This window comes from Kitasatospora sp. UYEF31, from assembly GCF_057291755.1.
The window spans coordinates 1-51,215 of record NZ_JBXAWK010000048.1 but is presented as its reverse complement, the minus strand read 5'-3'; the positions used below and the strand labels follow the sequence as shown (position 1 = coordinate 51,215).

Genomic DNA, 51,215 nt, shown 5'->3' with positions numbered 1-51,215 from the left:
AACCTGGTCGGTGAACACCAGGGAGGGCTTGCGGCCGGCACCCGCCGCGCGGCGGCGTGCCCCACCGCGCTGGTCGTGGAGGCGTCCTTCGCGGCAGGCGGTCCACGGGTCGGCCAACTCGGCGATCAAGCATGCGAGTTGTTGACGCGGCAGGCCGGTGAAGACAGGATGGGTGAGGGCCGCGCGGGCCCAGTTGATCGTCACACATCACAAGCTCGCGCGGCTCTTGTCGTTGGCGCAGGAAAACGCCTCAACCGTTATTCAGACCCAGGTCGTTACGCGGACGACGTACACAACAACGCCGGCGCGAGAGCCGTGATCACAAGGGGACAGTCACTGATGCGAGCAGACGATTCCGGCGGGCCCAGCGGGTCCACCGGTGACCTGACGATGCAGATCGCCGGCATGGAGCTGCTCGTGGCAGACCTCAAGCGCGTCCTCGGCGACCTCGCCGCCGGGGCCGGCCCCGGGAGCGGCGGGAAACTCGCCGCGGCCACCTTCGGGAACGGGTTCATCGAGGCATCCGTCATCCACGACGCGACAAACCGCGCGCGCGACGCTGTCGCCCAGCTGATCGGGCGGCTCCAGCAGCAGATCGACGCCATGCAGTTGACGATCAAGTTGACGACACGTCAGGCGACCGGTGCGGACGAAGACGCCGCCGCCCGCTTCATCCGGTTGTACCGGACCGACCATGCCGCCGCGCAGCGCTGATCCGCGACCGGTGAGGAGAGACAGATGACCGACTTTGACGCCTATTCCCATGAGCAACTGCTCAGTATGGTCAACGGGACCAGTCCGGACCTCGTCCGCAGTGCCGTCGCCCGGCTGCAGGCCGCGGCCGTAGCCGTCAGAGCGGCCCACCACGCGCTGAAGTCAGCGACCGGGTCTGGTCAGGAGAGCTGGCAGGGCAAGTCCGCTGACGCCTTCCAGGGCTGGTCGGGGCAGTTGCTGACCGCGACTTCGGTCCTGGCGGCCTATGTCGACGGCGTACGGAAGCACCTGGACGACGCGCAGATCGCCCTCGCAGCGGTCAGGATGCCGCCGGTGCCCGCAGGTGCCCTGGCCGCGAAGGCCGATCCGTACACCGCGTCGAAGATCCCCGAGAGCACCGCCTGGGCCCACCCGGGCGCGGCCGCCGAAGTAGACGTCACGCGGAACCTGGCGATCGCTCAGCTGAACAGCGCCCGGCTTGAGGCCGCGGACCAGCTGCACCGGCTGGCGAGCAGCTACAGCGTCATCGGGGAGGGCCTCGCCGCGCTGCCCGAGCCGAAGTTCCCGGACATGCCGGATGTGGCGGGCGTCGTGCCCCTGTCGGTGCGGTCCGGGTCCGGTTCGGCCGGCCCGTACGGCGGGTCGGGCGCTTCCGGCTCTTCGGGCCGTGGTCGTACGGTCGTCCCCCTGTCGGGCGGCGGGCTGCCGGGCGGCGGTCAGCCGGGGTCCGGTTTCAGCGCGTCGTCGCCCGACGGAGGTCCGGGCGGCGGTGCGGTGACGCCGGGCGGCTTCGGGGAATCCGGTGGTACGGGTGCGCCCCCGGTCCCCCGGGGCACTGACCTCCTCGGCACCGGCGGCCTGGTCGCCGCACCGTCGACGGGCATTCCACTGAGTGGTTCCGGCACCGGCGGGGCAGGCCCCGGGCCTGCGGGCCCGGGGCCCGCGGCGGGCGGCCCGGTGCCGGGTGGCGGCGCGTTCCCCGGCCTGGGCGGTGGCGTTCCGGCCGGTGTCGGTCCGGCCGGCGGCGGTCGTAGCGGCGGCGGTGCCACCGGTGGGGCGGGCGGGCGCCGGCCGGGACTGGCCGGCGTGCCCGGCGGAGCGGCCCCCGGCAGCGGGAACCCCCGTACCGGATCCGGTTCTTCGGGTTTGTCCGGCGGGACGGCCCGCCCGGGGCGCGCCGCCGGCGGCGCGGTCGCGGAAGGCGGCAACGGCGGTCGCGGCATGGCTCCGGGTATGCCCGGCGGCGCGGGCGGGGCGGGCGGTGGTCCCGGATCTCCGGGTGGCGCACGCGGCGGACCGCGACTGTCCCGGACGTCCGGCGGGTCGGTCGGTGCGCCGAACGGCTCCGGGGCGGGCGGCGCTGCCGCGCGGCCCTTCTCCGCGGGCGGGTCGGGTCTCCGCTCCGGGACACCCGGCGGGGCTGCTTCCGGCCCCGGTGCGGCAGGTGGCAGTCAGACAGCCGGTGGGCGCTCCGCGTTCGGTGGTGTGCCCGGCGGCGGGGGCCAGTCCGCGCGGGAGGAGTCCGGACGCCGCAGTCGTGCCGACTATCTGCGGGAAGACGAGGAGACCTGGCAGGAGGGCGGCGGGACCGTACCGCCGGTGATCAGCTGAGGGTTGACCTGGACCGGCCGGCGCTCCGGTGCTCTCCCCGCGATATACGCGAAGAGAGCACCGGAGCCTGTGCGCCGGAGTACCCGTGCTGCGGCGGCCGGGTCAGGTGAGTGAAGCCGCCTGGATCTTCTCGACCTGTTTCTTCACCAGTTCTTCGGCCGGGAGTGCGACACCGGTGCCTCTGGGTTCGGCGTACGCGAATTCGATCAGGGTCGCGCCGACGCGGGTGACGATGTACTCCGTGGTCAGCTGCAGTGCCTGCGTTCCGGTGCTCTGCGGTCCGGTGGTGGTGAGTCTGACCGCGACCGAGACGTCCCCGTACTTCGGCACCTGGACCGCCGACGCCTTGTAGGTGGCTTTGCCGTCGGCACTCGTGCCGGTGAACGTGGCACAGGTCTTCAGCGCTCCGCTGCCCCTGTCGACGATCGCCTGCGCCTGCGCGGGCTGGAACGACGCCATCACCAGCCCTGTGATGCCGTTCGGTTTCCGGTCGTCGTTGATGGCGTACGAGGCGCTGCCGGCCGGCCGTACCGCACCACCGTTCACGGCCAGGAGCTCCATCAGCGGCTGGCACTTCGGGTCGTCGGCCTTCGGCGTGGGGCCGTCCGGGACGTCACTGATGGTGTACGCCGCAGGGACGTCCTTGTCGGTGAGCGCGACGGTCTGCAACTGGTCCCGGGTGAAGACCTTGCCGCCCGGGCCGACCGATCCCGGGCGGATCGATCCTGACTGGGCACTGGGTGAGGCTGAGGCCGACGCGCTGGCGTCGGCCTTCTTGCCGAGTGCGTCGCAGGACGCGACCAGGGCCAGAAGCGGAACGGCGGCGACGGCGATTCCCTTGCGGTACGGACTGCGCACGGGTTCCTCCAGGGGTCTGCGGAGGCGCTTACTCCCCCACGTGGAATGGAGTGTGTGGACCGCCCGGCGGTTCCCGGCGCGGTGTCAGATGCCTGTTCCCGCGCCTGTGCCGTGCCGGCGGGCGCGGGCGTCACGCAGGACGAACGCCCCGCTGACGAGGATCAGCGCGGCACCGAGGCCGATGCCTATGACGGCGGTGCCGGTCCTACGGTCCTTCTCGGCGCGGGTGGGGCCGAAGGACAGCGGCTCGACGTACACCGGCGGCTGGGCCCGCTGTACCACCGGGTCCTCCACCGGGGCCTGGCCCGGGGTGGTTTCGACGCCCAGCGCCTTGACCGGGTCGACCACACCCCAGCCGGTGCCCGTCGTCCTCCCCCGTACGGTCCGCTGCGCGCTCTGCTCGATCGCGGTGACGACCTGGGCCGGGGTCCAGTCCGGGTGGGCGGCGCGGACGAGGGCGGCGACACCGGCCACGTACGGGGCGGAGAAGGATGTGCCGCTGGTGGCGCAGTGCCCGCCCTTCGGCACTGTGGACCACATGTCCACGCCCGGGGCTATGACCCCGACGTAGTCCTTGTTCTGCGAGAACGCGGCGCGCTCGTTGTTGCGGTCGGAGGCGCCGACTGCCAGGACACCCGGCAGCTTCGCCGGCCAGGTGTCGGTGTTGTCCTTGTCCCCGGTGTTGCCCGCCGCGGCGACGATCAGCACGCCGGCCCCGGTGGCCCGCTCGACCGACTGCCGGAGCCTCGGCGGCTCCTGTGCGGTCTCGGCAGCCTGGGAGATGTTGATGATCCTGGCCTTCTGGTCGACGGCGTAGTCGATCGCGTCGGCGAGGGTGCTGGTGTTGCCCTTGTTGGGGCCGTCGCCGTCGTTCTGCCGGACGGGGAGGATCTGCGCGTCCACGGCCAGCCCGGTGAACCCGGTTTCTATCTTCGGCCGGACGGTGTCCCCGGGGCGGGCGGCGATGATGCCGGCGGCCATGGTCCCGTGGCCGACGAGGTCGGTGCGGCCCCTGGTGTCGGGCAGCGGCTTGCCGTCCGGGCCCTTGGCGTCCGGCGGGAGGATGTCCCTGCCGTCGACGACCGCGGCGGTGAGCTGCGGGTTGACGGGGTCGACACCCGAGTCGATGACCGCGACCAGGACCGGCTTCCCGGTCTTGGCGTCCTTGCCCGTGGACTTCAGCCACAGCTGGTCGAGCAGGACCCGTTGCAGCGCCCAGGGCTTCCCCGCCAGGGGCTTGCCGCCGAACTCGCAGCTGCCGTCCGCCAGCAGGCGCAGCCCGCCCGGCGGTGGCGCGGCGGCCACGGCACCGGCGGTGCCGGCGGGCAGGAGCGCGCCGAGTGCCAGGGCGGACGCCGCCAGACGTCGTCCCGTACGGGTGTGACGACCATTCACTTCTGCTGCCACCGTGTCACGTCGTGCCGGGGAGGTCCTGATTCCCAGGCCGGCTCGGATATGGGCCTCTGCTCGGATACGGGCCTGTGAGGGGGGCCGGTGACCGGACGGGCCTGCGGGCGTCCGGACGGGCCTGCGGGCGGACGGCGGCAGGGGAGGCGGACATGTGCGCATCCCCCTCCCCCGGAGCGCCGTACGCGCGCCGGCCGGGGTCAGCCCCAGACGCTGGCGGCCTTTCCCTCGGTCGACCGGTAGAGCTCAGCGGTGTCGTGCAGCGCGCGGGTGATCTGCGTGAGCAGGTCACTCAGTGCCTGCGCGTCGGTGTCCCAGCCGCGCTGGACCTGGGCGTAGCCCTGCTGGGCGTCACCCTCCCAGCTGCTGGCGATCTTGTCGGCGCCGCTCTTGACGTCGCGCAGCTGCTGCTGGATCTGACCGTTGATGCCGTTGACTTCCTGGCTGGCACCTTCGATGGTCGCGTAACTGACTTTGATGGGCACACCCATGACAACTCCTGGAGATCGGAACCTGCGGTGATGGACGGGCCCGCTTGCGCGCGGCCCACAGTGGCCTGACCAGCCAGTCTCAGCCGAGCGTCGACGTGATGTTGCTGATCCGCGACGCCTGCGCGGTTTCGGCCTCGCGGTAGCTACCGCCCACCGATTCCATCGCCTGGCCGATGTCGTCCAGCCGGGTGTTGATCTTGCGCATCACTTGCTGGACGCGCTCCTGCAGCGTGTCGAACGACTTCGCCGCGTCACCCTGCCAGCCGGCCTGGATGCCGTCGACCATCGTCTGCATCTTGCCGATCTCAGAGTTGATCTGCCCCTGCACCACGTCGATCTGACGTGCGAACTGCCGGATTTCTTCTGGCGTTGCCTTGTACCCCGACATGATCCACCGTCCCCGTAAGACAGAACTGCGTACGTACTGGCCTGCCCTCGCCCCCGTGGAGCCCGCGCCGACCAACATCATCGGATGATGTCCCAGGCACCCTATCCGCTGACCTGGGCGACCCCAAGCGCGTACCGGACATTGGTTACCGATCCTTGATGTTCGCCGAGGCGCCCGGGACACCCGCCCGGCGCACGCCCGCCCCACTGGCCCGCGGAGCCTTCCAGGGACACTCCCGGGCATTCCCCCGCGCACGGGAACACACGTACGCCGTAATGGTTCTGGCGCACCGTCAGCCCCGCGGGTCCCCCCGTACAAGATCTATGAACCCTGCGGCTTCTTCGCGTCGAGCGCGCTGAGCGACGGTCCCCGCTGCACCAGTTCGGACCACTCCCGCGGGACCGCCTGCGGGCGTACCCCCTGGTAGCCCAGGCGCAGTTGCGCATCGCTCTCCCCGTTCGGCCCTGGCTGCGGCGCCGGTTTCCCGGGCTCGGACGCCTCGTTGGGGATCAGGTAGCGCAGCCCCGAGTCGGTGACCAGGTAGACGGGTCCGCCACCGTTGGGACTCGTCACTTCCCGGTACAGCGCACCGGTGCCCGGAGTTACGTACACCCCGCCCATGCCGTCGACCATGTCGGTCGGTAGGCGCGTAGTGGCGCTCTGCACAGTGCGCGGGACTTCACCGTCGTACGTGCCGGTGAATGTATTGCACACCACAGCCCGCGGCTCTGCGGCGTCGGCCTGGTTGACCACGGCAGGCGGCTGGGTGGGCCAGCCGTACTCCTCGTGGTAGAGCGCTCCCTGGCGGACCTTGTCGCCGTACTCGCCCATGCTGACCGGCAGCGCGGCGCGTTTGCCGCCGCCGTACACCTTCTCCGCGTCGGGATGGTTGAGCAGCAGGAGCGCGACCAGCCGGCTGACGGGGACCAGGCCTTCCTTGGTGACCACGTACTCCTGCTGGTCGGCCGCGCTCTCCGCGCGCAGGATCAGACCGATCTTGTTGTGCCCCGGGTCCAGGCCCGGGGCCACCTTCCCGTAGTCCGGCGGTGTGACGGCCGCGTACGTGATCTGCCCGCCGTCCCGCAGGGTGCCCAGCCAGGAGTCGCTGACCGGCTGCGGCTTGGCGACCGTCAGGCCGAGCGCGCCGAAGACCTCATTGGCGACGACGGAGTAGCGGCGGCCGTTCTGCACCAGGTAGCGGGTCTTGGCGCCCGTGAAAGCCTGGACGTAGAGAACCTGGTCGTTCTGCAGTACGCCCAGGGTGGGGGCGACGCCGACGAACGCGCTGCGCTGCGGTTCCGCGAGCAGGTCACGCTGGGTGCTGCCGGCCTTGACCGGCGGCTGCTCGCACACCGTCCAGGCTTTGCCCTTCTTCACGTCGGAGGCGGGCGGCAGTCGGTCGGGGGCGTTCGGGATGCCCAGCGGGGCCCCGTGGTCGACGCTGTTGACGACCTTCTCCGGGACCAGGTTGACCTTGAAGCCGCCCGGGTCGAGGAGGAGTCGGCCCGACGCGATGTTGAGCACCGGGTGCAACTGCCCCTTGCCGCCGTCGGCGTTGTCGAGGTAGACGTAGCGGCTGGCCGAGTCGCGGCCGACGATCAGGCTGCTCTTGTCCTTCCACTTCGCCGGCGTGCCCGGCTTTATGAGGCCGAACACCCCGATGCCGGTGGCGATCAGCGCGCCGATGACCAGACCGGGCACGACCGCCTTGAACGGACGTGGGGCGTTCTCCTCGCTGGTGCCCAGTGGTTCGGGCTGGAGGAAGTTCGCCACCATCCGGCGGCGCGCGAACATGTACGCCTCGAGTTGGTCACGACGCGATGCCATCGTTCTCCCCGTGGTTGACCGTGTTGTGCTGCCACCGCCCCGTGCGGTCGGCCCCTGTGCCGGTACGCGTGTCGGTGCGCATGCCGGTATGTGTGAACAGTGCGCGTCTGAGTACGCGTCCGAAGTACACGTCTGAGCGCGCGGGGCGGACGAGGCGGGTGCCCGGCGGACGTTCTATCACCTGCGCACCGCCCGGGGCGACGTCTTGATCCCGTGCCGTACGGTACGGGGTGCCGCAGTAGGCTGCGGCACCCGGCCGCTCCGGCCGCTCCGGCCGGGCCGGCACGGGCCGGTGGGACCGGCTCTGTTGACGCCTGTCGACGCTGGTTGAAGCTTGTTTGACGCTTGATCTGTAGTTCGCTTGAGGTTGGTTCAGGTTTGCTTGAGGTTGATTCGGGTTCGCCTGAAGCTGTTTCAGGTTTGCTTGAGGTTGATTCGGGTTCGCCTGAAGCTGTTTCAGGTTTGCTTGAGGTTGATTCAAGTTCGCTTGAAGTCCGTTGAAGAAGAGCGACCGTCAGTCGGGCACCGCCGCGCAAAGGGCGGTACCGCGCCGGGAGCCGCTGTGCGGCGGGACCCGGCACCGGCCGCTCCAAGCCGTACGCACACGGGGGGATCACGCACACGTGGCTGCACCGGCGTCCACCAGCACCCAGCAGAACCCGCAACGCCCGGACCGCAGGAGGCCCGACCGGAACCGGCGGCGCGGAACGCGTCCCGTCCCGCCCACACCGGCGGCCGGCCTTGCCGACGTCCCCGGGCCGGTCGGCGCCGCGCTGCGGGCCCAGCCCCGCCCCGGGCGGATCGGGGTGCTGCTCGTCCAGCAACTGGTCCTCGTCCAACTCGCCGTACTCCTGGTGGCGTTGCCGCTCGCTGTCGGTCCGGGCTGGCTGACGGCCCCGGGCGGTGCCGTCGCGGTGCTCCTGCTCGCGGCCGCGCTCGGCCGCTGGCGCGGACGGTGGCTGGTGGAGTGGCCGCGGATCCTGATCGGCTACCGGGCCAGGGGACGTGGGCGGCGCCGGCCCGTGCCCGGGGGTCCGCCCGGTTCCGCGGGTTCCGGTTCTTCGGGGCCCGGCGGCTCTTCGTCGGCTGGTTCTTCGCCGGCTTCCGGCTCTCCCCGGTCCTCCCGCGGTTCGTCGGCCGCCCGGTCTTCGTCGTCGGGTTCCCCGCCGTCAGGCCCCAGTTCGTCCGGTACGGATCCGTACGGCGGCCTGGTGTCCGGTGCGAGTGCTTTCGACACGACCGCTCCGGGTTCCTCCCCGCACAGTGCTCCGAGTGGCCAGAACGGACAGGGCGACCAGAGCGGGCGGCCCGGCGCCGACACTGACCGTGCGCTGGGCCCCGTGCTCGAGTGCGCGCCCGAACTGACGACCTGTTCGTTCACCGACCGGGACCGGCGCGGCATAGGGATGGTCGGCGACGGCACGTTCCTCACCGCGCTGCTGCTGGTCGCGGCGCGCGACGAGCCGCTGCGCCCCGCGCGGGCCCGGCATCCGCTGCCGCTGGAGACCGTCGTGGACGCCCTGACAGTGGACGATGTGGTGCTCGCTTCAGCGCAGATCGTGCAGCACACCCAGCCCGCCCCGGCCACGCACCTGCCCGAAGAGGCGCTGGCCGCCCGCGCCTACCGCCAGCTCGTGGAGCAGTTGGGGGACAGGACGGCCCCCGGTCTGCGGCTGACCTGGATCGCTCTGCGGCTTGAACCCGAACGCTGCCCGAACGCGGTCGCCGCCCGGGGCGGCGGCCTGGCCGGCGCGCAGCGCTCGTTGCTGCGCGCGGTCAATCAGCTCGCGGGCCGGCTCGGCGAAGCCGGCTTCACCGCACGGCCGCTGACCGAGGACGAAGTGGTTCAGGCGCTGGCGACCTCGTGCAGCGTCAACCCGTTGAGCGCGGGGCGGCAGCAGCAGTCCGGCCGTACCCCGCGGCGCACCGCCGAGACGCGGCAGGGGTGGCGCTGCGACGACCGCTGGCACACCACCTACTGGGCGGCGCACTGGCCGCAGCTGACGTCGACCGGAACACCCGACCTGATCAGCGCGCTGACCGCCACACCGGCCCTGGCCACGACCTACAGCCTGACGGTGACCCAGGGTTCCGGCGATTCGGTGGGCCTGTCCTCGCACGTCCGGGTCGCGGCCCGGTCGGCGAACGAACTGACCCGGGTCACCCGGCAACTGGAGCAGCGGGCCAGGGCGTCCAAGGTCGGCCTGGTACGGCTCGACTTCGAACAGCAGCCAGGACTGCTGGCCACGCTGCCCTTGGGAGGCGCACTGTGAGCACCACCACGTCCGGGGGGCGCCGCCGGGCCGTTCCGGCTGACTCCGCCGCGCCGGACGCCGTCCCGCGCTCCCGGGCCCGTCGCCTGCGCCGCGTATTCGGCCTGGCCGGTCCGCGGCACGACCGGCACGTCCTGACCCGGGCCCAACTCCCGGCACTGGCCCTGCCGGTGAGCGACGACGGCATCATCGTGGGCACCGACCAGAACGGTGACCCCGCGGTGCTCGGCCTGTTCCGCCCCGAGCCGTACGGGATCGCGTTCGTCGGCGGGGCCTACGTGACACAGCTCATCGCGCTGCGGGCGGCGGCGATCGGCGCCCGGGTCGTGATCGAGTCGGGGCGGCCGCACCTGTGGTCGGCGATGGCGCAGGCGGCCGGCGGGGCGCAGCAGGCGGTCACCGTGCACGGCGTGGGCCGGCTGGGCCCGCAGGGACCGAGCGCGGGCAGCCCCGTGCTGGTGATCCGGGACTGCGGGGCCCGGCCGCCGCGCAACCGGCTGGCTCCGTCCGCGTGGCAGACGACGTTGACGCTGCTTCCCTTCCTCGACCCGCGGCTGGCGTCGCGCCACCTTGGCACGGGGCTGGTGGGACTGCAGCGGGTGTCTCCGGTGGAGGCCCAGGCCGCTACCCGTGTGATGGGGATGGACAATCAGGACGAGCAGTCGTTGCCGTCCCTGGGCGACGAACTGACGCTGTGGTGTACGCGACGTTCGCGGCGTTACGTGATGCTCAATCCGACGCCGCTTGAGGTCGGGCTGTTGGGTGCGCCGCGCCGGATGGACTGACCATCGGTCCGTCCGTCCGTCATGCGGTGTACGGAGTGACCATCCGCCCCGTGACCCGCTGATTGACTGTCCGTCACACGACCCGCCGGGCGACCATCCGCCCTGCGGCCCATTGGATGACTATCCATCACATGACATACGGCGCGGGCGACTTCAAGTGATTTGTCCGAACGGATTCCCCTCCGACGCTTGGTCACCTATCGCACCGGTCCGGTCACACAGGGCGAATCATGCGGCAGCCCTGGTCAGGTCGGGGGAATCATTAACTACGCTGTGGGCCCTTAGCCGGTCACGCTTCCGGCGGCGGGTGGCGCAGGGGGGCGCATTCCGTAGGGACGGCGGGACAGCGGGATGACGGGAACCTGGATCCGTGGCACCGGGGGGCCACGGACGGGCCCGGCTCCGGACGATCGGAAGGACCTTGAGGGTGAGCAGCGAGCAGGACCACGGGGACATCGAAGCGACGGGCCAGGAGGAGGAAGAAGAATGGTCCGGGCCTGACTTCACCATGCCGTCGTGGTACCACGAGACGCCCGGCGCTCCGGGCTCCGGGGGCACGGGGCCTGGCGGTGCGGGACACGACGGCGCGGGACACGACGGCGCGGGGCCCGGTAATGCGGGCTCCGGCAATGCGGCGTCCGGCGGCGTGGGCTCTGGTGACGGATTGTCCGGCAACAGCGTCTCCGGCTACGCGTTGTCCGGCAATGGAGAACCCGACGGTTCGGAGGCTTCGGGACCAGGGGCTGGCGGCGCGGCGGCCCAGGGTTCAGGACCTGACGGTACGGAACGCCCCGGTGGCCCCGGCCCTGCGGACCGGCTTGCGGACAGACCTTCGCGACCGCCGGCTTCCGGGATCACGCCGGAGGCCGCCGACCAGTACCTGTCGGGCGGCTACCCGGCGGGCGGGACTGACCAGAGTGGCCCGCAGGAGTCCGCGGGTTGGTCCACGCTTGCGGACGGTTCCTTCCCGGTGCCGTCGAACACTCCCGGCGCCGGCACGGCTGCCATGCCCGAGGCCTGGTCCCACGACCCGTCGCAGCCTCCGCACGCGGCACCCGGTGCCGTCTCGCACCACGACGGCAGCCTGCACGGACACTGGGGCGAGGTCGCTGGGAACTCCGGTCTGCCCGAGCCGGACTCCGCGGAGGAAGCCGGGATGTTCCGGCTACCGCCGTACACGACCGACGGTCACGGAGTGGTTTTCGCTTCGGGGTTCGACGTTGAGGTGGCCGGGCAGCGGGCCGTCGGGGACGACGGGTCCGGGTCGGCCGGTGCACTGGTTGAGGTGCCGGACCACGGACCGGGTCAGGTTCCGGTTTCAGGTCAGGTTCAGGGCCAGGGCCAGGGCCAGGGACCGGGACCGGGTCACGTTCCGGTTTCAGGTCAGGTTCCGGACCAGGGCCAGGGCGGAGCATCAGAGCTGGATCAGGGCCAGGCTCCGATGCCGGTGCCCACTCCGGTTCCGGGCGAAGTTTCGGCTTTGGTTTCCGGACAGGTGCCCGCTCCGGATCCGACTTCGGATCAGGCGCGGGTTCCGGCCCCGGCCGCTGAGAACCAGGCGTACGACGGTTCCGGAGTTGCTGTCTCCAGCGACGCCTCCCCCGCCCCGTACTTCTCCGGAGCGGACGCCCCGGTCCACGCCGCGCCGACGGTGAACGAGTCACCTGCCGGCATGGCTCCGGACGGGCACGGCCGCTCCGTGCAGCGTGCGGAATCCGCGCCCGGGGCCGATGGCGCTCTGCATCCCGCCGCCGGGGAGCAGTACCCGGCACAGCAGCCGGAGCAGCCCGCGGGGCACGGCACGGGGCAGCCCACGGGACAGTTTGTGGAGCACACGACCGGTCAGGTCACTGAGCAGGCGGCAGAGCAGTCCGACGACGCCCCGGCTCCAGACCTGACTCAGGCCCCTACCCCGGCCCCTACCCCGGCTCCAAGCCCGGCTCCAAGCCCGGCTCCAGACCTGGCTCAAGCCCCGGCCCCAGCTCTGAACCTGGCCCCGGTCCCGAACCCGGACCAGATCCCGAACCCGGACCAGATCCCCGTTCAGGCTTCGAATCGCGCCTCGGCGGACGACTCCCCCCTCCCGCCCCGTGCACAGCCACACGGGGCGGCCCACCAGCCCGTCAGTGATTGGCCGGTGCCGACGGAGGGTGCCCCGCCGCGGCCGTCCGTCCCCCCACGGCCGAGCACTCCGACGGCTTCCCCGGGCAGCGACGTCCGGACGTGGATGCAGCAGACCTTCGGCGCACAGGGCCCGGACGGTTTCGCTTCCCCGACACCCATGTACAACGCGGGCGGCGGCCAGCCGCCGGGGTACCCCGCCTATCCGGCCGCGCAGCAGCCCGGTCAACAGCCCGCGCAGCCTCCGTACCCGCAGGCGCCCCAGGAGGTGTCGGCTGCCACACCGCCCCCGGTGCCGCCGTTCGGGACTCCGGCCGCAGGACTGGAGGCCCAGCAGCCCGTGCCGTACCCGCCCTCCCAGAACCCGTACCCGGGTGCCCATCCCGGCCAGTACCCCGCGCCGGGTGTGTCCGGGAACGCGTCCGGGAGTGCCGGGCAGGGCCAGCAGTTCCAGTCCGGCCAGCCGCAGGCGCCGTACGGGGCACAGATCCCTTATCCTCCGCAGGGTCATGTCCCTCAGGACCACGCTGGGGCGGGCCACGGCCCGGAGAGCCACAATCCGCAGGGGCAGGCTTCCCAGTACCAGGTGCCGGACCCGCGCTCCCCGCAGGCCGCACCCGGCAACGCCCCGGACTCCGCCGCCGTTCCTTCCGCAGCCCGGCAGACCCCCGGCGACGGTCTGCCCGGGGCTGTCCAGCAGCATCCGACCCCGCCGGGCTACCCGGTCGTCCAGCCTCCCCCGCCGCAGGGTCCGCCCGCACAGCAGGCTCCTCCGGCCCCGGGCCGAGCGGCCCGGCAGCCGGACGGGGCCCTGCCTCCGGCGTACCAGCCCCCTCCTGGCCCGCCCAACCAGGCGGCACAGCCCGAGACCGCCCAGCACCAGGATCCGCAGCACCAGGCCCCACAGCACGGGGCCCCGCGCAGTCCGGCGCCCCAGAACCAGGACCGGCACGACCAGCCGCCGTACGGCGCCCCATACGACTCCGCGTACAACCCGGGCCAGCACTCCGCCGCGCCGCCCGCGTACACCCAGCAGCCCCACACGCCCGTCTCCGGCAGTCAGTCGTCCGCGCCGACCTCCTGGGGTCCGGGCGCGAACGAGACCCCGCAGCGGACCGTCGGCGGCGCGCCGCTGGGTTACACCGCCGCAGTGGAACTGACCTCTGACCGCCTGCTGCGGCAGAAACCCCAGAGCAAGCGCACGGGGCCGCGGTTCAAGCTCGGGGGGAAGGCCGCCGAGGCCAAGCGCCAGGAGCGCCTTGAGCGCATTCGTACGCCCGTCATGGGGTGCTACCGGATCGCGGTGATCAGTCTCAAGGGCGGCGTGGGCAAGACCACGACCACCACCGCGCTCGGGTCCACGCTGGCCACCGAGCGCCAGGACCGGGTCATCGCGATCGACGCGAACCCGGACGCCGGAACACTCGGCCGCCGGGTGAAGCGGGAGACCGGGGCCACGATCCGCGACCTGGTGACCGCCATGCCGCACCTGCACAGCTACATGGACATCCGCCGGTTCACCTCACAGGCGTCCAGTGGTCTGGAGATCCTCGCCAACGACGTGGACCCCGCTGTGTCGACCACGTTCAACGACGCTGACTACCGGCAGGTGATCGACGTCCTGGGCAAGCAGTACCCGATCGTCCTCACCGACTCCGGCACGGGTCTGCTCTACAGCGCGATGCGCGGGGTCCTGGACCTGGCGCACCAGCTGATCGTCGTCTCGACACCGAGCGTGGACGGGGCGACCAGCGCCTCGACCACGCTGGACTGGCTCGTCGCCCACGGCTACGCGGACCTGGTCCAGCGCAGTATCACGGTCATCTCCGGGGTGCGCGAGACCGGCAAGACGGTCAAGACCGAGGACATCGTGGCGCACTTCGAGACCCGCTGCCGCGCGGTGGTCGTGGTGCCGTTCGACGAGCACCTGGCCGCCGGCGCCGAGGTCGACCTCGACATGATGAAGCCGAAGACGCGCGAGTCGTACTACGAGCTGTCCTCGCTGGTCGCCGAGGACTTCGGGCGCACCCAGGGGGCGCAGATGCCATGGGATCAGCCGGGTGCCCAGCAGTCGTACGGACATCAGCAGCCGAGGGCCCAGCAGCCCTACGGACAGCAGTCGGCGTACGGGCAGCAGCAGACCCCGGGTCAGGGCCCGTACGGGCAGCAGCAGATCCCGGGTCAGGGCCCGTACGGCCAGCAGGGCCAACAGCAAGGCTGGGGACAGCAGTCCGGCACGGGGCAGCCCTGGGGTAGTCCCGCACCGCAGAATCCGGCACCGCAGAACCAGTCGCCGCAGAACCAGTCCCCGCAGAACCCCGCGCACCAGACCCCCGCCCCCCAGGGCCACCAGCAGCAGCCCGCAGCGCCCCCCGGGCAGCCCTGGGGGCCCCCTGCGGGGCAGCCGTACCAGACACCCGGCCAGGGCTGGCCGCAGCAACAGCAGCCCCAGCAGCCACGCCCCCCGCAGGACCAGGGTCAGCACCAGCCCCCGGACCAGACCCCGGACCAGGGCCGGGACCAGGGCCGGGACCACCGGCCCGGACAGTCCTGGCCCCAATACCCGCCGCAATCCGGGAACCAGTCGGGGAATCAGTCCAGCGACCAGTCCGGAACCTGAACGGAGCTGCCCCAGAGTCAGCCCCGGAGCCTGAACGGAGCTGCCCCGGACCCGCTGGCCCGGGGCGTCACAGCAACAAAGCCCCCTACCGCCCGTAACAAGGCGGTAGGGGGCTTTTCAGCGGTCCCACATCCAGCTGTCCCACACCCGGCGGTGACCCCGTACAGGAGCGCCCGAAGTTCAGGCCTCGTCGGCGGTGGCCGCGTCGTCCGCGTCCACCAGCTCACGCGCGGTCTTCACATCCACCGCCATGCGTTCGAGCAGCGCCCCGATGGTCTCGAACTTCTCCATGCCGCGCAGGTAGGCCAGGAACTCCACCGCGGCGTGCATCCCGTACAGGTCGAGGTCGGTCCGGTCGATCGCGTACGCCTCGACGGTCCGCTCGGTGCCGTCGAAGGTGGGGTTGGTGCCCACCGAGATGCCCGCGGGCATCCGCTCCCCGTCGATGACCAGCCAGCCGGCGTACACGCCGTCCGCGGGGATCGCCGTGTACGGCAGGGTCTCCACGTTGGCGGTGGGGTAGCCCATCTCCCGGCCGCGCTGGGCCCCGCGGACGACGACGCCTTCGACCCGGTGCGGGCGGCCGAGGATCTCGCGGGCGCCGACCACGTCGCCCGCGGCGACCCTGGCCCGTACCTCCGTGGACGAGTACACGGTGTCCCCTTCGCCGTACAGTTCCGGCTCCACCACGGTGAAGTCGTAGTTGGTGCCGAGTGCGGTGAGCAGTTGCACGTCACCGGAGGCGCGGTGCCCGAAGCGGAAACTGCGGCCCTCGACGACGACGGCCGCGCGCAGTGCGTCGACCAGCACTCTGGTGACGAACTCCAGCGCGGACAGGCGGGAGAACTCCAGCGTGAACGGCAGGACGAGCAGCGCGTCCACGCCGAATGCTTCGAGGAGTCCGGCCCGTCGGTGGTGCGGGGTCAGCATGGGCGGGTGGCTGCCGGGGCGGACGACCTCGCTGGGGTGCGGGTCGAAGGTCACCAGTACGGATTTCAGGCCGCGGTCGCGGGCGATGTCCACCGCGGTGGCGATGACCCGCTGGTGCCCTTGGTGCACCCCGTCGAACGAACCGATGGTGACGACGGTGCGCCCCCAGTCGGAGGGGACGTCCTCCAAGCCCCGCCAGCGCTGCACCGTGACCGCTCCTGCTTGTGTTCGGGATCCTCTTGCGACGTTCGCAGGACTAAGACTGCCATGCGCCGCGGTCCGGGCTTGATCGGGTGTCCCGCCGACGGCCCCGTGCGCTGCGGCACGGGGCCTGGCATCCGCCCCGTACGCCACCGCACGGAACTGAGCGTCAGATCCGTACGCGCCACCACACGGAGCCGGACGTCAGCCCTGTACGCCGTGGCACGGAGGCCCCGGTAGCACCTCCGCGCACCACAGCACGGGGCCCGCGCCAGCCCCACGTGCGGCCGGCGGGATAACGCGTACAACTGCTCCTACACGAACACCGCGATCGGCTGGGCCCGCCCGTCCTTGTTCTCCACCAGGGCGAGGAACCGGCCGTCCGGGTCGAACACGCCGACCGGCCCGGGGCCCTGTCCGTCAGCTTTGAGGCGTCCGCCGTGTGCGACCGACCCGGCCTCTTCGGCGGTGACGTCGCGGCGGGGGAAGGCCGCCGCGACGGCTTCGGAGATCGGCAGGATCGGGCAGACCCCGTCGGCCTCCTTGGCGGCTTCGAGCTGTCCGAGCGTCTGAGCGCCAATGACGTCGTAGGGACCGACCCGGGTACGGCGCAGTGCGGTGAGGTGTCCGCCGACCCCGAGGTCCGCGCCGAGGTCACGGGCCAGGGCCCGGATGTACGTGCCGGAAGAGCAGGTCACGGTGGCGTCGATGTCGACAAAGCCACCTTCGACTTGCCGTACGTCGTGCACGTCGAACTGCGAGACCGTCACGGGGCGCGCCGGGATCTCGACGTCCTCGCCGTCCCGGACACGCTTGTACGACCGCTCCCCGTTGATCTTGATGGCTGAGACCTTGGACGGCGACTGCATGATGTCGCCGGTCAGTTTCGCGACGCCCGCGTCGATCGCCTCGCGGGTGACCGCCGAGGCGTCAGCCGTGGTGGTCACCTCCCCCTCGGCGTCGTCGGTGATGGTGTTCTGGCCGAGCCGGATGGTCGTCTCGTACGTCTTCGTGGTCAGCGCGAGGTGTCCGAGCAGCCGGGTGGCCTTCTCCACACCGATCACCAGGACGCCGGTGGCCATCGGGTCCAGGGTGCCCGCGTGGCCGACCTTGCGGGTGCCGGCGATGCGCCGCATCCGGCTGACGACGTCGTGCGAGGTCATCCCGGCGGGCTTGTCGACGATGACGAGACCGTCGGGCGGGGTCGGGCCGGCGTTGCGTCGCGGCTTGCTCATGCGTACAAAACCTTCAGTCGTTCTTGATGAGCGCACTGTCGAGCAGTGCGCGGAAGTCTTCGACGGTCTCCTCGACCGTGCCGTGCGCGGTGAACCCGGCGGCGTACAAGTGTCCGCCGCCGCCCATCGCCCCGCACACCTGTCCGAGGTCGACCAGGCCCTTGGAACGGGACGAGGCGCACCATTCGCCCTCGTCGTCCTCCTTGAGCACCAGGGCCACTTCGGCTTCGGAGCTCTTGCGCACCTGGTCGATGATGCCTTCGACCTCGTCGAGCGCTACACCGTGGGCCGCCCGGTCGGCCCGACGGACGACGGTCCAGACCAGGCCGAGGCCGCCGGCCGCCGTACGGTCGAGTTGTGCGGCGCCGAGCGCCGCCGCCAGGACCTTCAGGTAGCCGAAGGACGCGGTGTCCCACAGTGCCCGGGAGATCAGGTCGTGCCGGATGCCGGTGGCCAGGAGCCGGGACGCGAACAGGTGGGTCCGCGCGGTGGTCCCGGTGTACTTGAACGACCCGGTGTCGGTGGTCAGGCCCGTGTACAGCGCGGTGGCGATGTCAGCCGTCAGCTCACCGCCGAGGCGGCGGATCAGTTCGTCCGCGAGCACCGCCGTGGCCGGAGCCGCCGGGTCGATCAGGTGGTGGGTGCCGAACCTGGTGTTCGAAGCGTGGTGGTCGACCACGACGAGCGTACGGGCCGCAGCCGCCTTCGCCTGCAGCAGTCCGAGCCGCTGCGCGCTGGCCGCGTCGAACACCAGCATGAGGTCGGGGGCCTGCGGCACGTCGGTGGGCGGCACCAGGAGGTCCTGTCCGGGCAGGAACCCGAGCGAGACCGGCACCGTGAGCGGGTCGTCCCCGAAAGAGACGAATGCCGTACGGCCGAGCTGCCGCAACGCGATTCCCACGGCGAGCGCGGAACCCAGCGCGTCCCCGTCGGGGCTCACATGTGCGATCAGGTAGACGGTCTCGGCCGCTTCGACAAGACCCACGACCTCGCCCCAGGCGTCCTCGCCCGGGGCACCGGGCGGGGCTGCCCGGCCGTCTCCGGCTGCTGTGGCTGTGGCTGTGGCTGTGCTGACCGTGGTGGGCTCGAACGCCCCGCCGGACTGTGTGCCCACTGCCGCTCCGTCCCTGAGAGCCGACCCGCGTCGCTGCCGTACGCGACCGGGCGGTGGCCTGACCCGCCCCGCCGCGGGGCGGCCGCCGCCCGGGGCTTCCGGACGGCCGCCGTCACGACGGGGACTTCAAGCCCTCAGCCGACGTCGTCGCCTTCTTCGTCGGCCTTGGGCGTCTTGTACGCGTCTTCACCACCGGCGTACTGGGCACCGGCGGCGGTAGAGCGTACCGCTTCATCGGCCTGCTGTGCCCGGAGCAGCAGATCGTCGATGTGCCGCACGTTGTCCTGCACGAAGTCGGCGATGAACACCAGGGTGGGCGTGAACTTCACACCCGTCTGGCGTCCGACCTCGCTGCGCAGGACGCCCTTGGCGCTCTCCAGCGCCGCTGCGCTCGCCTCGCGGTCCGCGTCGTCGCCGAGGACCGTGTAGAACACGGTGGCGTCACGCAGGTCGCCGGTCACCTTGGCGCCGGTGACGGTCACGAAGCCGAGCCTCGGGTCCTTGACCCGGCGCTCCAGCGTCTCGGCGACCACGACCTGGATGCGCTCGGCCAGTTTGCGCGCCCGCGCGTTGTCCACCATGGGGTCCTCCTGGGATATCGCTGGTTTTGTGCCTGTGTGCAGGCTGCGCGGTCGTCCGTGCGTTCGTACTGGTTGTACAAGCCGTCGCACGGGCCGCGCAAAGGGGAATCAGTGCAAAAGGGGATCAGTCTTCGTCGCCGTACACCCGGCGATGTGTGCTGAGCAGTTCGAGTTCGGGCCTTCCGGCCACCGCCCGTTCGCATACGTCGAGTACCTCGGCGCAGCGCTGCTCGGTCGCGGAGACCACCGCGATCCCGATGAGGGAGCGGCGGTGGAGGTCCTGGTGGTCCACTTCGGCGACGGCGACCGCGTTGCGGCGCTGCAGATCCGCGAGGATCGGCCGGAGCAGTGAACGCTTCTCTTTCAGCGAGTGCACGTCGCCGAAGAGGAGGTCGAGAGTCAGAGTCCCGACGAACATTGGCATCGCGGGCTGGGCGCCCGATGGCCATGAGGGCGGCTGGTGGGCCGCCACTGGGGGGTCCGACGCACAGGTTGTGTGCCGGTGTTGTCCGGTTGTCCTCCGTACGGCGTCTTCTTTTCCTTCGTGACGCCGGCGTCGGAAACCGTCAGCCGATCGTACGGGTGTACGCCGTTCGGCACGGCCCGCTTACGCGGGCCGGGATGAACCGGGTCAGCCGAACGAGCCGGTTGGTTGAACGGGCGTGACCGCCCGGCGGGAAACCCGCCGGGCGGTCACGTCATCGTCCGGGATTACTGCGGTCAGGCGCGGGCCTTCTCGCGGATCTCGAACGTCTCGAGCTTGTCCTCGACCTTGATGTCGTTGAACGAGCCGAGGTTGATACCGCACTCGAAGCCCTCGCGGACCTCGGTCGCGTCGTCCTTCTCACGGCGCAGACCCTCGATGTTGAGGTTGTCCGCCACCACTGCGCCACCACGGATGATGCGCGCCTTGGTGTTCCGCTTGATGGTGCCGCTGGTGACCATGCAACCCGCGATGTTGCCGAGCTTGGACGAGCGGAAGACCGCGCGGATCTCCGCCGTACCGAGCTGGACTTCTTCGAACTCGGGCTTGAGCATGCCCTTGAGCGCTGCTTCGATCTCTTCGATCGCCTGGTAGATGACCGAGTAGTACCGGACATCCACGCCTTCGCGGTCGGCCAGCGTGCGGGCCCGTCCTTCGGGGCGCACGTTGAAGCCGATGATGATCGCGTCGGACGCCATCGCCAGGTTGACGTTGGTCTCGGTGACAGCACCGACACCGCGGTCGACGATGCGCAGTTCGACCTCGTCGCCGACGTCGAGCTGGAGGAGCGCGTCCTCCAGGGCCTCGACGGAACCGGAGACGTCACCCTTGAGGATGAGGTTGAGCTGCTGGAGCTGACCGTCCTTGAGGGCCTTGTCCAGGTCCTCGAGCGAGATGCGCTTCTGGCGGCGGGCCAGGGCTGCGTTGCGCTCGCGGGCGGCGCGCTTCTCGGCGATCTGACGCGCGGTGCGTTCCTCGTCGACGACGAGGAAGTTGTCACCGGCGCCGGGCACCGTGGTGAGACCGAGCAGCATGACCGGGCGGGACGGGTCCGCCTCGGTGATGTTGTTGCCGTTCTCGTCCAGCATGGCGCGGACTCGTCCGTAGGACTCGCCGACCACGATGGCGTCGCCGATGTGCAGCGTGCCGCGCTGGACCAGGACGGTCGCGATCGGACCGCGCCCCTTGTCGAGGTGCGCCTCGATGGCGATGCCCTCGGCGTGCTGGTGCGGGTTGGCGTACAGCTCGAGTGCCGCATCGGCCGTGAGGATGACGGCTTCGAGCAGCTGCTCGATGCCGAGACCCTGCTTGGCGGAGATGTCGACGAACATCGTGTCGCCGCCGTACTCCTCAGCCACGAGACCGTATTCGGTGAGCTGACCGCGGACCTTCGTCGCGTCGGCGCCCTCCTTGTCGATCTTGTTGACCGCGACCACGATCGGCACGCCGGCCGCCTGCGCGTGGTTGAGCGCCTCGATCGTCTGCGGCTTGACACCGTCGTCCGCCGCCACCACGAGGATCGCGATGTCGGTGGACTTGGCACCACGTGCACGCATGGCGGTGAACGCCTCGTGACCGGGTGTGTCGATGAGCGTGATGCGACGCTCTTCGCCGTTGACGTCCGTGGTGACCTGGTACGCACCGATGTGCTGGGTGATGCCGCCGGCTTCACCCTCGATGACGTTGGTCTTGCGGATCGCGTCGAGGAGACGGGTCTTACCGTGGTCGACGTGACCCATGACGGTGACGACCGGCGGCCGGGCCACCATCTCGTCCTCGTCGCCCTCGTTCTCGCCCCACTCGAGGTCGAAGGACGCGAGCAGGTCGCGGTCCTCCTCCTCCGGGCTGACGATCTGGATCTCCCAGTCGAGCTCGGTACCGAGCTCGCGCAGTTCCTCGTCGGACGCCGACTGCGTGGCAGTGAGCATCTTGCCGAGGTGGAACATCACGGTCACCAGCGAGGCCGGGATCGCGTTGATCTTGTCGGCGAAGTCGGTGAGCGAAGCGCCGCGCGACAGGCGGACGATCTGTCCGTTGCCGTGCGGAACGTTCACGCCGCCGATTGCCGGGGCCTGCATGTTGTCGAACTCTTGACGACGCTGGCGCTTCGACTTGCGAGCGCGGCCCGGACGTCCGCCCGGACGACCGAACGCACCCTGCGTGCCACCGCGCGCACCGGGGCGACCGCCACCGGGGCGACCGGCGAAGCCGCCGGGACGCGGACCGCCGCCACCGCCGCCACCGGGACCGGCCGGACGGCCGGCGAAGCCGCCGCCGCCACTACCGGGACGACCGGCACCGGCACCGCCGCCGGGACGACCCGCGCCGCCACCGGCACCGCCGGGACGACCGGGGCCACCCGGACGCGCGCCGGGGCCACCACGGCCACCGGTCGCCGCCGGACGGTTGGGCATCATGCCCGGGTTGGGACGGGGACCGCCCGCACCCGCGCCGCCACCCGGACGGGGAGGCATGCTGCCGGGGGCCGGACGGGGACCGCCGGCGCCGGCGCCCGCACCCTGGGGGCGCGGAGCACCGGGACCGCCGGGGCCCGAAGGACGCGGGGCACCGGGACGCGGGGCGCCGCCGGGGCCCGCCGCGGCACCGCCGGGGCGCGGGGCGCCACGGTCGGGACCACCCGGACGGGGCATGCCCGTGCTGCCTGAGGTGAAGGGGTTGTTGCCCGGACGCGGGCCGGCCGGACGGGCCGGACGGTCACCGGCGGGACGCGGTGCGCCCTGACCGGGGCCGCCCGCGCGGGCCGGACGGTCGCCACCCGGCGCGGGGCGGTCGCCCTGCGCCGGACGGGCCGGACGGTCACCGGCGGGACGCGGTGCGCCGGGCGCGGGGCGGTCGCCCTGCGCCGGACGGGCCGGACGCTCGCCGCCGGGGCGCGGAGCGCCCTGGCCGGGGGCACCCGGACGGACCGGGCGGTCACCGGTCGGACGCGCGGCCGGAGCCGGACGCTCGGCGGGGGCGGCCGGAGCCTGCGCCACCGGGGCCGGTGCTGCCTGGGCCTGCACGACCGGGGCCACGGGGGCCACCGGTGCCGCCGGAGCCGGCTTGGCCGGACCCGGACGCGGACCGGGCTTGACCGACGGACGGGCTGCTGCCGGTCCGGGGGTCGGCCGCGGGCCGGCCGCGGGGGCGGTGGTCGCCGCACCCGTGGTGTCGCCACCCGCTGCGGGCGCCGCCGGAGCAGCGGGCCGTGCGGCGGGGGCACGGCGGGCGCCTGCGGCCCCGCCGTCCTGCTTGAAGGCGTCTGAAAGCTTGCGGACTACCGGCGCCTCGATAGTCGAGGACGCCGAGCGGACGAATTCGCCCAACTCGGTGAGCTTGGCCATGACGACCTTGCTCTCCACTCCGAACTCTTTTGCGAGTTCGTAAACCCGGACCTTTGCCACGTCACTCCTGTCTGGTCCGGGGTTTTCTTCGTCCGCCGGACCGCCGTTACCACATATTCGTACTCATCGCGTACTCATCGAGTGCTCATCGCAATCTCGACCTACTTCCGACTCGCGAGGTACTGCTGGGCTTTCTTTTCCATACCTTGATCTTCTCGATCGTCACCACTGAGGTACTTGTGCACCTGTGCCAGGTCCAGCGGCCCCGGCACCCGTAGCGCCCTGGGGAATGCCTTACGGCGCTCCGCCAGGGTCAGGCACGCCGGGTCGGGGTGCAGATGCGCACCCCGCCCGGGAGACATGCCGTTCGGATCGGGGACACAAGCTCCCTCGACCGCCACGACACGCAGTAGATCGGCCTTGGCCGTGCGCGCTCTGCACCCGACGCAGGTGCGGACCGGACCCTTGACCGGGTCCTGCGCTTCACCTGAAGTTGGGCATGCGGAGGCATGCGATCGACCAGACACCGGGTAAGTCTAGCGCCCCTTGTCCGGGCGCGGTTCCGCCGAAGGCCCGGTGGACCCGCCCGCCTGTTCGACATCCGGGCGGATGTCGATGCGCCAGCCGGTCAGCCTGGCCGCGAGACGGGCGTTCTGCCCTTCCTTGCCGATGGCCAGGGAGAGCTGGTAGTCCGGAACGGTCACCCGGGCCGACTTCGCGGCCAGGTCGACGATCTCCACCTTGGTCACCCGCGCCGGGGACAGCGCGTTGGCGACCAGCTTCGCCGGGTCGTCCGACCAGTCGACGATGTCGATCTTCTCTTCGCCCAGCTCGGCCATGACCGCGCGGACCCGCTGGCCCACCGGGCCGATGCACGCGCCCTTGGCGTTCAGACCGTGCCGGTTGGACGCCACCGCGATCTTCGAACGGTGTCCGGCCTCACGGGCGATGGCGACGATCTCCACCGAACCGTCGGCGATCTCCGGGACCTCCAGGGCGAACAGCTTGCGCACCAGGTTCGGGTGCGTACGCGACAGAGTGATCTGCGGGCCCTTGGGACCACGGCGCACCTGGACGACGTACGTGCGGATGCGCATGCCGTGCTTGTACTTCTCGCCCGGCACCTGCTCCTGCGTCGGCAGCATCGCCTCGATCTTGCCCAAGTCCACCAGCACGTTGCGGGCGTCACGGCCCTGCTGCACCACACCGGTGACGATGTCGCCCTCGTGCCCGGCGTACTCGCCGAACATCGCCTCGTCCTCGGCGTCCCGCAGCCGCTGCAGGATGACCTGCTTGGCGGTGGTCGCCGCGATGCGCCCGAAGTCGTCCGGGGTGTCGTCGAACTCGTCGATCTTCTTGTTGTCGTCGTCGAGTTCCGCGGCCCACACGGTCACGTGCCCCGTGGTGCGGTCCAGCTCGACCCGCGCCCGCGTGTGGTGGTGCGGAGTGTGCTGGTAGGCGCTGAGCAGCGCCGACTCGATGGCCTCGACCAGCAGGTCGAACTTGATTTCCTTCTCGCGCTCAAGGCCGCGGAGGGCGCTCATGTCGATGTCCATGCTTTACGCCTCCTCGGCCTTCGCGATGTCCTGCGCGGTGGTCTGCGCGGTGGTCTGCGCGGTGGTCTGCGCAGCGGTCTTGCCGGTGGTCTCGTGGATCTCGGTAATCTCGGATTCCTCATCGGTCACCGCGTCCGCGCCCTCGTCGGCGGGATCAGCGGGATCTTCAAGCTCGTCGTCTTCGTCGTGCCCGTCGGGTTCGCCGTACTCGTCGTCGTCTTCTTCTTCGTCGCCGTCGAGTCCGTCGTGTTCATCGAAACCGTCGGGTTCGTCGCCCTTACGGTTGAACTCCACCTGTACTGCGGCCCTGGCGATGTCGGCGTACGGGAACTCCTGGACTTTGGTCCTGGGCTTCATGCCCTTCTTCGGGGCGGGCCCCTCGACCTCAAGGCGTACGGTCTCCTCGCCGGCCTCGATGACCCGGCCCGTGACCGCGGCACCCGTCCGCAGCTGCGCCTCGACCAGGCGTCCCTCCGCACGGCGCCAGTGGCGCGGGGCGGTCAGCGAGCGGTCGACACCCGGGGTGCCGACCTCCAGGGTGTACGGCTCCGGGCCCATCACGTCGGAGTCCTCAAGCGCGTCCGCCACGGCGCGGCTGACCTTCGCCACCGCGTCCATGTCCACGCCGCCGTCGGCGTCCAGGACCACCCGGAGCATTCCGCGCCTGCCGACCCAGCTGACCTCCACGTCCTCCAGGTCGAGGCCGAGCTCCCGGGTCAGGGGCTCCAGCAACTCCCGCAGCCGGTCCTTCTGGGTGGTGCTCATCCGGGTGACTCCTCGGCCGCGTGTGCTGTTGTCGGTGGTTCAGTCAGTGGTTCAGGTGGCACTTCAGTCAGTGCTTCAGCCGGCGCTTCAAGGGAACGGGGCCCGGCTGGGCCGGGCCGCCTCCTCGTGCCGTGCGGGGCGACTGACCGCGCCCCTCGACTCCCCGCGGCTCGAACGATGTACGACACGCGGAAACGTCAAGGATATCCCGACTGTCGGACCGGTCGCAGCACAGCACCGCGGCGGCGCTGAGGAGGTGCCGCGGCCGTGCCGCGGCGCCGCTGCGGATAAGGGCCCCGCGCCCGGCATGCGGTAGCGTCCCTGCGGGTCCCCGATACCCGGTGGACCTATGCACAGACGACCCGGTTGCCCTGGTTCCTCCAGTTCCATCGTGCCGGGTCCACGGTCAGGTGGTGGGAGCGATACGCATGCGCGAGGCGTTCGAAGCGGCGCACGGGCGTCGCCGGCCCGGCCCGGATCTCCAGCGGGCCTCCGCCCCCGGGCGCCGTGCGGTCCTGGGCGGGGCCCTCGCGCTCCTGGCTCTGGGAGCCGCCGGCTGCACCGGCGACGACGGCCCCGGCCCCGCCCAGCGCAAGCAGGACGACACAGCCCGCGGCCGCGCCGTCCAAGCCGTGACGGCGCTGAAGGCGCAGTACGGAGCCACCGCCGCGGCGCACACCGCGCTCGGCGCCCGGATCGCACCCTTGACGGCTGAACTCGACCAGCACCTGACCGCCCTGTCCGACAGTGCCTCCGCTCCGCCCGTCCCCTCCGGGGGCCCCGGGCCTCCCCCGCCGGTGCCGACGTCGGCCGCCGAGGCGGCCAAGGCCCTGGTCGACGCGGCACAGCGGTCCGCCGAGGAGCGCACCGTGGACCTGGTCGGGGCCACCGCCGGCACCGCCCGGCTGCTCGCTTCGATCGCCGCCTCGCACGCCGCCCAGGCGTATCTCCTCCGGAGTCCCTCATGACCAGCGCAGGACCTACCCCGTCCGGTAAGCCGACGCCGCTGGTGGCGGCGCTGGCCCAGGCGCTGGAGGCTGAGCACGCCGCGGTCTACGGCTACGGCGTGGTCGGCGCGAAGTCCACCGGGCAGGCCCGTACGGACGCGCGGACCGCCTACGACGCGCACCGGGCCCGGCGCGACGGGCTCGCCCGGCTGGTCAAGGGGCAGGGCGCGGAACCGGCGGCGGGGGCCGCCGCGTACGGACTGCCGTTCCCGGTGGAGAGCGCGCAGGACGCCGCCCGGCTCGCGGTGCACCTGGAGGACGGGGTGGCCGCGACCCAGACGGACCTGGTCCGGGCCGCCTCCGGCGACCTGCGCGGCAACGCCGCCCGCTGGCTCCAGGAGACGGCCGTACGGGCCGCGCGCTGGCGCGGAGCCGGTACCGCGTTCCCCGGCCTGCCCGAACGGGTACCCGGAGCTGTCCCATCCGCTTCATCTGCTTCATCCGCACCTGGGGGGAAGACACCGTGACGGTCACTTCGATAGCCATCCCCGAGCGCCTGGCCCGTACGACGGTCCGCTGGTGCGGCCAGCAGGCCGCCGCCCCGTGGCTGGCGACCCTGCCGCAGTTGGCCGCCGACTGCATCGAGCGCTGGGGCCTGACAGTGGAACGCCCCGTACTGCCCGGCGGGGCGATCAGCCTCACCCTGCTGGTCCGCCGGGCCGACGGCACCGCCGCCACCCTGAAGCTGGGTTTTTTGGACCGCTACACGTCGCACGAGGCCGACGCGCTGGCGATATGGGACGGGCACGGGGCCGTACGGCTCCTGGAGTCCGACGCCCCGCGCGGGGCCATGCTCCTGGAGCGGCTGCAGCCGGAGGTGTCGCTGCGCTCGCTCGCCGAGGACAAGGCGATGCTGGAGGCCGCCGGGGTGCTGCGCCACCTGTGGGTGGATCCCCCCGCCGACTGCGCGATAGACCTGGTCGCGGACCGGGCGGACCGGTGGGCCGAATCGATTCCGCAGCGGTTCGCCGCGCTCGGCGCCCCGTGCGACCGGGCGCTGGTGGACGAAGCAGTCGCGCTGTGCACGCAGTTGGCGGCCGACCAGCCTGAGACGGTCGTCCTGCACTCCGACTGCCACCACGGCAACGTACTGGCCGCCGAGCGGTCCAAGTGGCTGGCCATCGACCCTCGCCCCATGCTCGGGGAACGGGCCTTCGACCTGGGTGTCCTGGTCCGCGACCGGCTGGACACGGTGGTGGCCGAGACCCGGCCCCAGGCAGTGGTCCGCCGCCGGACGGCCTATCTGGCCGACGCTCTGGAACTGGACGCCGAGCGGGTCCGCGGCTGGGCGCTGGTCCAGGCCCTGGCGCTGGGCCTGTGGTGCCTGTCGGTGGGCGACAAGGCCGGCGAGGACCTGATCGCTGTGGCTGACTGGCTGCGCTGACTTGGCAGGGCTTGGCGGCCGGGCATACCGGGCCGGGCATACCGGGCCGGATCGGCTGGTCGCACCGGCTGACGAACGCTCAGTCAGCCTTCCAGGAACGGCAGGGTCGCCCCCATGACGGTGTACGGGCGGTCGTTGCCCGGGAACAGTACCGGGGCGGCGAGATCGTCGAAGCCCAGGCGGTAGTACAGCGACCGGGCAGGAGTGTCCTCGTCCAGCGCGGACAAAAGCACCCGGTCCTGGCCCTGGCCGCGGCACAACAGACGGATCAGCGTGCTGCCGATTCCGTGCTTCTGCCACTGCGGCAGCACATGCAGCTCCCCGACGACGAAGGAGTCCTCCAGCCAGGACCCGTACCTGCGGCGGACCAAGTAGGGCTGGATGACAAGACTCCACCACTGGTCTTTGAGGTTGGGATAGCCGTACGCGAAGCCGACCAGGCGCCCCGCCGGTGAGAAGGCACCCAACGCCCGGGCCCCGGGGAAGTCCGCGTGCCGGCGCACTATCCGTGCCCGGACCGGGAGTTCGTCTTCGAACAGTCCGAAAGCCTGGGCCTGGACCGCGACCACTTCGTCCGTGTGTCCGGCGAGGTCGATCGCGCGGCAGGTCCACTGCTCCTGATTGTGGCTCCGGCTCCGGGCCCGCCCGTTTCCGGCTCCGGTCCCCGGCCCACTCCCGGGTTCGCCCCACCCACTTCCGGGCCTGCTCCCAAGCTCCATGATCGTCACGGTACCGCGTGCGGACGTCTGCGGATCGAACATGGCAGCGGGGACGCGCGGTCGGGCCGCGCGGTGCTGGCTGCGGGCGCTGGAACAGTTCCCGGGCGGACGCCGGGACGGGCATCAGGTTTTGGACACAGGGGATCCGCCGCACAGCGGGCACGTGACGCCAGGTGGGGGCTCCGTGCCCTGCGGCACGGGGCCTGTCGGCGCCCCGTGCCGCACTCCGCGGTGTGCCGGGCCGGGCCACGGGCCACGGGCCACGGGCCACACGACAGGGTGTTCCGGGCCGGGCCGGGCCACGGGCCACGGGCCACGGGCCACGGGCCACGGGCCACGGGCCACACGACAGGGTGTTCCGGGCCGGGCAACGCTGCACGGAGCCGCAACCCGCCCGGTACGGAGCGTCAGAACAGCACACTCATGAAAGTCCCCACCTCGCGGAACCCCACCCTGCGGTACGCCGCGCGGGCCGGCAGGTTGTAGCTGTTGACATACAGGGTCACCGTCGGGGCGATCTCGCGCAGCGCGTACGCGACGACCGCGGCCATGCCTGTCTCCGAAAGCCCCTGCCCACGCCGTTCCGGAGCCACCCAGACCCCCTGCACCTGGCACGCGTAGGGGGTGACCGCGCCGACTTCGGCTTTGAAGACCACCCTGCCCTGTTCGATCCGGGCGAAGGCCCGCCGGGCGTGCACGAGTTCGCTGACCCGGGCCCGGTACATCGCCCCGCCGTCGCCGGCCAGGGGGGAGATCCCGACCTCTTCGATGAACATCGCCACGGAGGCCGGCATCAGGGTGTCGATCTCACCGGGTGTCACGCGGCGGACGAGCGGGTCAGGTTCGACGTCGGACGGCAGTCGGGAAGTCGTCATGAGCGGCTGTGCGGGCCGTACGTCGCGGGCGGGGCCCCACACCGGTTCGAGGAGCTCCCACAGTCCCGCGGCGGCCGGCGCGGGGCCGACGATCGAGGAACAGCGGCGTCCCGCGCGGCGGGCCCGGTCGGCGAACGAGCGCACGGCACCGGGCCCGGCCTCAACCGGCACCAGGTTCGCTCCGGCGTAGCAGAGGGAGGTCAGCTCACCGTCCGCGTAGTAGCCCCAGATCTCACCGCCCAGGAGGCCGGGGTCGAGGCCCGCCCGGTGCACACGTGATGCCACGAACACGTTCGTGACCGGATCGCGGTCGAGCACCGCGTGGACTGCGGGCAGGTCGGTCACGTCGAGGACCTTGGTGGTTACCGGGCTCAGCACGGGTCTAGCGTGCCATCCGCACTGTCAGCCGACCAGAGCGCGTCCCCCGTCCGGGCCCGGGGCGGGCAGCGCGGGGCAGGAGGCATCGGCTCCGGGGAGGCCGGTTCCCGTCGGCTCGGCACGGGGCAGCTCCGCCCCGGGCTGCTCGGCACGGGGCAGCTCCGCCCCGGGCTGCTCGGCACGGGGCAGCTCCGCCCCGGGCTGCTCGGCACGGGGCAGCTCCGCCCCGGGGAGAGTGCCGTCCACCAGGTAGCCGGTCCCCTGGTCGTCGACGCACGGGCCGCCGCGCAGGTACTGCCCGTGGTTTCCGCTCCCGGTCACGGTGAGCAGCCGGGAGGACGGCAGAGCGCGGTGCATGCTCAACGCACCGGCATACGGGGTCGCGGGGTCCTGCGTTCCGGAGATGATCAGGATCGCCGGAAGCCCCGTACCAGTGATTTTCACCGGTTCCTCATGGTTTGTCTGGAGATACAGACAAGCACCGGCGGAGGCGATGGTGGAACCCAGGTAGCCGTAGGCCGCCTTGAGCCGCCGCCCGTCGGCGGCGAACACCTCCGGGTCAGCCGGGGACGGGGCGTCCGCACAGGTCACGGACTGGAACACCGATTCGAAGTTGACGTCGTCAGCAGAGGGCGCGCCGTCCAGGGCGCGCACCGGGCCGGCGTCGCCACGCTGGTGGTAGGCGGACACGGAAGCGGCCAACGCGGGCCACTGGCGGTCGCTGTACAGGTGGGAGACGGTCGACAGGTCGAACTCCGTGCCGCCGAAGTCCCCGGCGTCGGGGTGGGCGGCCAGCGCCTCGCGGGCGGCGTCCCAGGACCGCAGCACCCTCCCGGCCGTGTTCCCGAGGTGGTAGCGGTCGTCGTGCCCGGCCGTCCACCGTGCCCAGGCCTGCCAGCGCTCGTGGAAGGCCGGGGCCTGGAGCAGCCCCGTGCCGTACCAGACGAGGGCGGGGTCCACCGCCCCGTCCAGGAGCATCCGGTCGACACGTCGGGGGAACAGTTGTCCGTACACCGCGCCCAGGTAGGTGCCGTACGAGTAGCCGAGGTAAGTGATCTTCTGTTCGCCGAGCGCGGCCCGCACCCGGTCGAGGTCACGGGCGATGTTCCGGGTGGTCAGGTGTGGGAGCAGCGCCGCACCGTCGCGGAGGCAGCCGTCGGCGAGCACTTTCGCGGCGTCAGTCATGGCCCGCATCCCGGGCTGGTCCAGGCGTGCGGTGTCCGGCTTCAGCTGGGAGAAGGTCTTCAGGTCGAGGCAGTCCAGGCGGGTGCTGGTGCCCCGGCCCCGCAGGTCGAAGCCGATGACGTCGTACGCGCGGCGCACCGTGGCCGGCAACTGCCCGGCGAACCTTCCGGCGAGCCCCACCCCAGGGGCTCCGGGGCCGCCGAAGTTGACCACGAGGATGCCGCGGCGTTCCCCGGCCGTGCCGGTGGCCGCGGTCTTCGAGACACCGATCCGGATGCCGGGCCCGTCGGGACGGGCGTAGTCCAGCGGGGCTGTGACGCTGCCGCACCGCTCCCCCGTGCCGTGCGGCACGGGGCAGTCGCTCCACGTGATCGCGGGGGCCGTCGTCGGCGCCGTGCGGGCAGGCGTTCCCGCAGCACGGGGCAGCGACGGCGCCTGAGCGGTGGTCGCCACGACGGCGAGGGCGGCGACAACCGCTGTGGTCATGCGTCTCATCGGGCAGGCCCCCTGGTGCGCGGTGTGGCGGCCGGTTCGTGGGGCCGCTCCGGGGCCGATGATTCCGGCCCCGTGCCGCCCCGCACGGGGCCGACGTGCACGGGTCACCCGGATGGCAGCACGCAGAACCCCCGCACGGCGGACCGTGCGGGGGTTTTCGTACGTCTGTACGCAGATTCTGCCGGGTTGTCGGCCACCAGCCGATCTACTACCGGCCGACTACTACTCGGAGACCTCGACGAACGGTTCACCGGAGATGACCCCGTCGGCCTGCATCTGCTCGGCGATCTTCAGCGCCTCTTCGATCAGCGTCTCCACGATCTTCGACTCGGGGACGGTCTTGATGATCTCGCCCTTGACGAAGATCTGGCCTTTGCCATTGCCCGACGCCACACCCAGGTCGGCCTCACGGGCCTCCCCGGGCCCGTTGACGACGCAGCCCATGACGGCGACGCGCAACGGCACCTTGAGGCCGTCCAAGCCCGCGCTGACCTGCTCAGCGAGCTTGTACACGTCCACCTGGGCGCGACCGCACGACGGGCAGGAGACGATCTCCAGGCCACGCTTGCGCAGCCCGAGTGACTCCAGGATCTGGTTGCCGACCTTGATCTCCTCGACCGGCGGGGCGGAGAGCGAGACCCTGATGGTGTCGCCGATGCCCTGGGAGAGCAGTGCGCCGAAGGCCACAGCGGACTTGATGGTGCCCTGGAAGGTCGGTCCGGCCTCGGTGACACCCAGGTGCAGGGGGTAGTCGCAGCGTTCGGCCAGCAGGCGGTACGCCTCGATCATCACAACCGGGTCGTTGTGCTTCACCGAGATCTTGATGTCCCGGAAGTCGTGCTCTTCGAACAAGGAGCACTCCCACAGTGCCGACTCGACCAACGCCTCAGGCGTGGCCTTGCCGTACTTCTCCAGGAGGCGTTTGTCGAGCGACCCGGCGTTGACGCCGATGCGGATCGGGGTGCCCGCCGCGGACGCCCGTTTGGCGATGAGGCCGACCTGGTCGTCGAACTGGCGGATGTTGCCCGGGTTCACCCGGACGGCCGCGCAGCCCGCGTCGATGGCCGCGAACACGTACTTCGGCTGGAAGTGGATGTCCGCGATCACGGGGATCTGGGACTTCTTCGCAATCGTCGCCAGCGCGTCGGCGTCGTCCTGGGTCGGCACGGCGACCCGCACGATCTGGCAGCCCGACGCAGTCAGTTCGGCGATCTGCTGCAGGGTGGCGTTGATGTCGGAAGTAACAGTCGTAGTCATCGACTGCACCGACACCGGGGCGTCTCCGCCCACGGGTACGTTGCCGACCATGATCTGGCGTGACTTGCGTCGCGGCGCAATCGGCCGGTTCGGTACGGAGGGCATCCCGAGCTGGATCGCGGTCATCTTCGGCTTCAGTCCCGTGGGGTCGGTGTTATCGGTGGTGATGTTCGCCAACGCTACGCCACCTGGTCTCTTTCCAGGGAATCAGTGGTGGCCGTACGCACGTCTGTGGCAGGACTGCGACAGCACCGCTATGTCAGTTTGACCGGGTTGACCACGTCGGCGATCAGTACGAGCACGGTGAACGCCACGAACACCGCGGCGACCACGTACGCGACGGGCATCAGCTTGGCCACGTCGAACGGGCCCGGGTCGGGCCGGCGGAACAACCTGGCCGCCTTGCGACGCAGGGACTCCCACAGCGCGCCGACCACGTGTCCGCCGTCGAGGGGCAGCAGCGGCAGCATGTTGAACAGGAACAGGGAAAGGTTGATGCCGCCGAGGAGGGTCACCATGGTGGCGAGTTTGTTGCTGGCGGGCATGTCGTACGAGAAGACCTCACCGCCGACCCTCGCCGCCCCGACCATGCCGACGGGTGAGTCCTTGTCCCGCTCGTCACCCTGGAAGGCCGCACCCCACAGGGCGGGGACCTTCTGCGGGATCTTGAGCAGACCGTCGATGCCCCGCTGGACGTATTCACCCATCTGGTCGAACGATCCGGCCAGACCCTGCTTTTCGATCTTGCCTGCCGGTCCGAAGCCCAGGAATCCGCTGGTGACGGTCTCGTTCTTGACCGCGTCGCCGAACTTGTCCAGCTTGGGGACCTTGTTCGCGGTCAGCACCGGGGTCAGCGTCAGCTGCTGCCCGTCGCGCTCAACGACGATGGTCGCCGGGCCGATCGTCTTGCGGATCATCTTCTGCAGCGGCTCGTACGATGTGACTTTTTGACCGTTGAAGGAAAGGATCTTGTCCCCGGGCTTGAGTCCGGCGGCTTTGGCCGGGCTCGGCTTGGCGTCCGCGGGGCAGACCTCGACTTTGGCGGAGACCGGCACGACACAGTCGGAGACCGTACTGACCGTGGTGGTGGTCTTGGGCACACCGAACGCCATGAAAACGGCGACGAACAACACCACCGCGAGGATCAGGTTCATCACCGGGCCGGCCAGCATGATGATCACACGCTGCCAGGGCTTGCGCGTGTAGAACATGCGCTTCTCGTCGCCGGGGCCGACTTCTTCGTACGACTGGGCGCGGGCGTCCTCGATCATCGAGCGCCACGGCGAGGTGGACCGGGCCTTGATCCGGCCGTCCTCGCCGGGCGGGAACATGCCGATCAGCCGGCAGTAGCCGCCGGCCGGGATCATCTTCAGGCCGTACTCGGTCTCGCCGATCCTCTTCGACCAGATGGTCCGGCCGAAGCCGACCATGTACTGCGGGATGCGGACGCCGAACAGCTTTCCGGCGGCCAGGTGCCCGGCCTCGTGCCAGGCGATGGAGAAGAGCAGTCCGACAACGAAGACAACGATGCCGAGCACCGTCATTAGGGCGTTCACGCGGCCGTCCCTCCAGCAATGATCTCGTCCGCCCGGCGACGGGCCCAGCTCTCCGCGTCCAGGACGTCCTCCAGGGTCAGGGCGGTTCCGCCGCGTACGTCGTGCTCTTCGAGAACACGTGCCACAGTGTCGACGATTCCAAGGAACGGCAGGTTCCCCGCGACGAAGGCGTCCACACACTGTTCGTTCGCGGCGTTGAGCACCGCGGGCGCCGTGCCGCCGAGGCGTCCGGCGTGCGCGGCCAGTTGTACGGCGGGGAAGGCCTCGTTGTCGAGCGGGAAGAACTCCCACACGGCCGGCTTCGTCCAGTCGTTGCCGGGGGCCGCGCCCGGAACGCGGTCCGGCCAGGACAGGCCGAGCGCGATCGGCAGCTTCATGTCGGGCGGCGACGCCTGGGCGAGGGTGGACCCGTCGATGAACTCGACCATCGAGTGCACGATCGACTGCGGGTGGACGACGACGTCGATCCGGTCGAACGGGATGTCGTACAGCAGGTGCGCCTCGATGACCTCAAGCCCCTTGTTGATCAAGGTGGCCGAGTTGATCGTGATCACCGGCCCCATGTCCCAGGTGGGGTGCGCGGCGGCCTGGGCGGGGGTGATGTCAGTCATCTGTCCACGCGTACGGCCGCGGAACGGACCGCCGGACGCCGTGACCACCAGTCGCCGGATCCGGTCGTAGCTGCCCGCGCGCATCGCCTGGAACAGCGCCGAGTGCTCGGAGTCGACCGGCACGATCTGCCCCGGACGGGCGATCTCCTTGACCAGGGGGCCGCCGACGATGAGCGATTCCTTGTTGGCCAGCGCGAGGGTGGTCCCCGCTGTGAGGGCGGCGAGGGTGGGCGCGAGCCCGATGGAGCCGGTGATCCCGTTGAGGACCACGTCGCAGTCGTACGAGGCCAGCTCGGTCGCCGCGTCCGGCCCCGCGAGGATCTTCGGGACCCGGTAGCCGCCTGTCGCGTAACCCCGCTTCTGCGCCTCGGCGTAGAAGGCCAGTTGCAGGTCCTGCGCGGCCGAGGCCTTCGCGACCGCGACGGTCTCCACCCCGAGGTCCAGGGCCTGCTTCGCGAGCAGGTCCACCCGGCCGCCGCCCGCGCTCAGCCCGGTGATCCTGAACAGGTCCGGGTTGGCGCGCACGACGTCGATCGTCTGGGTGCCGATCGAACCGGTGGAGCCGAGCAGGACGACGTCCCGCCGGTCCGGCTTGGCGTCGGGGTCGGCGAAAGGCGTGTACGGATCGGCGAGGGAGTCCATGACCCCATTCTGACCGTCGGCCCCGTGCCGCGGTGCACGGGGCGGCGCGCGACTCGCTGCGCCCAGCTCGCCCCGGAGCCCGGCGTCCGCGCCCCGCGGCGGCCCCGGGCCGGACCGCCCGGGGCCGCCCGGACTCAGAGGATCTTCCGGTGCAGGTCCTCGACTTTGGACGGTCCGGGCTCCGCCTCGCCGATCCACCGTCCCTCCGTCGACGGGTCGATGACGCCCTCCTCCAGCCACAGGTAGCGACCGGCGACGACCCCTTCAGTGATCCGTACGTCCAGGGCGTCGGTGTTCGTCCACAGCCGGTTGAAGAGTTCCTCGATCCGGACCCGGGCCTGCCGGGCGAACAGGTCCGCCAGCTCGTACGCCGGGATGCCCTGGACCTTGTCGCCGCGGCGCAGCATGTCGGCGCGTACGCACACCGCGCTGACCGCGAACAGCTCAGCGCCGATGTCCACGATGCGGCCGAGGAAGCCCTGCTTGTGCTCCAGCCCGCCCTGCCAGCGGGCCATGCCGTAGAACGTCGACCGGGCGAGCCTGCGCGAGGCGCGTTCGACGTACCGCAGATGGCCTGACAGTCCAGGCATACCTTGGTGGTCGAATTCCCGGTAGGAGGTGGGCACGTGGCCCTTGCCGGCTACGAGCTTGGGCAGCCAGCGGGCGTAGAAACCTCCAGCCTTGACCGCGGCCTCGCGTTTGGCCTTGAAGTCCTTCTCCGGGTCGATGATGTCCCCGGCCACGGTGAGGTGGGCGTCGACCGCCTCGCGGGCGATCAGCAGGTGCATGATCTCGGTGGAGCCTTCAAAGATGCGGTTGATCCGCAGGTCGCGCAGGACCTGCTCGGCGGGTACGCCGCGTTCGCCCCGGGCGGCCAGTGAGGCAGCGGTCTCGTAGCCCCGGCCGCCGCGGATCTGGACGAGTTCGTCGGCGACGAGCCAGGCCATCTCCGAGCCGTACAGCTTTGCCAGTGCCGCTTCGATGCGGATGTCGCGCCGGTCCTCGTCGGCCATGCGGGCGGTGAGTTCGAGGACCGCTTCGAGGGCGAACGCGGTTGCGGCGATGTATGCGATCTTGCCGCCGACGGCCTCGTGCCCAGCGACGGGGCGTCCCCACTGGACGCGTTCCGTGGACCATTCGCGGGCGATCTTCAGGGCCCACTTGGACGCGCCCGCGCACATGGCGGGGAGGGACAGGCGCCCGGTGTTCAGCGTGGTCAGGGCGATCTTGAGGCCCGCGCCCTCGGTGCCGATGAGGTTCTCGGCGGGGACACGGACCTGGTGGAACCGGGTCAGTCCGTTCTCGATGCCGCGCAGGCCCATGAAGGAGTTGCGGTTCTCCACAGTGATGCCCGGTGAGTCCGCTTCGACGATGAACGCGGTGATGCCTCCCCGTCGCCCTTCGGACTTCGGCACGCGGGCCATCACCACCAGCAGGTCGGCGATGACACCGTTGGTGGTCCACAGTTTCACGCCGTCGAGGATGTACGCGGAACCGTCCTCGGTGGGTACGGCGGACATCGCCATCCTGGCCGGGTCCGAGCCGACGTCCGGTTCAGTGAGCAGGAAGGCGCTGACCCCGGTGACGCAGCGCGGCAGGTACTTCCGCTTCTGTTCGGGGGTGCCGAACATCTTGACCGGCTGCGGCACACCGATCGACTGGTGGGCGCTCAGCAGTGTGCCGATCGCGGGGCTCGCCGAACCGGCCAGGACCAGGGCCTTGTTGAAGTACAGCTGACTCAGTCCGACTCCGCCGTACTCCTCGTCGACCTTCATGCCGAGCGCGCCGACGTCGCGGAGCCCGCGGACGACCTCGTCGGGGATGCGGGCGTCGCGTTCGATGACTGCCCCGTCCACCTCGGACTCGAGGAACGCCCGGAGCTTCAGGAGGTAGGCCTCCCCGCGTCGTACCTCCTCGGCGTCGGGTTCCGGGTGCGGGTGGATCAGGTCGAGCCGCAGGCGTCCCAGGAAGAGTTCCTTGCCGAAGCTGGGCTTTCGCCACTGCTGTTCGCGGGCTTCCTCGGCGACTTTGCGGGCGTCGCGTTCGGTGACAGCCGACATGGGCGGCACTCCTTAGCGGTTCGCTGCGGTGAACCTGTCCCCGGCCGTACCGGATTTCCAGCACTACCGGCCGGGCGGTGCGAATCAATAAAGCCTTGCCCGTACGGACCCACTCAAGACCGCTTCAGGTGGTCTTGTCCAGATGCGGGGCCCGGGGGATGGTGCCGCGCGATGCGCCGGTCAGAGGATCCCCGCCGCCCGTGCGGCGGTCAGCCAGCCGGGTAACTCGTTGAGCAGCCGGTCGTACAGTTCCTCGGCCCCGTCCCGGTCCAGGTCGTCCACCGGGAAGAAGTCCGCGTTGTCCACGGCCCGGCCCGGGAGGTCGTCGAGTTCCCGCAGCGCGCCGTACTCCGCGTTTCCCAGACCGACGAACTGCCAGAAGACCGGGGGCGCCGAGGCCCGGGTGAGCCGTTCTTTGATCTTGGCGTTCTGGTGGACGCCGCCGTCGTTGAGTCGCGCGGCGACGGGGGCGAGGCGTTCGACCGCGCGGGCGACGGCGCCTTTGGCGTACAGCAGCGCCATGGAGCCGGAACCGTCCAGTACGAGGACCACCTGGGCTCGCAGGCCGGTCAGGCCCTTCTTCTCCAGGCAGACGCCGACTTGCCGCTTGCGCGGGGAGATGCGCTTTCGCATTTTCGCGGGCAGTGCGGCTTCTTCGGCGGAAGTCCGGTTTCTTCCCGGCAGCCTTGGTCCGCAGGCGCGGCGGACGCATCGTCAGCAGCTTGGCCCGGGGCGCCAGCCGCCGGCCCATGTCGAACACCGATTCGGTACGGGACCGGTCCGGGTCGAGCACGGTGAACAGGTTGACGCCCATGTAGTACGTCGTGGCGGCATAGGCGAGATCGCGCGGCGGCATGAGCTTGGCCAACGGCGTGCCGCCGATGACCCGCACCAGGGTGCTCTCCACCAGGTCGAGCCACGGCTCAAGGCGGGAGACCAGCTGTTCGCGCAGTTCGGGACGGGTGATGCTGGCCGCGACCAACTCGGTGAGCAGCGCGATGTGCCCCCGTCGAGGTCGTAGCGGTAGATCCCGGTGGCCACCTCGGAGAGTCCTTCGAGGGTGCGCACGGGTCCCACGGCCGCCGTGTGCCGCACCATCCGCTGTTCCGAGGAGAGGTCGTACGCGGCCAGAAGCAGCGGGTCGACTCCCCCGAAGTGGTAGAAGACCAGCGCCGAGTTGACGCCCGCTTCCCTGGCGATGACCAAAGCCGGTTCAGTCCGCGTGACCATCGATCAGAACGGTGAAAACGAGGTACCGACACGCACCATCGGTACCGTGCGGTTCGGCAAAGACCCCGTCGCGCGGGCCAGCGTGCTCAGTCAGGGCCTGCGGATGACCGGTGCGGACGGCCCCGTCGACATCCTGCTGACCCGCGACTTCCGCTATATGGATTCACACGAGAAATCGATCCAGCGGGCAGGCGGTAAAACCTGGCTGAAACTGGATGTCGCCGCACTGGCCACGCAGGACGACTCCGAACACCGGGGCGCGGACCTCTACGAACTGATGAACAGGCTGATGGGGAGCCAGCAGGACCCCGTAGTGCCAGTGGCGCTCCTCAAGGCCTCCCCGGACGTACATGTCACCGGCGCGGCGGACGCAACAGGATCCGTCCACTACGCGGGAACTGTAGACCGCACGACATGGCAGGAAACCGATGCGGCACAACTCGGCGTCGTCCCGGAAGCCCTGAAGGAATTCCAGGAGCGGGCGACGGGGTTCAGGCTCGCGTCCTTCGCCCTCGACGTGTGGATCGGGAAGGACTGCCTCCCGACCTGACAGACGATGAAACGGAAGAGCCTCTTCGGGGAGAACACGTCGGTCGTCAAGTACAAAGACTGGGGAACCCCGGTGAAGACGGCTGCTCCGCCGCCCGGGGCAACTGTGGACTGTCTGGCGTTCCTCCGGGAATCCGAGTGACGACTCCGGGGCCTTGCCTGAGCACAGTGGGCCGGGCCCACAACGAACCGTCAGGGCAGTTCAGGCACCGTCGGGCCCAGCGGGTTTGTCGGCCCTGAGTTTCACCAGCAGGGGTTCGGTGCGCGTACCGTCCTGACCCGTGAGGCTCATCAGCAGGTGACGGGGTCCGAGCACGGTGGAGATCTCCGACGGGGACCAGCGGTAGCGCTCGACTTCGTGCACCGTGACCCGCTGAAGTCGGCCGGAGGCCTTCGCGCCGAACAGCGCGCCGGTGACCGCGAACCGCGCACGGCGCATCACCCCGCCCTCGGGGGTTCCTGTGGTGATCGAGGTCTCCTCGCGGACCACCTTGCCCCAGTGGTCGGCCAGTGCCTCGGCGTCGCGGACGTCGGCTCCCGGGGCGAGGGCCTTGCAGCCGGTGCCGCCCAGGACCGCCCCACGCAGTTCTTCGGGGAAGTCGGACAGGGAGCGTACGGACAGGGCGATCGAGGCGTTCCGCGGACGGACCCAGTGCAGGCCCTGCACGGCGTAGTCGTCGAGGTAGTGCCCGGCACCGTCGACGACGAGCTGGCTGAAGACCGTACGACGGCTCCGGCGGGCGGTGGTCGTCTGGACGAACTGGGCTGTCAGCAGGCGGCCGAGGATCCCTGCGGCGGCGGCGTGGGTCGCCTCGTGCAGCGCGACGTGCACGCGAACGGGGCGGGCGATGTCCCGCATGGCGAAGCGGTCTTCCCGCCGCGGGTCGAAGAGTTCGGCGATCCCGGGGCTTTCGAGCACTGTGAGCCGCTGGACGAGGAGTTGGGCCGGTTCGTCGCGGCGCGCGCAGGCCCGCAGGGCCCGCTCGTGTTCATTGGCCTTGCCCGCACCGGTCAACGCCCCGCGCAGTGCCTGGAGTGCCTCGGGTTCGCCGTCGAGGAGGTCGAGGAGCCGGCTGAGTGACGGGTAACGGCCGTGGGCTGCGGTGTACGCCGCGAGAAGTTGGCGCAGCAGCGCACGGGCCCCGTCGAGCCGGTCGCCGCCGGGCCCGTGGGCGGGGACCGCGGCGGCGGCCAGCCGGTCGGCGGATTCGTCCGTGCCGCCGCCCGCGCCGTACAGCTCCAGGCCCCACGGGGAGTCGGGGTCGCCGACCTTGATCTCGATGTCGTACGCCCCGTCGCGGGCCAGTGCGTCACCGTGGGAGTCGAGCACCAGCAGGGAGGCTTCGCCCGCGAGGGCGCGCAGGGTGGTGGTTTCGACGATGTCGCGCAGCACGGTGCGGCTTTCGTCCGCGCCGTCCGGGCCGACCAGCAGGAGGGATCCGCCGAGTGTGTCCGGGTCGAGGGCGAGGTCTTCGGCGCGGTGGCTGTCGGGGTTCTGCGGGGCGTCGGTCACGGTGCCGATGCGTACCTGGGCTGCGAGCAGGTCGTGGGTGGTGCGGCGGTGGCGCAGGTCGCGGAAGCCGGAGCTGTGCGGGCACGCCGCCGCCCCGTGCCTGCGGATTTCGTCGGCGACGCCGTCGAAGTACTCCCGCTCGCCTCCCCCGGCTTCCAGGACACGACGCAGACGCAGGTAGTCGACGTCGCTGACGCGGCCCGTGTCCGCCTCGCGGTCGAGGAGGTCGGCGATGGTGTCGAGTCCGGCGTCGTGGAGTTCGGGCCACAGGTCGTCGGGGTCGGGGGTGGGCACCGTACGGGCTGCTCCCCGTACGCCGTCCCTGTCCTTGTCTTTGTCTTTGTCTTTGTGCCCCGGGCCTGGCACGGCGGCTGCCGCACGGGGCTTCACGAGGTAGGGCCGGGCCAGTGCCGGCCACCGACCGCCCCAGGCCGCCGCGGCGATGAACCCGCCGTTGTAGACCAGGCGGACCAGCCACTGGAGGTCGTGCAGCGGTCCTTGTGGGAAGACGAGCAGCAGCAGTTCGACGAACGGCTGCATGAGCAGGGCCCAGGCCACGAAGCCCACCACGGCGAAGAACACGGCGCGGCGGACCTGCTCGGGGCGGGGGCGGCCGTTGGACTCGGCCCGGTCACGCATCCGTTGCAGCAGAGGTCTCGCGTACGGGGTCAGCAGTTCGTGCCAGCGGCCGAAGTAGGCGACGCTGACGAAGAAGAAGGCGTAGAGCAGCGGGCCGAGGAGCAGCGGCACGAGGAACTTCGGGCTGACCGTGGTGACGACCCAGACGTACCAGGGCACGATCCACTGCAGGCCGACCAGTGCGATCAGGAGCCACAGCGCGGCACGGCGCAGCAGGGTGGTTTCGGGCCGCTTGCGGGCCTGTGCGTCGGTCTTCGCCAGTTTCAGTTCGCGTTCGTCGCGGCCGTAGCCGTAGATGCCGGGCGCTTCGCGGTGGCGCGGGGCGGTCAGCCAGGCGTAGAGGTCGAATCCGTCGGCCCGGGGCCGGGCGGGGCTGCTGCGCGGGGCCGAGACGGTGGGGCCGGGTACGGAGGTGCCACGCACGCCGAAGCGGCGCGCGGAGCCGGGTACGCGCGGGGCCGGTGTGGTCACGGTCAGTTCCTGGCCCCCCGGCTCCTGACCTGCCGCTTCCTGGCCCGCTGGTTCCTGGACACGTCTGGTGTAGGCCGTACGGTCGGTGCCGCGCTGCGTCCGGGTCGCGTCCCGGCCGGTGTCCCCGGCCGATTCCTCCCCGGCCGGAAGCGCGTTCGCCGGGAGGTCGCCCCCCTGGCTGCGTCGGCGGTCGACCTGCCGGGTCAGCGCTCCCCCCACCCGCTCGGAGAGTCGATGCCGGATGGAAGCCCTGCGGCTGCTCCCCACGTCCATACCGTCACACCACCCAGGCGTCGGACCGGATCCACGTCCACCACTGCGGAGTCCGTCACCTTGTCGACACGTTTTGTCGACACAGTGACACGACAGAGCGTGTGATGCGTCCTCAATCTAGCTGTTCGATCCCGCAGCGTGACGACCATTCAGAGCGCGTCGGAAGGATCGTGTTCAACGGCCCGGCAGCGCGGCTCCGGCCGGGTCGGACACCATGAGTCCCGGCACCGCGTCCCAGGTGCAGACCCGCAGGACTTTCCGCAGTTGCTGGGACGCGCCGACGAGCACCAGGACTCCTTGGCGGTCGGCCAGTCCGGCTGCGGCTTCCACCACTGCCCGCAGTCCGGCGACGTCGATGAACTCCAGCCGGGTCACGTCCAGCCGCACTTCGGCCGCGTTCTGGGCGATACGGGCCAGTGCCCGGCGCATCAGGTCCACGTTGGCCAGGTCGACTTCGCCTTCCAGGCGCAGACCGCGGGGCCTGGACGACCGGATGATGCGTAGTTGCCAGTCAGCGTCGACGACGAGGCCGATCGCGACGACGGGTGTGCGGTCCCGGCCCGGCGGCAGGGCTGGGGGAACGGCCTCCCGGGCATGCGTCGGCCCGGCGTGCACCGGGTCGGTGCGCGCACGTCGCGGCGAGGGTCCGGACTCTTCCACCACCTGGTCACCCTAACCTTCACGCCCCGCGGACACGGAGCGGACAACTGCCGCGACCCGTCATGTAAACCGGCCGTCCGTGACCTCGGTCACCTGTAGGGCGGACCACGCTACCGCCGGTTCCGGCGGGATTCCAGAGCGTGGAGAAGGTGTGCAGGATTTGTGACGGCGGACCGGACGGGAACCTCCTGCCCCGGCCTGGACGTATCTTCGAGTGAGATGCACGCACGGACCCCTGATGCCGACCCGGCCGCCTCCCCCCGCACCGGGCCCGGCGCCTCCCCTGCCGGCCCTGAGCAAGCCGGTGACCGCCCCGGGACGATCCCCCCCGTCCCGGGGCGGCGGTCCGTCGTGGGCCGGTTCCTCTTCCCCTTGTCCTACGCCGTGTTGTTCGTCGTCCTCGCCGTCCAGGTCGTGCTGGACCGGGGCCCGCTGTCCGCTGTGGACCGGGCCGTCCGCCGTGTCTTCCTGGACATGGTCGCCGCGGCCCCGGGCCTGGACGGACTGATGCGGTCCGTGGCTGATCTGGGTGGCCCCGGGCCTGGGGGCACGGCGGTACTGGCCGCCGCCCTGTACGCGTGGCGGCGGGGACTCCCGTACAGGTCCTGTGTCCGGGCCGGGGTTGTGATCGCCCTCGTCTCAGCGGCGGTGGTCGGCGGGAAGGTCGGGTTCGGCCGCTCCGGGCCGCGGGGAACACCTGCCGGCGACGGCCAGTGGGGCTGGTTCCCTTCGGGGCATACGGCGACGTCGGCTGTCTGTTACGGCACGGCTGCGCTCCTGGTCGGAGCGGTGGTGTCCCCGGCGGCCCGCCACCGGGTGCACGGGGCCGGCGCGGCGCTCTGCGGGCTGGTCGGGTTCTCGCTGCTGTGGTGCGACTACCACTGGCTGGGGGATGTGCTCGGTGCCTGGGCCCTGTGCGGCATCGCCCTGTGGGCGTTCCGGACGTACGGGCTGCCCCCGGCCACCCCGCGTGGGCCGCCCCAGTCCGGCTGAAATCCGTACCCGGAAAAGGTCCGGGCGCAGGTCCGCCGCCCCGTGCGCGGTGGCACGGGGCGGCGGACCTGCGAAGCAGTGGTTTGCGGGTGACTGCTAGAGGTCGAGCCCCGTCAGCACCATGACGCGCTCGTAGGTGAAGTCGTCCATCGCGTACTTGACGCCTTCGCGTCCCACGCCGGACTGCTTCACACCGCCGTAAGGCATCTGGTCGGCCCGGTACGAGGGCGTGTCACCGATGATCACGCCGCCGACCTCGAGTTCGCGCTGCGCGCGGAACGCGGTCTGCAGGTCGTGGGTGAACACGCCGGCCTGCAGTCCGTACTGGGAGTCGTTGACCGCGGCGAAGGCGGCGGCGGTGCCGTCGACCTTCATGATGGTCAGCACGGGTCCGAAGACCTCCTCGTGCGCGATCGTCACGTTGCCGGGGACGTCGCTGAGCACCGTCGGGGCGTACGCCGCACCGTCCCGCGTGCCGCCGGTGAGCAGCTTCGCGCCGCCCGCGACCGCTTCGTCGACCCAGGACTCGACGCGTTTGGCCGCGTCCTGGCTCACGAGCGGGCCGACGTCGACCGACTCGTCGCGCGGGTCGCCGACGGCCTGTTCCGCCACCTTCGCGACAATCTTCTCAACGAGCCGGTCGTACACCGTCGTGTCGACGATGACCCGCTGGACCGAGATGCAGGACTGGCCGCCCTGGTAGTTCGAGAACGTCGCGATGCGGGTCGCGGCCCATTCGAGGTCCGCGTCCGAGGACCAGTCCGCGAGGACGACCGCGGCTGCGTTGCCGCCCAGTTCGAGGGTGACGTGCTTGCGCGGCACCGAGTCGAGGATGCCCCAGCCGACCGGTCCCGAGCCGGTGAAGGAGATCACCGGGAGGCGCTCGTCCTGGACCAGGGCGGGCATCTTGTCGTTCGGGACCGGCAGGACGCTCCAGGAGCCGTCGGGCAGGTCGGTCTCGGCGAGGATCTCACCGAGGACCAGCGCCGTGAGCGGAGTGGCCGGGGCGGGCTTGAGGATGATCGGCGCGCCGACGGCGATCGCGGGGGCGACCTTGTGGGCGACGAGGTTGAGCGGGAAGTTGAAGGGCGAGATGCCAAGCACGGGGCCCCGGCTGAAGCGGCGGACGAGCGCGTAGCGGCCTGTGCCGCCGGCGTCGGTGTCCAGGCGCATGCCCTCGCCGTTGAAGCGTCGGGCCTCCTCGGCGGCCCACCGGAACACCGACACCGCGCGGCCGACCTCACCGCGCGCCCATTTGACGGGCTTGCCGTTCTCGGCGGTGATCAGCTGGGCGATCTCCTCGCTGCGCTCGGCCAGCCGCTTGGCGACGTGGTCGAGGGCGGCGGCCTTGCGGTACGCGGGCAGGGCGGAGAACTCATCGCGTACGGCGTAGGCCGCTGCGACGGCTTCCTCCACCTGGGCGTCGGAGGGCACGCTCACCCGGCCGACGAGGCTGTCGTCGTAGGAGTGGGTGACGTCGAAGGTCGTCTCACCGGTCTCCTGCCGACCGGCCAGCCAGAACGCGTGGGTCGTCATGGTCACTGGGTGCTCCTGCTTCGCGTACGGGGATGGGCGCGGTGTTCGCCACACTCCACGCTAAGCCCCGCCCTGCCCCGTGGCCTTGTGCAAAGCGTCCAAAAGACGTCCGGGCACGCTACGGCTTGTCCGGTGTGCCGGGTCCGGCCACCCGCAGGGCGAGCCAGAGCTCGGCCCGGACGTCCGGGTCGTCCGTCCGCCGCCCGAGGATCTCCTCGACGCGGCGGATCCGGTAGCGCAGGGTGTGCCGGTGGACGCCGAGGTCGCCGGCCGCCGCGTCCCACTGGCCGTGCCGGGCCAGCCAGGCCCGTACGGAGGCGACCAGGTCGCCACGCGCGGTGGCGTCGTGCGCCAGGAGCGGGGCGAGGATCCCCTCCGCCCACCCGAGCGCCGCGGTGTCGCCGAGCAGCCGCAGGAGGTCCGTGCCGTCCTGCCCGTGCACGGTCAGCACCTGTCCGGTGCGCTCACCGACGGCGTGTGTCCGCTGGGCCTGCCGGTACGCCTGCGCCGCGGACGTGCCCGGGGCCGAGACGCCGACGACCAGCCCGGGGAGGCTCCGTACGGCGTGTCCGAAGACGGAGGCGTCGCCGTCGGTTGTCAGCCGCCCCGGGCTGACGACCACGGTGACCCCGTCGAGCTCTGCGGCGAACGTCTCATCGCCGAGGCGTTCGGCGAACACCGCCCGGGCCGTTTCCGGCCCGTGGGCGACGGCCACCAGCACCGGCCCGTCGGGCAGCGCCGTGCCCAGGTCCGCGGCGATATCGCGTACGAGGGCGTCCACCGGGGCGATCACCTCGGAGAGCCACAACCGCAGCAGTGCGGTGCGCATCCGCGCCTCGGCCGCACCGAGGGTCCGGGATTGTTCCAGCGCCAGGGTGAGCAGGGAGTCCGCCGAACCGATGATCTGCCGGTCCACGGGCCGGGCGGGGCGGTCGGTGCCGATGGCGAGGAAACCGCGGATGCGGCGGTCGGCGCCCAGGGATTGCAGGACGATGCGTTCGCCGTGGGGTCCGTCGTTCTGGAGTGAAGCCGAGGCCGGGGCGGGCAGACCGCGCAGCCGTGCGATGTCGTCGGCGACGGACGCCGCCCGGGGCCGGGCCGAGGCCGGACTGGTGTGGACGACGGCCCCGGTGGCGTCGTACAGCGCGGCCCAGCCGTGCATGTGCCCCGCCAGCCGGCGGATGAGGGCTGCGGTGCCCTCGCGGCCCAGGACCGCCCGCGTCAGCTCCTGCTGGACGGCGAACCCGGTGGTCACCGCTTCGTACTGGTCGGCGGCCAGGACCGAGGCGACCATTTTGCCGATGGCGATGAACGGGGTGGGTCGCGGTACGGCGAACAGGGGGAGGCCCCGTGCGTCAGCCGCGGCCACCAGGGCGGCCGGCACCGAGGCATGGCTCAGTCCGACGCCGAAGCCCAGCCCCGCGACACCCGCGTCGGCGAGGCGTTCGACGTACGCCTGCCGTTCCGTCGTGGACCGCCCGAGTTTCATCCCGGTAGTCAGGAGGAGTTCGCCACCCTCGAGGTACGGGGTGGGGTCGGGGAGTTCGCTGGTGTGCACCCAGCGGATCCCGCGGTTGAGGTTCTGCCCCCCCGCCAGGACGAGGAGGTTGAGCGCGGGTGCCCGGACGAGTCGGTCGAGGGTCGTCGGCATGGTGTTTTGTCCAGACTGGAGCGGTACGGGACACCCATTGTGCCTGAGCGTCCCAGCGTGGTGGCTCCGTGCGGAAAAGCGGGCATCCCGCACGGAGCAACCGCAAGTACACCCGCGCAGGCACCCGGCGGGCCGTCCGCCGCGTCGCGACTTGTCCGATCCGGACAGCCCTGTTGGGGCTTTTCACCGGTGCGGCGCATGCGTGCACGGCACAACGGCGCTTAGCTTGCTCTGAAACCCACCACTGGCTCCACCCACCCGTAGGCACCCGCGGACCAATCGTCCGGCTGCCGGCCCGCGGGCACGGTGAGGAGAGCGGGCGCAGTCCGCTGGAGTCCGCAGAAGAAGGAGACATCCATGGGCGCTTCGCAGCCCGGCGGGCCCTCGCTCAAGCAGGAGCGCCGCCTCGTCACCGCCATCCCCGGCCCGAAGTCCGCCGAGCTCATGGCCCGGCGCGACCAGGCCGTGCCGCGCGGGGTCAGTGTGACCCTGCCGGTGTTCATCACGCGGGCAGGCGGCGGAGTCGTCGAGGACGTCGACGGTAACTCGCTGATCGACTTCGGCTCCGGCATCGCGGTCACGAACGTCGGCAACAGCGCCGACGCCGTGGTCAGCCGGGCGACCGAGCAGCTCCAGCGGTTCACGCACACCTGCTTCATGGTGACCCCGTACGAGTCGTACGTCGCAGTCGCCGAGCAGCTCAACGAGCTGACCCCCGGCGACCACGAGAAGCGCACGGCGCTGTTCAACTCGGGCGCCGAGGCTGTGGAGAACGCGGTCAAGATCGCCCGTGCGTACACGAAGCGCACCGCGGTCGTCGTGTTCGACCACGGCTACCACGGCCGGACGAACCTGACGATGGCCCTGACGGCGAAGAACATGCCGTACAAGGAGTCCTTCGGTCCGTTCGCGCCCGAGGTGTACCGCGTACCGGTCGCGTACCCGTACCGCTGGCTCGGCGGCGCGGAGAACTGCGCCGAGGAGGCCGCCGCGCAGGCTTTCGACGTCATCACCAAGCAGATCGGCGCGCACAACGTCGCCGCGGTCATCATCGAGCCGATCCTCGGCGAGGGCGGCTTCATCGAACCCGCCAAGGGCTTCCTGCCGAAGCTCGCGGAGTTCTGCCGGGACAACGGCATCGTCTTCGTCGCGGACGAGATCCAGACCGGTTTCTGCCGGACGGGCCAGTGGTTCGCGTGTGACGACGAGGGCATCGTCCCGGACCTGATCACCACGGCCAAGGGCATCGCTGGCGGTCTGCCGCTCGCCGCCGTCACCGGCCGCGCGGAGATCATGGACGCCGCCCACGCCGGCGGCCTGGGCGGCACGTACGGCGGCAACCCCGTCGCGTGCGCCGCGGCACTCGGCTCGATCGAGACGATGCGTTCGATGGACCTCAACGCCGCCGCGCAGCGGATCGGCGAGGTCATGACGACGCGGCTGCGCGCCATGCAGGCCAGGCACGGGGCAATCGGCGAGGTCCGCGGGCGCGGCGCCATGATCGCGATCGAACTGGTCGAGCCGGGCACCAAGGTGGCCGCCCCGCAGACCGCCGCGGCGATCGCCAAGGCGTGCCACGCCGAGGGCCTGCTGGTCCTGACCGCCGGGACGTACGGCAACGTGCTGCGCTTCCTGCCGCCGCTGGTCATGCCGGAGCACCTGCTCATCGAAGGTCTCGACATCCTGGAGAAGGTCATCGGACAGAACGTCTGACCTTCCGCACACCCGCAGCCGCGGCTCCTCCGTCCTTGGGAGGGGTCGCGGTTGTGTCGTTTCCTGAGCCGGCTGGCGGGCCGGCCTGGCGGTGACCCTACAGCTGACGGCCCTGGAAGCCCTGACGCCGGTTCCAGGGCCCACCGTGCGGGCCCCGTGCCCGCAGGCACGGGGCCCGCGAGCAGGGGCCCGCGAGCAGGGGCCAGTGCGAACGGGACCACTGAGCACGGTGTCGGCCCTGACGCGCTTGTGCCCTGCGTACAGGGGTCTTGCCCGAAGGAGAACCTCAAGTCTCTTGGCCCCACGGGAACCAGGCATGTCAGCACTGCCATACGGCAACGCGTTTAACACCCGTCGCCGCGGCTTGTTATCAGTAACACTTCTTCAGCTGCGTCTACGGAATCGGTGGCTCAAAAATCCCAGAAACAATGGAATCTGACGCACCGTCGGCCAGATTCCTTCGGATTCCGTCGTTAACGAGACCTTGACGCTCAGCCTGGCTGGGGGCTTTCATTACGCAGCACCCTGCAGGCGCCATCCAGCACTCCCGGCTGACCTGCGTCCGTCCTCGGAGGCGATAGCCACACCGCCCTGTTAGATCAGGAACGCGCCAATGCCCGAAGCAACACTCCGCAAGGACGCCGCAGCCCCGCCGGTCACGGCGACGAACGTACCCACGGAACTCCACGCAGGTGCACCGAAGCCGCTGAAGCGGTCGATCGGTGTAGTCGGCGGCACCCTGCTCACCCTGTCCTGCCTGACTCCCGCGTCATCCCTGTTCGTCATCGTCCCGGACATGTTCGCAACCCAGGGCACCGGCACGGCGGCCACCCTCGTCATCGCCGCGTTGCTGTGTATCGGGGTCGCGTTCTGTTACTCCGAGCTGGGCACCATGGTTCCCAGCGCCGGCGGCGAGTACGCCATGGTCGGCACCTTCATGGGTCGCTTCGCAGCCTGGATCGCCTTCATCGTCGCCGCGATCGTCGCCCTGGTGGTCCCACCGATCATCGCGCTGGGCACCGGCGAATACATCACTTCCCTGATCGATCTGGATGGAACCGGCATCAAGTTCGCCGGGGCGGCCGTGATGATCGGCGCGACGGTCATGGGTCTGCTCGACCTGCGGGCCAACGCCTGGGTCACCGGCATCTTCCTGGCACTCGAGGTCATCGCCTGCGCCGTGATCGCCTTCCTCGGCTTCGGACACACCGAGCGGAGTGTCTCCACACTGGTCCACCCTGAGGTCCTGACGGGGGACGGCCTCAGTCCCCTGACGAAGGGCGTCCTGGTCTCCGGCCTGGCAGTCGCACTGTTCGCACTGCAGGGCTTCACCACCGCCGTGTACCTCGCGGAGGAGATGGACCAGCCGCGCCGTACGGTCTCCCGCACGGTGCTGTGGACCCTCGGCATCGGGGCCGTGGTGCTCATCCTGCCGACGATCGCCATCACCCTCGGCGCCTCGGACATGAAGACCCTGTCCGAAGGTGACTTCGTGTCGATGATCGAGGGGTGGAGCAACCACGGGATGGCGACGTTCATCAGCCTGTGCATCGCACTCGCGATCATCAACGCCGCGATCGTCATGGTGATCCAGAACTCGCGGGTGCTGTACGCCTCGGCACGTGACCGGGCCTGGCCCACGCCGGTGAGCCGGGCCTTCGGCACGGTCAACCGTCTGGGCGCACCGTGGGTGTCGACGCTGGCGGTCGGCCTGCCCGGCGCGGCGCTGTGCTTCGTCGACCTCGAACTCCTGGGGCAGGTCACCAGCGTGGCCGTGACCCTGCTCTACCTGGTCGTCGCCATCGCTTCGCTGGCCGGCCGCCGCGGGGAGCACAAGCAGGCGAAGGCGTGGCGGATGCCGCTGTGGCCCGCCGTCCCTGTCCTCCTCATCGCCGGCCTGGTGTACGTGATGTTCGAGCTGTCCAAGAAAGCGCCGGAGTCGGTGTACGTGACCCTGGGCATCATCGCGGCGGCAGCCGTCTACTGGGCCGTCTACCTGTACCCGCGTCGCGAGACGCGCTGGATCATCACGATGGTGGACGAAGGTCCGCAGGACTGATCCAGCCTTCCACCTGCTTCAGGACGACCTGGTGGCCCGCCCCGTGCCGATCGGCACGGGGCGGGCCACCAGGCGTTTCGGGCCCGGCACACGGAGACGGCTGAGGATGTCCCGCGGCCGTCGGCGGGAACGTCGACTGTACATTCCACGCCCCCGGCTGTACGTTCCACGCCCTTGCACGCAGGGGGCTGCATACGGGGCCGTTGAGTGGGTCAGCCGCTCGCGGGCCGTCGCGGCCCCGTGCCGCAGCGCACGGGGCCAAAAGGGACCCCAGGACCCCGGAGCCCATCCCCGCCCAGGCGTACTCCGTACAAAACACAGAACAGGGCGAGCCTCCGAAGAGGCCCGCCCCGCCGGGGTACCGGGCTACCGGGCTACCGGGCTACCGGGCTACCGGGCTACCGGGCTACCGGGCTACCGGGCTACCGGGCTACCGGGCTACCGGGCTACCGGG

37 protein-coding genes and 2 pseudogenes are annotated in these 51,215 nt (G+C 71.0%); 12 read left to right on the top strand and 27 right to left on the bottom strand.

Annotated elements, in window-relative coordinates; genetic code table 11:
- Positions 1–204: pseudogene (locus AC0Z36_RS22035) on the bottom strand (transposase family protein); the annotation flags it as partial.
- Between the two features lie 135 nt (positions 205–339).
- Between AC0Z36_RS22035 and AC0Z36_RS22030 the strand changes: the two are divergent.
- Positions 340–714, top strand: a complete 375-nt coding sequence (locus tag AC0Z36_RS22030) for a hypothetical protein (RefSeq protein WP_485464720.1) — start codon at positions 340–342, stop codon at positions 712–714.
- Between the two features lie 24 nt (positions 715–738).
- Entirely contained in the window at positions 739–2,325 is a 1,587-nt protein-coding gene (locus tag AC0Z36_RS22025; protein WP_485464719.1) for a WXG100 family type VII secretion target, read from the top strand.
- A gap of 102 nt (positions 2,326–2,427) precedes the next feature.
- Here AC0Z36_RS22025 and AC0Z36_RS22020 read toward each other — a convergent pair whose 3' ends face one another.
- The 5 genes from AC0Z36_RS22020 to eccB all read right to left on the bottom strand — a co-directional run bounded on the left by AC0Z36_RS22020 (position 2,428) and on the right by eccB (position 7,296).
- Positions 2,428–3,183 (bottom strand): hypothetical protein, encoded by a 756-nt coding sequence (locus tag AC0Z36_RS22020; RefSeq protein ID WP_485464718.1) that lies wholly within the window; start codon positions 3,181–3,183, stop codon positions 2,428–2,430.
- An 84-nt stretch (positions 3,184–3,267) separates the two neighbouring features.
- Positions 3,268–4,578 (bottom strand): type VII secretion-associated serine protease mycosin, encoded by a 1,311-nt coding sequence (gene mycP / locus AC0Z36_RS22015; protein WP_485464717.1) that lies wholly within the window; start codon positions 4,576–4,578, stop codon positions 3,268–3,270.
- 212 nt (positions 4,579–4,790) lie between these two features.
- Positions 4,791–5,081, bottom strand: a complete 291-nt coding sequence (locus tag AC0Z36_RS22010) for a WXG100 family type VII secretion target (protein WP_485464716.1) — start codon at positions 5,079–5,081, stop codon at positions 4,791–4,793.
- Between the two features lie 79 nt (positions 5,082–5,160).
- Positions 5,161–5,469: a WXG100 family type VII secretion target gene (locus AC0Z36_RS22005; protein ID WP_485464715.1), complete on the bottom strand. Its 309-nt coding sequence runs from the start codon at positions 5,467–5,469 to the stop codon at positions 5,161–5,163.
- Positions 5,470–5,790: 321 nt separating this feature from the next.
- Positions 5,791–7,296, bottom strand: a complete 1,506-nt coding sequence (gene eccB, locus AC0Z36_RS22000) for a type VII secretion protein EccB (protein WP_485464714.1) — start codon at positions 7,294–7,296, stop codon at positions 5,791–5,793.
- Positions 7,297–7,919: 623 nt separating this feature from the next.
- Between eccB and eccE the strand changes: the two genes are divergently transcribed.
- The 3 genes from eccE to AC0Z36_RS21985 all read left to right on the top strand — a co-directional run bounded on the left by eccE (position 7,920) and on the right by AC0Z36_RS21985 (position 15,095).
- Complete coding sequence (gene eccE / locus AC0Z36_RS21995; RefSeq protein ID WP_485464713.1) at positions 7,920–9,569, top strand: type VII secretion protein EccE; 1,650 nt, start codon at positions 7,920–7,922, stop codon at positions 9,567–9,569.
- Entirely contained in the window at positions 9,566–10,354 is a 789-nt protein-coding gene (locus tag AC0Z36_RS21990; RefSeq protein ID WP_485464712.1) for a hypothetical protein, read from the top strand. The genes eccE and AC0Z36_RS21990 overlap by 4 nt, the downstream gene beginning before the upstream one ends.
- A 427-nt stretch (positions 10,355–10,781) precedes the next feature.
- Entirely contained in the window at positions 10,782–15,095 is a 4,314-nt protein-coding gene (locus AC0Z36_RS21985; RefSeq protein ID WP_485464711.1) for a nucleotide-binding protein, read from the top strand.
- 180 nt (positions 15,096–15,275) lie between these two features.
- Here the strand turns inward: AC0Z36_RS21985 and AC0Z36_RS21980 are convergent, their stop codons facing one another.
- The 9 genes and pseudogenes from AC0Z36_RS21980 to rimP all read right to left on the bottom strand — a co-directional run.
- A complete protein-coding gene (locus AC0Z36_RS21980) occupies positions 15,276–16,232 on the bottom strand; it encodes a bifunctional riboflavin kinase/FAD synthetase (protein ID WP_485464710.1) in 957 nt (318 codons plus the stop codon).
- 308 nt (positions 16,233–16,540) lie between these two features.
- The gene (truB, locus tag AC0Z36_RS21975) at positions 16,541–17,461 is read right to left on the bottom strand and encodes a tRNA pseudouridine(55) synthase TruB (protein ID WP_485464709.1); all 921 of its coding nucleotides are present in this window, start codon (positions 17,459–17,461) and stop codon (positions 16,541–16,543) included.
- Between the two features lie 13 nt (positions 17,462–17,474).
- Positions 17,475–18,575: a DHH family phosphoesterase gene (locus AC0Z36_RS21970; protein ID WP_485464708.1), complete on the bottom strand. Its 1,101-nt coding sequence runs from the start codon at positions 18,573–18,575 to the stop codon at positions 17,475–17,477.
- A 134-nt stretch (positions 18,576–18,709) separates the two neighbouring features.
- Entirely contained in the window at positions 18,710–19,156 is a 447-nt protein-coding gene (gene rbfA / locus AC0Z36_RS21965) for a 30S ribosome-binding factor RbfA (RefSeq protein WP_485464707.1), read from the bottom strand.
- A 124-nt stretch (positions 19,157–19,280) separates the two neighbouring features.
- Entirely contained in the window at positions 19,281–19,574 is a 294-nt protein-coding gene (locus AC0Z36_RS21960; RefSeq protein ID WP_485464724.1) for a DUF503 domain-containing protein, read from the bottom strand.
- Between the two features lie 302 nt (positions 19,575–19,876).
- Entirely contained in the window at positions 19,877–23,044 is a 3,168-nt protein-coding gene (infB, locus tag AC0Z36_RS21955) for a translation initiation factor IF-2 (RefSeq protein WP_485464706.1), read from the bottom strand.
- A gap of 101 nt (positions 23,045–23,145) precedes the next feature.
- Positions 23,146–23,511: a YlxR family protein gene (locus AC0Z36_RS21950; RefSeq protein WP_485464705.1), complete on the bottom strand. Its 366-nt coding sequence runs from the start codon at positions 23,509–23,511 to the stop codon at positions 23,146–23,148.
- A gap of 9 nt (positions 23,512–23,520) precedes the next feature.
- A complete protein-coding gene (gene nusA / locus AC0Z36_RS21945; RefSeq protein ID WP_485464704.1) occupies positions 23,521–24,540 on the bottom strand; it encodes a transcription termination factor NusA in 1,020 nt (339 codons plus the stop codon).
- Between the two features lie 222 nt (positions 24,541–24,762).
- Positions 24,763–25,305 (bottom strand): annotated as a pseudogene (gene rimP / locus AC0Z36_RS21940) (ribosome maturation factor RimP); the annotation flags it as partial.
- 413 nt (positions 25,306–25,718) lie between these two features.
- On the opposite strand from rimP, the gene AC0Z36_RS21935 reads away from it, so the two are divergent.
- From AC0Z36_RS21935 to AC0Z36_RS21925, 3 genes are read left to right on the top strand one after another with little or no spacing between them, the layout of a single operon-like run.
- Complete coding sequence (locus tag AC0Z36_RS21935) at positions 25,719–26,273, top strand: hypothetical protein (protein WP_485464703.1); 555 nt, start codon at positions 25,719–25,721, stop codon at positions 26,271–26,273.
- Complete coding sequence (locus AC0Z36_RS21930; protein WP_485464702.1) at positions 26,270–26,779, top strand: ferritin-like domain-containing protein; 510 nt, start codon at positions 26,270–26,272, stop codon at positions 26,777–26,779. Before AC0Z36_RS21935 ends, AC0Z36_RS21930 begins: the two co-directional genes overlap by 4 nt.
- Positions 26,776–27,696 (top strand): aminoglycoside phosphotransferase family protein, encoded by a 921-nt coding sequence (locus AC0Z36_RS21925; RefSeq protein WP_485464701.1) that lies wholly within the window; start codon positions 26,776–26,778, stop codon positions 27,694–27,696. Before AC0Z36_RS21930 ends, AC0Z36_RS21925 begins: the two co-directional genes overlap by 4 nt.
- Before the next feature lie 83 nt (positions 27,697–27,779).
- Here the strand turns inward: AC0Z36_RS21925 and AC0Z36_RS21920 are convergent, their stop codons facing one another.
- The 8 genes from AC0Z36_RS21920 to AC0Z36_RS21885 all read right to left on the bottom strand — a co-directional run bounded on the left by AC0Z36_RS21920 (position 27,780) and on the right by AC0Z36_RS21885 (position 38,107).
- Positions 27,780–28,415, bottom strand: coding sequence for a GNAT family N-acetyltransferase (locus tag AC0Z36_RS21920; RefSeq protein ID WP_485464700.1), 636 nt, complete (start codon positions 28,413–28,415; stop codon positions 27,780–27,782).
- A 407-nt stretch (positions 28,416–28,822) separates the two neighbouring features.
- Positions 28,823–29,668, bottom strand: coding sequence for a GNAT family N-acetyltransferase (locus tag AC0Z36_RS21915; RefSeq protein ID WP_485464699.1), 846 nt, complete (start codon positions 29,666–29,668; stop codon positions 28,823–28,825).
- Between the two features lie 24 nt (positions 29,669–29,692).
- Positions 29,693–31,339 carry an alpha/beta hydrolase gene (locus AC0Z36_RS21910; RefSeq protein ID WP_485464698.1) on the bottom strand — a complete coding sequence of 549 codons (1,647 nt, stop codon included), beginning with the start codon at positions 31,337–31,339 and terminating at the stop codon, positions 29,693–29,695.
- Positions 31,340–31,570: 231 nt separating this feature from the next.
- Positions 31,571–32,731 (bottom strand): flavodoxin-dependent (E)-4-hydroxy-3-methylbut-2-enyl-diphosphate synthase, encoded by a 1,161-nt coding sequence (gene ispG, locus AC0Z36_RS21905; RefSeq protein ID WP_485464723.1) that lies wholly within the window; start codon positions 32,729–32,731, stop codon positions 31,571–31,573.
- Positions 32,732–32,859: 128 nt separating this feature from the next.
- A complete protein-coding gene (locus tag AC0Z36_RS21900) occupies positions 32,860–34,161 on the bottom strand; it encodes a M50 family metallopeptidase (RefSeq protein WP_485464697.1) in 1,302 nt (433 codons plus the stop codon).
- Positions 34,158–35,414, bottom strand: a complete 1,257-nt coding sequence (gene dxr / locus AC0Z36_RS21895; protein WP_485464696.1) for a 1-deoxy-D-xylulose-5-phosphate reductoisomerase — start codon at positions 35,412–35,414, stop codon at positions 34,158–34,160. Before dxr ends, AC0Z36_RS21900 begins: the two co-directional genes overlap by 4 nt.
- A 134-nt stretch (positions 35,415–35,548) precedes the next feature.
- The gene (locus AC0Z36_RS21890; protein ID WP_485464695.1) at positions 35,549–37,474 is read right to left on the bottom strand and encodes an acyl-CoA dehydrogenase family protein; all 1,926 of its coding nucleotides are present in this window, start codon (positions 37,472–37,474) and stop codon (positions 35,549–35,551) included.
- Positions 37,475–37,654: 180 nt separating this feature from the next.
- Positions 37,655–38,107: a VWA domain-containing protein gene (locus AC0Z36_RS21885; RefSeq protein WP_485464694.1), complete on the bottom strand. Its 453-nt coding sequence runs from the start codon at positions 38,105–38,107 to the stop codon at positions 37,655–37,657.
- Positions 38,108–38,672: 565 nt separating this feature from the next.
- Between AC0Z36_RS21885 and AC0Z36_RS21880 the strand changes: the two genes are divergently transcribed.
- The gene (locus AC0Z36_RS21880) at positions 38,673–39,254 is read left to right on the top strand and encodes an SCO4651 family lipoprotein (protein ID WP_485464722.1); all 582 of its coding nucleotides are present in this window, start codon (positions 38,673–38,675) and stop codon (positions 39,252–39,254) included.
- Between the two features lie 201 nt (positions 39,255–39,455).
- On the opposite strand, the gene AC0Z36_RS21875 is transcribed toward AC0Z36_RS21880, so the two are convergent.
- Together AC0Z36_RS21875 and AC0Z36_RS21870 are read right to left on the bottom strand one after the other, a co-directional pair.
- Positions 39,456–42,143, bottom strand: coding sequence for a hypothetical protein (locus AC0Z36_RS21875; protein ID WP_485464693.1), 2,688 nt, complete (start codon positions 42,141–42,143; stop codon positions 39,456–39,458).
- Between the two features lie 180 nt (positions 42,144–42,323).
- On the bottom strand, positions 42,324–42,812 hold the full coding sequence (locus AC0Z36_RS21870) for an STAS domain-containing protein (protein ID WP_485464692.1): 489 nt from the start codon (positions 42,810–42,812) through the stop codon (positions 42,324–42,326).
- A 216-nt stretch (positions 42,813–43,028) separates the two neighbouring features.
- Between AC0Z36_RS21870 and AC0Z36_RS21865 the strand changes: the two genes are divergently transcribed.
- Positions 43,029–43,802, top strand: a complete 774-nt coding sequence (locus tag AC0Z36_RS21865) for a phosphatase PAP2 family protein (protein ID WP_485464691.1) — start codon at positions 43,029–43,031, stop codon at positions 43,800–43,802.
- A gap of 96 nt (positions 43,803–43,898) precedes the next feature.
- Here the strand turns inward: AC0Z36_RS21865 and AC0Z36_RS21860 are convergent, their stop codons facing one another.
- On the bottom strand, positions 43,899–45,338 hold the full coding sequence (locus tag AC0Z36_RS21860) for an aldehyde dehydrogenase family protein (RefSeq protein ID WP_485464721.1): 1,440 nt from the start codon (positions 45,336–45,338) through the stop codon (positions 43,899–43,901).
- A 118-nt stretch (positions 45,339–45,456) separates the two neighbouring features.
- On the bottom strand, positions 45,457–46,989 hold the full coding sequence (locus AC0Z36_RS21855) for a PucR family transcriptional regulator (protein WP_485464690.1): 1,533 nt from the start codon (positions 46,987–46,989) through the stop codon (positions 45,457–45,459).
- 357 nt (positions 46,990–47,346) lie between these two features.
- Between AC0Z36_RS21855 and gabT the strand changes: the two genes are divergently transcribed.
- Positions 47,347–48,702 (top strand): 4-aminobutyrate--2-oxoglutarate transaminase, encoded by a 1,356-nt coding sequence (gabT, locus tag AC0Z36_RS21850; RefSeq protein WP_485464689.1) that lies wholly within the window; start codon positions 47,347–47,349, stop codon positions 48,700–48,702.
- Between the two features lie 613 nt (positions 48,703–49,315).
- Positions 49,316–50,761, top strand: a complete 1,446-nt coding sequence (locus tag AC0Z36_RS21845) for an APC family permease (protein ID WP_485464688.1) — start codon at positions 49,316–49,318, stop codon at positions 50,759–50,761.
- Positions 50,762–51,215 lie beyond the last annotated feature (454 nt).

Excerpts from the sequence above, each read along its gene's own strand:
- AC0Z36_RS21890 (WP_485464695.1), bottom strand. The coding sequence starts at position 37,474 with ATGTCGGCTGTCACCGAACGCGACGCCCGCAAAGTCGCCGAGGAAGCC.
- AC0Z36_RS21865 (WP_485464691.1), top strand. The coding sequence starts at position 43,029 with ATGCACGCACGGACCCCTGATGCCGACCCGGCCGCCTCCCCCCGCACC.
- AC0Z36_RS21885 (WP_485464694.1), bottom strand. The coding sequence starts at position 38,107 with ATGCGAAAGCGCATCTCCCCGCGCAAGCGGCAAGTCGGCGTCTGCCTG.
- AC0Z36_RS21860 (WP_485464721.1), bottom strand. The coding sequence starts at position 45,338 with ATGACGACCCACGCGTTCTGGCTGGCCGGTCGGCAGGAGACCGGTGAG.
- nusA (WP_485464704.1), bottom strand. The coding sequence starts at position 24,540 with ATGGACATCGACATGAGCGCCCTCCGCGGCCTTGAGCGCGAGAAGGAA.
- AC0Z36_RS21930 (WP_485464702.1), top strand. The coding sequence starts at position 26,270 with ATGACCAGCGCAGGACCTACCCCGTCCGGTAAGCCGACGCCGCTGGTG.
- AC0Z36_RS22025 (WP_485464719.1), top strand. The coding sequence starts at position 739 with ATGACCGACTTTGACGCCTATTCCCATGAGCAACTGCTCAGTATGGTC.
- dxr (WP_485464696.1), bottom strand. The coding sequence starts at position 35,414 with ATGGACTCCCTCGCCGATCCGTACACGCCTTTCGCCGACCCCGACGCC.
- rbfA (WP_485464707.1), bottom strand. The coding sequence starts at position 19,156 with ATGGTGGACAACGCGCGGGCGCGCAAACTGGCCGAGCGCATCCAGGTC.
- truB (WP_485464709.1), bottom strand. The coding sequence starts at position 17,461 with ATGAGCAAGCCGCGACGCAACGCCGGCCCGACCCCGCCCGACGGTCTC.
- ispG (WP_485464723.1), bottom strand. The coding sequence starts at position 32,731 with ATGACCGCGATCCAGCTCGGGATGCCCTCCGTACCGAACCGGCCGATT.
- AC0Z36_RS21880 (WP_485464722.1), top strand. The coding sequence starts at position 38,673 with ATGACCAAAGCCGGTTCAGTCCGCGTGACCATCGATCAGAACGGTGAA.
- AC0Z36_RS21960 (WP_485464724.1), bottom strand. The coding sequence starts at position 19,574 with ATGTTCGTCGGGACTCTGACTCTCGACCTCCTCTTCGGCGACGTGCAC.
- AC0Z36_RS21920 (WP_485464700.1), bottom strand. The coding sequence starts at position 28,415 with ATGGAGCTTGGGAGCAGGCCCGGAAGTGGGTGGGGCGAACCCGGGAGT.
- AC0Z36_RS21855 (WP_485464690.1), bottom strand. The coding sequence starts at position 46,989 with ATGCCGACGACCCTCGACCGACTCGTCCGGGCACCCGCGCTCAACCTC.
- AC0Z36_RS21910 (WP_485464698.1), bottom strand. The coding sequence starts at position 31,339 with ATGACCACAGCGGTTGTCGCCGCCCTCGCCGTCGTGGCGACCACCGCT.
- AC0Z36_RS22010 (WP_485464716.1), bottom strand. The coding sequence starts at position 5,081 with ATGGGTGTGCCCATCAAAGTCAGTTACGCGACCATCGAAGGTGCCAGC.
- AC0Z36_RS22005 (WP_485464715.1), bottom strand. The coding sequence starts at position 5,469 with ATGTCGGGGTACAAGGCAACGCCAGAAGAAATCCGGCAGTTCGCACGT.
- eccB (WP_485464714.1), bottom strand. The coding sequence starts at position 7,296 with ATGGCATCGCGTCGTGACCAACTCGAGGCGTACATGTTCGCGCGCCGC.
- gabT (WP_485464689.1), top strand. The coding sequence starts at position 47,347 with ATGGGCGCTTCGCAGCCCGGCGGGCCCTCGCTCAAGCAGGAGCGCCGC.
- AC0Z36_RS21845 (WP_485464688.1), top strand. The coding sequence starts at position 49,316 with ATGCCCGAAGCAACACTCCGCAAGGACGCCGCAGCCCCGCCGGTCACG.
- AC0Z36_RS22030 (WP_485464720.1), top strand. The coding sequence starts at position 340 with ATGCGAGCAGACGATTCCGGCGGGCCCAGCGGGTCCACCGGTGACCTG.